This is a genomic window from Lentzea roselyniae (assembly GCF_039537795.1).
Taxonomy (GTDB): domain Bacteria; phylum Actinomycetota; class Actinomycetes; order Mycobacteriales; family Pseudonocardiaceae; genus Lentzea; species Lentzea atacamensis.
On the sequence record NZ_BAABBE010000022.1, the window covers coordinates 56,762 to 106,208 of the forward strand.

Genomic DNA, 49,447 nt, shown 5'->3' on the forward strand with positions numbered 1-49,447 from the left:
ATCCTGGTGGCATCTGGCTCGCTGACGCCGGTGGGCTCTACCGGTCCGTCAACGCCGGCGTGACGCTGAAGCAGGTCTTGCCGGGGCGGGTGAACTCGGTGCTGGTGGATCCGCGCGATCCTCGGCACGTCGTCGCGGTGGGCCAGAACTCGGTGTTCGTGTCGTTCGACGGGGTCGGGTTCGTCGAGGTTTCCGGCGTGTCCTCGGAACAGCTGTCCACGATCGCGATCGGCCCCGACGGTGTGCTGTACCTCGGCTCGATCTCGTTCGAGGGATCGAGCAAGGGCGTGCTGCGGTCGGTCAACGGCGGCCGCTCGTGGACCGTGTTCGGCGGTCCGGACGTGGAGCGTGGTGTCGAGGCTCTGCTGGTCTCCCCGGATGGCCGAACGCTCTACGCCGGCACGGTGAGCGGATCCGTGCACCGGCGTTCACTGGGTTAGCGTGTCGGGCGTGGACGCGAGGCAGCTGTGGTTGAGGTTCGAGCCCTACCACGACGTCACGTACTTCACGCCCGAGTCCCGTGCCGCGACCGACGCGCTGGGCTGCAAGGGCGGCTGGATGGGCTACTTCGGCATGCGCGCCGCCCCGCTGGGCGCCGCGTCACCGGAGCTGGTGACGGCTGTCTTCTACAACTTCGCCCCGCGCATGGTCTCGCGCGCCCTGCCGGACGCGTGGGCGGTCGCCTCGCCTGCCTCGTACTTGGAGGCGCGCTTGTCGGGCGTCGATCTCGCTCTGCGCCGGTTGCTGGGCGAGGTTGACACGCCTGAGATCACCGAGGCCGCAGCTTTGGCCAGGTCCGCTGCTCTGGCGGCTCCGCTGGCCGGCCGTCCGCTGGCCGCCGCGAACCGCGCGTTGCCGTGGCCTTCCGCGCCTCATCTGGCGCTTTGGCACGCGTGCACGATCCTGCGCGAGGCCCGCGGCGACGGCCACGTGGCCGCGTTGGTGGCTCACGGGGTGGGCCCGTGCCAAGCGCTTGCGCTCTACGCGCGCGAACATTCCCTCGATCCGGCATACATGCGGTCCGCGCGTGGTTGGACCGAGTCGGAATGGGAAGCCGTTGCGGATCTGCCCGGCGATCTCGCCGCAGTGGAGCGTGCAACTGATGCTGCTGCTCTCGCGCCGTGGGAAGCGTTGGGCGCTTCTGGAACTTCGCGGTTCATCGAGCTGATGACACCGCTCGCTCTACGTATCGCTTCGGCCAATGAGGCGATGCGCATCAACCCGATGGCCCTGGACCCGGTCCGGGAACTAGCCGTGCCAGGATGGAACACGTGACAAGGCCTGATCCTCGCAAGACCGCCGCACTGTCCGCCGCGCTCTCCGGTGCCGTCGATCTGGGCGCCCTGAAGGCCCGAGCCGATGCCGCCCGCCAAGCCGCCGCCGCTCCTGCCGCCGCTCCTTCGAGCTCGGGCGACAACGGATCCGCGCCGTGGATCGTGGACGTCACCGAAGCCTCGTTCCAGGCTGTGGTCGAGCAGTCCCTGCAGGTGCCGGTGGTGGTGCTCCTGGGAGCCTCCTACAGCCCCGAGTCGCAGCAGCTGGCGACGTCCCTGACCCGTCTGGCCTCCTCTTCCGGGGGCTCCTGGATCCTGGCTCGGGTCGACCTGGAGCAGGCGCCCCGGATCGGGCAGGCGTTCGGCGTTCAGTCCGTGCCCACCGTGGTGGCCGTCGCCGCTGGTCAGCCCATCGACGCGTTCGCCGGGCCGCTGGCGGATGCCGAGCTTTCCGCCTGGGTGCAGCGGTTGCTGGACGCCCTCCGGGATCGGCTGCCGGGGATTCGGGCCGGGGAGGCGCGGGCCACCGCTCCCGCCGAGGAGGACATTGTCGAGGATCCCCGCATCGTCGCGGCCGAGGAGGCCTTTGAGCGCGGAGATTACGCAGCTGCTCAGGGGTACTACTCGCAGGTTCTCGCTACCGAGCCCGGGAATGAGCTGGCCAAGGAAGGGCTGGCGCAGGCTCGCTTCGCCGAGCGGGCCGAGTCGGTTGATCCCGCGGTGATCGCCAAGGCTGATTCCGCGCCCGAGGATGTCGAGGCTCAGTTGGCCGCGGCAGATGCCCAGGTGGCTTTGCAGCAGGTTGACGAGGCGTTTGCGCGGTTGGTGGACACCGTTCGGCGGGTTTACGGGGATGACCGGGATCGGGTTCGGCAGCACTTGGTCGGGCTGTTCGAGCTGTTCCCGTCGGATGATCCTCGGGTTGCTGCGGCTCGGCGGAACCTGGCTTCCGCGTTGTACTGAGATCGGTCGCTTGGGGCACGTGGTGGGCTGAGGGCTCTGCCCTCAGTCTCCTGACACTCCCCAAGAGCCCTTCAACGCCTCCGGCATCGCCGTCAGGGGCGGCGGCGCTCCAGAAGGACGGTGTCGCGCCATTCACCGTGGTGCTGGGCGATTCGTTCCCGCATGCCCACCGTCCGGAACCCCGCCCGGTGGTGCAGGGCGATGCTGGCCCGGTTCTCCGGGAAGATCACGGCCTGCAGGGTCCACAGGCCGTCGGCGTCGGCGGCCGAAACCTGGTGGTGCAGCAGCGTCTTGCCCACGCCGCGGCCCTGGTGCGAGTCGCTGACGTAGATCGACGTCTCGGCCACGCCGGCGTAGCACTCGCGTGCGGAGACCGGGGTGGCGGAGGCCCAGCCCGCTACCTCGCCGTCGACCACTGCGATCCAGCGGTGGTCCGGGAGCCACTTGGACTCGAGCGTGCGGCGGGACGGGACCTCGGTTTCGAAGGTCGCGTTGCCCGTGGCTATGCCCTCGCCGTAGATGCGGCGCACTTCCGGCCAGTCGGAGGCGGTCATGGGACGCACCGTCACGCCGGACACCGGGGCCACCGTGCCCCTGGTCAGGGCGCCCATCACCGCGTCGGCGGCGTGGGGGAGGCCCGTGCAGCAGGCCGGGTTGACGGTGACGAGGGTGGCTGTGCCCTCGCGCTGGACGCGGATGAAGCCCACTTCGGCCAGCTTGCGGACGTGGTGGGAGCAGGTGGACTGGCTGACGCCCAGTGCGGTGGTCAACTCGCCGACGGTGACCGCGCCAGGGGCTGAGGCCACGTGGTGGAGCAGGCGGACGCGGGTGGGGTCGGACAGGGTCGAGAACCACGAGGCGTAGGTCGCGGCTTCATCGGTTAGCACGGGGCAAGTATCGACGAACGTCGATGTAGGAATCAAATCGAATACTTCTTCACGCAGTACGAGGAGCCTCGGAAGAAGCCGTCGCCGAACGCTTCGACGCGAGCGAAGCCGGAGGGGACGGCTTTGCCGTTCACGTCGGAGGCGATGAGGCTGTTGTCGGCCAGGAGTTCGGCCACGGCCTCGTCCAGGTCGCCGGGGGAGAGCTTCAGGCCCGCGGCTGCGTCCGGGCGGTTGGTCAGGCCCGCCCAGGCGCCGGTCAGGCAGGCGGTGCGCTGGCCGGCGGCGTCGTCGTTCAGCGGGAAGCCCGTGGCGTGCTGGATGGAGAGGGAGAAGCGGGAGGCGATCACGGCGAAGGCCGCGAAGTCGCCGATGCCGCCCTTCGTGCCCTTCTTCGGGGGCGTGCCGATCTTCACCAGCGACGGGAGGTCCAGCTGGATCTGGTTGGTGGACGGGCAGAAGGTGGCCGGGGACGTGGTTTGGGCGTCGTTGCAGGGCTTGATGCCGCCCTTGTCGACGGTCGGGAAGGCGGCGCCGCTCGACTTGTAGGCGTCGCGGAGGGACTCGTCGAGGGCTTTGAGGTACTTGTCCTGGTCGATCCGGGCGTTGCCGCGGCCCTGACCCTGGTCCTTGTCGGAGAGGTCGAAGGGGCGTTCGGTGATGCGCTTGTTGATCTCGGCCTCGTTGATCTCGGCGCAGCGGGCGGCGCCTCGCACGAAGCCGAACTGGAAGGCGGAGACGCGGTCGAAGGCGCTGCCGTGGGCGCCCTGCTTCTCGAACGACGTGCCCGCGGAGTCGCGGATGAAGAACATCGTCTGCAGGACCTGGTTGAGGCCCTCGCCGGTGGAGAGCTCGAAGTGCTTGGACTTGTTCTCGGCGATCCAGCGCATGAAGACGCCGGTGTAGCAGTCGGCCTGCTGTTCCTTGACGATCGACGGGGTGTTCGGGCCGATGTTGGAGGCCGCTCCCAGCTTGTACTGGACGGCGTGACCCATCTCGTGGGCCAGGACGGTGACCACGGCCATGGGGCCGAAGGCGTCCTTGAGCATCGGGAGCAGTTCGCCGCGATCCCACGTGATGCTGTCGTCCAGCGCGCAGTAGAAGGCGTTGGCGACGCCGGTGGTGTCGAGCTTGCAGACCTCGACGCCCTTGCCGGCCGAGTCGTAGGAGAGGAAGCGCTTGACCGGCTCGAAGGTCTTGCCGGCGAACGCGCGGGGGATCTCGGCCTTCCAGAACTCCTGGACGTCGGCGAGGGTGTTGATCGCCAGCTGGTCCATCTCGCCGCCGTCGCCGTTCTCGACGTTCAGGTCCGCGTCCGGCACGCCCTGCTTGGGGCCGGACGGGCCGTTGGAGATCTCCAGCCCCGCGACCTTCGTGGGGTCGGGGCGTTCGCCCTTCGGTGAACCCTCGACCACGGAGGCGCAGGCGGTGAGCGCTGCGGCCGCGGCCAGTGCGACGGCGATTCGTCCGATCCCCATGAGGGCGAACCCTACTAAGAGCGGTTCACGTGCATGGCGCAAGGACCAGGGGCCAAACGTGAAATTCTCTCACCCTCTGGGGTGATTTCAAGACTGTACGGACTCGTTTTCGTTGTCCTGCCTATGTTTCGGAGCGCACAGTCCCCACGCAAGCCTTCGGTGTGGAAGGAGTTTGGCGGTATGGGTAGAACGCGCTGGGCACGGTTCGTCGGGGTGCTCGGTATCGGTGCCGTGGGTGCTGGTGCCCTCCTCTTCGGCATGTCCCAGGGAGCGCTGGCCGCCTCGTTCGCGGTGTCCGGCCATGATTTCAAGGTGTCCGCCGATAGCTTGACGGGCCAGGGATTCGTCCAGTTCGGTGGCGTGGACGCGGGTGCCGGGAAGGTTCACGTCGTTGCGGTCAGCGGCTTCAAGACCGCGACTCTGAACAAGTTCTGTCAGTCGGTGTTCGTCGGCAACATGCCGATCGTCGGTGACGTCACGATGCGCATCACCGCGGACGGCGTTGGTGGCATGTCGGCCGACAACCTGGTCGTCAACCTCACCGACCTCTCCGGTGACCTGGAGCTGGGTGCTCCGGACATCGGCATCGACGCGAGCAAGGTGACCAAGGGACCGGAGAACCTCAGGGGTCTGCCGGGCTCGTTCGGTCTGCAGGCCGACTCGGCGAAGATCACCGGTCTCAAGCAGACCGCCTGGTCCACCACGGCTCAGACCATCAGGTTCAAGGGCATGAACCTGACCATTCGCCAGGGGAAGCAAGAGTGCTTCTGACGATCTGGCGCGGCTTCACCGCGTGGCGACGTGGCCGGCCCTTCTGGGCCGGCCTGTTCGTGGCACTGGGCGCGCTGATCATCCTGTTTCCGCCGTACGCCAACCTGAAGCTTGGCGACATGGTCATCTCGATCCAGACGCTCGGTGGCGTGTCCGCGCTGCTGATCGGTTCGCTGCTGGCCCTGTGTGCGGTGGCGTTGTGGGTGGCGCCCAAGTTCCGGCTCGCGGCGGGCATCGTCACGGTGCTGCTGTCGCTGGTCGCGCTCGTCGTGACCAACCTCGGCGGGTTCCTCTTCGGCACCATCTTCAGCCTGCTCGGGGGCGCCCTCGCCGTGGCGTGGACGGACGCTCCCAAGAAGCCGAAGAAGTCCAAGAACAGCGCCGAGAGCGCCCCCGGGAGCAGCACCGAGGAAGAGCTCCCGGACAGCCCAGAGCCCAGCAGTCCAGAGACCACCCAGAGGGTCCAACCCACATGATCCGGACACAGCCGCTGGCCGCGGTCGCGATGGTCGCGGTCCTGGCGCTGCAACCACCGTCGAGCTCCGAGCCGCCGCCTCCCAGCAGCAGCTCACCGGCTCCGACGAGCAGCTCGGAACCACCCCCTGTTTCCAGCAGCAGCGCCACTCCACCGCCGGCGTCGTCGTCCGTGCCGACCGTTCCGTCCAGCACGGAACCGCCTCCGACGTCGGCGCCACCCCCGCCACCGGCCCCTGCCCCGGTGGCGGGCGGAGGCCGGGAGTGGACGCTGAAGGCCTCGCGACTGGAGCTCGGCGGCCTCAACTTCGTCGGAGTCGTCGACGCCCTGCTGAACGGCCAGGTCATCAAGGTTCTCAAGTTCACGACGACCGACATGAAGATCAAGGACCTGGTGCAGTCCGCCGAGGTGTCGCCGGGGGTCAGGCTCGTCACCGCTGCCCGCGCGGGCAGCACCTCAACGGTGAACCTGAAGAAGGCGGACGGCGCACCGCAACCTCCGCCGCTGATCGAGCTGTTCACGGTGCAGCTCAAGGGCAACCTGGACATCCTCGGGATCAAGATCCCGGTCGACTACACGGCTGCCCACCCGCCACCTCTGAACGTGCCGTTCGTGACGTTCACCGACGTGACGGTCCGCAACACCGACCTCAAGGGCGGCACGCTGACGATCCCGGGAGCCCGGATCTCCGTCGTGACCGACCAGGCGCCGACCGAAAGGCGCTGACCAGCGCACAAGAGCTCTGGAGCCCGCACACGCCCTGAGGCTGTGCGGGCTTCAGTTCGTGTCAGGTCAGATGCCGCACTTCTTCGGGCCTTCGAACACGCCCTCCCGGAACCGCGCCACCCGCGCGAAACCCGGATCCACCGCGTCCTCGCCGCGAGCGTCACGGGCCGCGTAGTCGAACCGCAGCAGCACCATCACGGCCTCGTCGAAGTCGCCGGGCGAGAGCCCGAACCCGTCCCGGCGCTGGAACACCGCGCCCGTGTACGCGCCGGCCAGGCACAGGGCCGCGGCCGAGGCGTCCTCGCCCTCCACCGGCTTGCCCAGCACGGCCAGCTCGGCGATGGCGTACCGGGTGGCGATGAGCGTGCCGGTCGCGTAGTCGCCCAGCTCCTTGTGCAGCGCCGGCAGCTCGTCCTTGGTGTCGATCTTGATCGTCTTGTCCGACGGGCAGTAGGCGACCGGACCCTGGTCACCGGAGCAGGTCGGCTCGGTCTGGGAGGCCTCTGCACGAGGAGACGGCCAGGTCCTGCCCGCGGAGGTGGCCAGTGTCTTGAAGTAGCCGTCCAGGTCGGGCGTGACCGATTCGAGCATCTGCGAGAACGGCAGGTTGCCGCCGTTCGCGCGGTCCGTGACGTTGGTGAACGCGCGCTGGGTGAACGTGCGGTTCTGCACCGACATCGCCGCGCAGAACTTCGTGCCCTGCTCGTAGCCGTCCTGGAACGCCGCCACGCGGTCGAACGCGCTGCCGTGCGCCTGCTCGTCCTCCGGGGAGGTGCCGACCGGGTCGCGGAACGTGATCAGCGCGCCCAGGGCCTTGTCCAGGGCGTCCGTGCCGATGTCGAGGCGCTGGGACTTGCCGTCGGTCACGTTGCGCACGAACGCGCCGGCGAAGCAGTCGGCCTGGGCCTCGGTGAGGATCGTCGGGAACCTCTCGGGCTCGCGGCGCTCGGCTTCCGGCGTGATGCCCATGCGGTTCTGCACCGCGTGGCCGATCTCGTGGGCCAGCACGACGACCACCGCGGCCTCGCCGAAGCGGTCCTGCAGCACCGGCAGCAGGGACGCGCGGTCCCAGGCGATCGCGTCGGCGGCGGGGCAGTAGAACGCGTTGCCCTCCACGTCCGCGGCCTTCTGGGTGCACGGTGGCGGCTTCGCGGTGGCGTCGGCCGTGTCCACCGAGTAGTAGCCGCCGGTCAGCGGCTTCCACGGCTTGTTGAACGTCTGCTGGAACGACTCCTGCCAGAAGTCGTTGATGTCCGTGAGGGCGGTGGCGGCGAGCTTGTCGATCGCGCCGTTGTCCGAGCCCCGCACCTGGATGGTCTCGGTGGAGGCCTCCTTCTTCACCACCTTGGCTGCACGCGGGCGCCCGGGAATCTCGGCGGTGCAGCCCACCGCGAGGAGGGCGGTGGCCACGATCAGCGCGATGCTCCGGTGCCGCATGAACCCATTGTGCCTGCCGGCCGGCTTGAGGGACGTCCTACTCGGCGAACTCAGGCGCATACAGAGGCCAACGTGTGGCGGGCTGATCAGGTTCACCGAGCCGGTGCCGTCCGATCGACTTACATTTCCACCTGTGCGCGAATTGCTGTGCGCCGCACTGTTGCTCTCAGGCCCTCCTACCGGGGCCGATCCGGCGATGCCCGGCTGCGGAGGGGGCATCGCACCCGACCCGCGCCACGGCGTCATCATCGGGCCCGGCACCGTCGGCACGACCCTCGACGCGGTCCCCGGAGGCGTCTACGACCTGAGCGTCTGGTCCGGCAGCACCGCGCCAGGACCGGCGACCGCGACCGGGCTGCAGTTCCTCGACGAGGGCGGAGCTCAGACCGGAAGGACCTACGCCCGCTGGCCGACCTGGAAAAGCTGAAGCGGTACAACAACTACGGCATGATCGCGCCACCGAAAGCGGCCACCGTCCGGTTCTTCGCCAGGACGAACACCGAGATCCACGGCGAGAGTGTCCGGCGCGCTCTACTGGAACGGAGCGCTGCCGGACAGATCAGTCGGTCTCGGGAACCAGCCACAGCACACCGGCGGGCGGCAGCTGCAGCAACGCGGAGTACGGCCGCCCGTGCCACGGGCTGGCCTCGGCCTCGACGCCGCCGAGGTTGCCCACGCCGGAGCCGCCGTAGTGCGCCGCGTCGGTGTTGAGGAGCTCCTTCCACCGCCCGGCGGACGGCAGGCCGACCCGGTAGTCGTGGTGCGGCATGCCGGCGAAGTTGGCCACGCAGGCCAGCACCGACCCGTCCTCACCGATCCGCAGGAACGACAGCACGTTGCCACCGGAGTCGTTCGCGTCGATCCACTGGAACCCCTCCGGCGTCACGTCGTGCGAGAACAACGCCGCCGAAGTCCGGTACACCGAGTTCAGGTCGCGCATCAACGCCTGAATGCCCTGGTGCAGGCCCTCCTGCTCCACGAGGTGCCAGTCGAGCGACCTCGACTCCGACCACTCCTGGCGCTGCCCGAACTCGCCGCCCATGAACAGCAGCTGCTTGCCGGGATGCGCCCACATGAAGGCCAGCAGCGACCGCACCCCCGCGGCCTTGTTCCAGTCGTCACCCGGCATCCGGCCCCACAGCGAGCCCTTGCCGTGCACCACCTCGTCGTGCGACAGCGGCAGCACGAAGTTCTCGCTCCACGCGTAGACCAGCGAGAACGTCATCTCGTTGTGGTGGAACGACCGGTGGATCGGCTCACGCGACAGGTAGTGCAGCGTGTCGTGCATCCAGCCCATGTTCCACTTGAACCCGAACCCGAGCCCGCCGAGGTGCGTCGGCCGCGTGACGCCGGGCCACGCCGTGGACTCCTCGGCGATCATCACCACGCCGGGGTGACGGCGGTAGACCGTCGCGTTCAGCTCCTGAAGGAACCGCACCGCGTCGAGGTTCTCGCGGCCGCCGTACTCGTTCGGCAACCACTGGCCCTCCGGCCGCGAGTAGTCGAGGTAGAGCATCGACGCGACGGCGTCCACGCGCAGACCGTCGAGGTGGAACTCCTCGATCCAGTACAGCGCGTTGGCGACCAGGAAGTTGCGGACCTCGTTGCGCCCGAAGTCGAAGACGTACGTGCCCCAGTCGAGCTGTTCTCCGCGGCGGGGGTCGGCGTGCTCGTACAGCGCCGTGCCGTCGAACTTCGCGAGCGCCCAGCTGTCCTTCGGGAAGTGCGCCGGCACCCAGTCGACGATCACGCCGATGCCGCGCTGGTGCAGCGTGTCGACGAAGAACCGGAAGTCGTCCGGCGACCCGAACCGCGAGGTCGGCGCGTAGTAGGAGGTGACCTGGTAGCCCCACGAACCGCCGAACGGGTGCTCGGCGACCGGCAGCAGTTCCAGATGCGTGAAACCCAGGTCCTCGCAGTAGTCCGCGAGCTCGTTCGCCAGCTCCCGGTAGCCGAGACCGGGCTTCCACGAGCCGAGGTGCACCTCGTAGATCGACATCGGCGCGTTCACCCACTGGGTGGCCTCGCGCCGCGCCTCCCACTCCGCGTCCTGCCACTGGTACTCGGACCGCGTCACGACCGAGGCCGTCTGCGGCGGAACCTCCGTGGCGAACGCCATCGGGTCGGCCTTCTCGTGCCACACGCCGTCCGCGCCGAGGATGCGGAACTTGTACCGCGAACCCACCGGGACGTTCGGCAGGAACACTTCCCACACACCGCTGGAACCCATGGAGCGCAACGGGTTGGCGCGCCCGTCCCAGCCGTCGAAGTCGCCCGTGACGCGCACACCGCGCGCGTTCGGCGCCCACACGGCGAACGAGACACCGGTGACGTCACCGGAAGTCGTTTCATAGCAACGGACATGCGCGCCGAGCACGTCCCAGAGCCGTTCGTGCCTGCCCTCGCCGATCAGGTGCAGGTCCAGCTCGCCGACCGTCGGCAGCCACCGGTACGGGTCGTCGACCTCGACCGTGTGGTCGCCGTAGGACACCAGCAACCGGTAGTCGCCCGGCGCTTCCGGCAGCTCGCCCTCGAAGAGTGCGTCGGCGATGCGTGGCAGCTCGACCTGCTTGTCACCCCACGACACCGCGACCGACGTCGCGCCGGGCCGCAACGCGCGAGCGATCACCTGATCGCCGATGGTGTGCACGCCCAGCACCGAGTGCGGGTCGTGATGGGCTCCTGACAGCAGTCGGTCCAGGTCGGCCTTCACGACTCACTCTCCTCCGCTTGTCATGCGGGCGATCGACGACAACGGGACCGTCAACCACTCCGGCCTGTTCGCGTGCTCGTAAGCGACCTCGTAGACCGCCTTGTCCAACTCGAACGCGCGCAGCAGGTGCGTGTTGTCCCGCGGATCGGCCGCCACCTCGGCGTACCCGTCGCAGAACGCCGCACGGTTGCGCTTCGTCCACTCCATCGCGCGGTATTCGAGCTGGTCGTCGTCGGGCTGACCGATGAGCAGCTGCCTGGCCGCGTAGTCGAACGACCTCAGCATCCCCGCCACGTCGCGCAACGGCGACTTCAGCGCGTTGCGCTCCGCCGCGGGTGCCGCCGGCTCGCCCTCGAAGTCGATCAGCAGCCAGCCGTGCACGGTCCGCAGCACCTGGCCCAGGTGCAGGTCGCCGTGGATGTGCTGGATCGGGATCTGCCCGATGTGCTGCCGGGCTTCCTCGAACGTGGCGCGCAACGCCTCTTCGTAACGGCCCAGCTCGGGCACCGCCTCCAGCACGGTGTCCAGGCGCTGCTGCATGCCCGCGATGGCGTGCGTGATCGCGTCCTCGTCGGCGATCCGCGTGCCGAGCGCCTCGGCTAGGTCGGCGTGCACCTTGGCCACCGCGTGGCCGAGGCGGCAGGCCTCGCCGGCGAAGTCGCCGCCGACCTCGTCCGCGTGCAGGTCGGCCTCCGCCATCAGGTCGCGCACCGAGGTCTTGGCCATGTCCCAGCCCTCGACCGCGTCCGGCAGGAACTCCTGCAGCATCGCGAGAGTGACCGGTTCACCGTCCAGCTCGGTCGAGATCGAGCCCAGCGGCAGCGCGATGTGCTCGCAGCCGACCGACCGCAACGCCCTGTGCATCACCAGGTCGCGGTTCTCGCCGCGGGCGAGCTTGCGGAAGATCTTCAGGATGTACTGCTGGCCGTAGATCAGGGACGTGTTGGACTGCTCGACGCCGATCGGCCTGCCGCGCAACGAGGTGCGCAGCTCGACACCCTCCTCGTGCGCGAACGTGATGCCGTCCACGTGTTCACCTGCCGCGATTTTGGTCAGCAGTAAGCCGTTCCGCTCGGGGTCTGCCGTGGCGTCGAAGCCGTCGGAGTGCTCGCTGATGATCAGCTGGTACTTCTCGGTGCGGCCGGGCTGCTCGACCTCGACGATCACGTGCACCAGATCGTCGCTCAGCGGGGTCGTCCGCAGTGGACGGACGGCGGTGACCGGGCGGTCCTTGCCGCCGAACCAGCGCAGCGTCGGCAGAACGTCGGGCAGGGTGGTGACCAGCTTGTCGGTGAGCTCGTCGGGGTCAATCACGCGCGATTCACCTCATTTCGCCGTCGTCGCCCGCCTCTACCAGCTGGAACCAGTAGAAACCGTGACCGGGAAGGGTCAGCAGGTACGGGAGTTCCCCGATCGCCGGGAACTTGACACCTCCTGTGAGCTCCAGCGGCGTGTAGTCGCGGTGTTCGGAGAGGTCCAGCTCGACGGGTTGCGGGAAGCGTGACAGGTTGTTCACGCAGAGCACGATGTCCTCGCGTCCGTCGGGACGCTTCCACAGTCGTTTGTAGGCGAGCACGCTCGGGTTCGAGCCGCCGAGCTCGCTGAAGTCGCCCTCGGCGAACGCGTGGTGCTGCTTGCGCACCTCGATCATCCGGCGGGTCCAGTTGAGCAGCGACGACGTGTTGTTGAGCTGCGCCTCGACGTTCAGGGCCTGGTAGCCGTAGACCGGGTCCATGATCACCGGCAGGTAGATCCGGCCGGGGTCGCACGACGAGAAGCCCGCGTTGCGGTCCGGCGTCCACTGCATCGGCGTGCGCACGGCGTCGCGGTCGGCGAGCCAGATGTTGTCGCCCATGCCGATCTCGTCGCCGTAGTAGAGGACGGGCGAACCGGGCAATGACAGCAGCAGTGCGGTGAACAGCTCGTGCTGGTTGCGGTCGTTCTCCAGCAACGGGGCCAAACGCCTTCTGATGCCGATGTTCGCCTTCATCCGCGGGTCCTTGGCGTACTCCGCGTACATGTAGTCACGTTCTTCGTCCGTGACCATTTCCAGCGTCAGCTCGTCGTGGTTGCGCAGGAAGATGCCCCACTGCGCGTTCTCGGGGATCGCCGGCGTCTGCGCCAGGATCTCCGAGATCGGGAACCGCGACTCGCGCCGCACCGCCATGAAGATCCGCGGCATCAGCGGGAAGTGGAACGCCATGTGGCACTCGTCGCCACCGATCTCCGGGTCGCCGAAGTACTCGACCACGTCCGACGGCCACTGGTTCGCCTCGGCGAGCAGCACCCGGCCGGGGTACTCGTCGTCGACGACCTTGCGGCAGCGCTTGAGGAACTCGTGCGTGCGCGGCAGGTTCTCGCAGTTCGTGCCCTCCTCCTCGAAGAGGTACGGCACGGCGTCGAGGCGGAACCCGTCGATGCCGAGGTCGAGCCAGAAGCGCAGGACGTCGAGCATCGCCTCCTGCACGTCCGGGTTCTCGTAGTTGAGGTCCGGCTGGTGGCTGAAGAAGCGGTGCCAGAAGAACTGGCCGCGGACCGGGTCGTACGTCCAGTTCGACGACTCCGTGTCGACGAAGATGATCCGGGCGCCCGCATAGCGCGAGTCGTCGTCGCTCCACACGTAGTAGTCGCCGTACGGGCCCGTCGGGTCCTGCCGCGACTGCTGGAACCACGGGTGCGCGTCACTCGTGTGGTTCAGCACCAGGTCGGTGATCACCCGGATCCCGCGCCGGTGCGCCTCCTCCAGCAGGTACACGAAGTCCTCGACGGTGCCGAACTCCGGCAGCACCGCGCGGAAGTCGCTGATGTCGTACCCGCCGTCGCGCAGGGGAGAGGCGTAGAACGGCGGCAGCCAGAGGCAGTCGACGCCCAGCCACTCCAGGTAGTCGAGCCTGGACGCGAGCCCTCTGAGATCACCTGTCCCGTCACCGTTGGAGTCGCTGAACGCGCGGACCAGAACCTCGTAGAAGACGGCACCCTTGAACCAGCTCGGGTTCGCCAGCGCCGGCTTGGCCGACTTGAAGTCCTCTGCCTGGGGCTCGATGAGCATGCCGTCGTCGTCGATGGCCTCACCGGTGTGCGGAATGCCTTCCAAGCCCAGTGCCGCGTCGGGACGGGTGTCTTCGTTCATGATCTCCCACCTCGTCGGGGTGTTGAGGTCACGGGTGGCTTCCGTCGTCCGAACGACGGAAGCCACCCGTGACCTAGCTGAAGCGGCGCTGCAGGCTCACGACGTGCGCGACGGCACGCCACGGCTCGAGGCGGACGTAGTTGGCCTGTCCCCAGTCCCAGGTCTCGCCGGTGACCTCGTCGTGCGCGATCACCCGCTCGTGCCAGTCGAAGCCGAGTGCGGGCAGGTCGAGGTACAGCGTGCCGTCCTGGGCGTTGTTCGGGTCGAGGCTCACCACGACCACGACCGTGTCACCCGTTGCCGGATCGCGCTTGGAGAAGGCGAGTAGCGCGTCGTTGTCCACGTGCTGGAACTTCAGCGTGCGCATCTGCTGGAGCGCCGGATGCGCCTTGCGGATGTGGTTCAGCTTGCGCAGCCACGGTTCGAGAGATCGCCCGTCCGCGAGTGCGCGGGCGTAGTCACGCGGCCGCAGCTGGTACTTCTCGGAGTTGAGGTACTCCTCGCTGCCTGGCTTGACGGCTTCGTGCTCGAACAGCTCGTAGCCGCTGTACACGCCCCACGTGGGGGAGAGCGTCGCCGCGAGGGCCGCGCGGAGCGCGAACATGCCGGGACCGCCGTGCTGCAGCGACTCGTGCAGGATGTCCGGCGTGTTCACGAAGAGGTTCGGCCGCGCCTCGTCCCAGTGGTCGCGGAGGTCCTCGCCGAACTCGATCAGCTCCTGCTTGCCCGTCCGCCACGTGAAGTACGTGTACGACTGGGTGAAGCCGAGCTTGGCCAGGCCGTAGAGCCGCGCGGGACGGGTGAAGGCCTCGGACAGGAACAGCGTGTCCGGGTAGACCTCCTTGACCTTCCAGATCAGCCACTGCCAGAAGTCCGGCGGCTTGGTGTGCGGGTTGTCGACCCGGAAGATCCGCACCCCGTGCTCGGCCCAGTACAGGACCACGCGCAGCACCTCGTGGTAGAGGCCCTGCGGGTCGAGGTCGAAGTTGATCGGGTAGATGTCCTGGTACTTCTTGGGCGGGTTCTCCGCGTACGCGATCGTGCCGTCCGGCCGCGTGGTGAACCACTCCGGGTGCTTGAGCACCCACGGGTGGTCCGGCGCGCACTGCAGCGCGAAGTCGAGTGCGACTTCCATGCCGAGCTGATGGGCGCGTTCGACGAGGGCGTCGAAGTCCTCGATCGTGCCGAGCTGCGGGTGGATCGCGTCGTGGCCGCCCTCGTCCGCGCCGATGGCCCACGGCGAACCGGTGTCCTCGGGTCCCGCGACGAGCGTGTTGTTGGGGCCCTTCCGGTTCACTCGCCCGATCGGGTGGATCGGCGGGAAGTAGACGACGTCGAAGCCCATCGCGGCGACCCGGTCGAGCTCCTTGGTCGCCGTGGCGAACGTGCCGTGCACCGCCTGGCCGGTCTCGTCGATCCCGCCTGTGCTGCGCGGGAAGAACTCGTACCACGAGCCGTACGCGGCCTTCTTGCGGTCGCACCAGATCTTGTGCGTCTTGCCCTTGGTGATCAGCTCGCGCACCGGGTGCTCGAACATGATCTTCTGGACGTCGTCGGCGAAGGCCGGCGCGACGCGTTCGCCCAGCGGCCGGTCCTCGTCGCGGAGTGCTTCCGCCGCGGACGTGAGAAGTGCTCGCTCCTGTCTCCGATCCGGGCGTCGTGCCACCCGATCGAGCAGCTGTGCACCGATCTCAAGATCGTTTGCGAGATCGCCGGGACCCTGTCCCGCCGCGATCTTCACCTCAACGGTGTGGTTCCAGGTGCCCCAGGGGTCGCTCCACGCATCGATCCGGAACGTCCACGCTCCCTGGTGATCGGGAACGATCGTGGCACCCCAGCGGTCGAGGCCGATGCCGACCTCGTGCATTCTCGTCTGGCGAGCGACTCGGTCGTTCGGTCCTCGCCACGTGACTGTCGCCGCGAGCTTGTCGTGACCCTCGCGCCACACCGTGGCCTGAACCGGAATGTGTTCTCCCACAACGGCTTTGGCTGGATACCTGCCAGCCGACACCACCGGGGATACGTCGTCGATACCGAGCCGTCCACTCATCGGCAGCGCCTTTCCGCCGTGTCGCTCCGCGTAGCTCGTAATCCTGCCTTGCTCGATCAAGCGGCCTGTCAGCGGGTTGCCCCGTTCCAGGTCCGTACCCAGTCGGTGTCGATCGCACACCTTGAGCGGGCTGTGTGTCCAGCATCTCCGTCCATCATGTGGCCACCTCACGTTCTCGGCATTGGACCGTTCGCCCCATACCCACGACGTTACGAGGGGGCTACGGGTACCGTCCCGCGCGTGAACAAGCTTGGCGACCGCTACGTTCTGCTCGACCAGCTCGGCGCCGGCGCGATGGGCGTCGTGTGGCGCGCACGCGACGAGCTCCTGCACCGGGACGTCGCGGTCAAGCAGCTGCTCCTCAACGACGTTCAGCCGAACGAGTTCCACGAAGCCGTCCAGCGCGCCATGCGGGAAGGGCGCATTGCCGCGCGCCTGCAGCACCCGAACGCGATCGCCGTGTACGACGTCGTCGTCGACAACGGCAAGCCCTGTCTGGTCATGGAGTATTTGCCCTCCCGCAACCTGTCGGCGGTCCTGGACGAGCGCGGACCCATGCCCCCGGTGGAGGCCGCCCGGATCGGGTCGCTGGCCGCGTCCGCGTTGGCCGCCGCGCACGCCGCCGGGATCGTGCACCGCGACATCAAGCCCGGCAACGTCCTCATTGGACGTGACGGCGCGGTCAAGATCACCGACTTCGGCATCTCGCGCGCGCTGGGCGACGTCGCCGTGACCAAGACCGGCATGCTCGCGGGCACGCCCGCGTACCTGGCGCCGGAGCTCGCCCGCGGTGCCGAGCCCGCGCCGCCGTCGGACGTCTTCTCGCTCGGCGCGACGCTCTACGCGATGACCGAGGGCGAGCCCCCGTTCGGCAAGAGCACCAACGACCTCGGCCTGCTCTACAAGGTCGCGCGCGGCGAGACCCGGCCGCCGATGCGCTCCGGCCCGCTCACGCCGTTGCTGGTCCGGCTGCTGGCCAACGAGCCGTCGCAGCGCCCCACCGCGGCCCAGGCGGCGGAGGAGCTGAAGGCGATCGCGTCCGGCAACGTGCCCCCGGTCACCACCGTGCTCCCTCCTCGCCCGATGACGCCGCCGTCCGGCACCGCCGTGATGCCGTCCGGGCCCGGCACGCAGGGGCCGCGCACGGTACCGCCGCTGGGGCCGCCGCCCCAGGGTCCGCGCACGAGGCCGCCGGCGCCGGTGTTCGACCAGCCGGAGCTGCCGCGCAAGAGCAACCGGGGCCTGGCCGTCGCCGCCTCGATCCTCGCGGTGCTGCTCGTCGCGGGCGTGGCGTACGCGATCATCAACGCCGGCGGCGGCGGCAACAGCGCGGCGGGGCCCACCTCGACCCAGAGCACCCCGCAGAGCCAGGCGCAGGCCGGCGCCACGACCCAGACCAAGGCTCCGACCACCACGGCCCAGAAGAAGCCGGCGCCGACGTCGCAGACCTACACCAGCCAGCCGCCGTCGAAGCCCGCGAGCAAGTTCAACGCGGCCCAGGTCACGCTGTTCGTCAAGCAGCACTACGCGAAGCTGCCGAAGGACGTCGCGGGCGCCCGAGAGGACTGGGATCCGGAAAGCGCGCCCAGCGAAGGCTCCGAGAAGGAGTACTGGAGCGGCTACACGAAGGTCGCGGTCAAGGGCAATCCGGTCGTCACGACGTCCGACGACGGCACCTTCACCGTGACGACGGCGCTGGACCTGACCGAGGCCGAGACGAACAAGGTCGTGACGGAGGAGCACATCCTCAAGATTTCCGGCAAAGGCGACAAACTGCTCATCATCGACGAACAGCGCTGAACGGCAGCTTCGTCGTTTCGGCTGCTCACGCGGCCGGGCGTCTTGACCGGTTCTGCAAGTCGTTGCAGGTGTGAGCGGGAACGTTGTCAGGCGTGCGGGGGTGGCAGGTAAGTTGCCTCGGCATGCGAGCACTTCGCCGGTTCACCGTCCGAGCCAGTCTGCCGGAGCCCCTGTCCGCGCTGAGCACGCTCGCCACCAACCTGCGCTGGACGTGGCACCCGCCCACGCAGGAACTCTTCGCCTCGATCGACCCACGCGTCTGGTCAGAGGTCGGTGGCGACCCGTTGCGCCTGCTCTCCGTCGTGGACGCCGGAAAGCTGGAGGCCCTCGCGAGAGACGAGCAGTTCCTGCTCAAGCTCCACGCGCTCGCCTCCGACCTGGAGCGCTACGTCGAGGGGCCACGGTGGTACCAGCGGCGCCAGGACGAGATCGCCCAGCGGCGCGAGCACGGAGCGACCACCGACAACCCGTTGCCGACGAGCGTCGCGTACTTCTCGATGGAGTTCGGCGTGCACGAGGCGCTGCCGAACTACTCGGGCGGCCTCGGCATCCTCGCCGGTGACCACCTCAAGGCGGCCAGCGACCTCGGCGTGCCGCTGATCGCGGTCGGCCTGCTCTACCGGTCCGGTTACTTCCGGCAGTCGCTGTCGCTCGACGGCTGGCAGCAGGAGCACTACCCGTCGCTCGACCCGCGCGGGCTGCCGCTCGAGCTGCTGACCGAGCCGTCCGGGCTGCCGTTGCTGGTCCACGTGGCGATGCCGGGCGACCGGATGCTGCGCGCCAAGATCTGGCGGGCCCAGGTGGGCCGGGTGCCGTTGCTGCTGCTCGACTCGGACGTGGAGCAGAACGACGAGGACCTGCGCGGCGTCACCGACCGGCTCTACGGCGGCGACCAGAACCACCGCATCCGCCAGGAGATCCTCGCGGGCATCGGCGGCGTGCGCGCCGTGCGCACGTTCTGCGAGCTCACCGGCCATGCGCAGCCCGAGGTGTTCCACACCAACGAGGGCCACGCGGGCTTCCTCGGTCTTGAGCGGATCCGCGAGTACATCACCAACGACGGTCTGGACTTCGACCAGGCGCTCACGGCCGCGCGTGCCGGTGCCGTGTTCACCACGCACACGCCCGTGCCCGCCGGCATCGACAGGTTCCCGGTCGACCTGGTCCAGCACTACTTCGGGTCCGAGCAGCTCGTGCCCGGCGTGAACACCCAGCGGATCCTCGCGCTCGGCGCGGAGGACAACCCCGGCATGTTCAACATGGCCCACATGGGTCTGCGCCTGGCCCAGCGCGCGAACGGTGTGTCCAAACTGCACGGTGAGGTCAGCAGGGACATGTTCCGCGGCCTCTGGCCGGGCTTCGACGCCACCGAGGTGCCGATCGGCTCGGTCACCAACGGCGTACACGGTCCGACGTGGGCGGCGACCGAGATGAGCAAGCTGCTCGGTGCGTCCGAAGCGGACACCCAGACCAGCACCGGCCTCGGCATCGGCTCGTTCGAGCCGGTCACCGACGCGGGCCTGTGGGAGCTGCGGTCGACGCTGCGCGGCCGCCTGGTCACCGAGGTGCGGCGCAGGCTGCGCGAGTCGTGGCTGCAGCGCGGCGCGTCGGCGCTGGAGCTGGGCTGGACCGACTCGGTGTTCGACCCCGGCGTGCTGACCGTCGGCTTCGCCCGGCGCGTACCGACCTACAAGCGCCTCACGCTGATGCTGCGCGACCCGGAGCGGCTGCGCGGCCTGCTGCTGCACCCCGAGCGGCCCGTGCAGCTCGTGGTCGCGGGCAAGTCGCACCCGGCCGACGACGGCGGCAAGGCGCTGATCCAGCAGATCGTGCGCTACGCCGACGACGCTGGCGTGCGGCACCGGATCGTGTTCCTGCCGGACTACGACATGTCGATGGCCCGGTACCTGTACTGGGGCTGCGACGTGTGGCTGAACAACCCGATGCGCCCGCTTGAGGCGTGCGGCACGTCCGGCATGAAGGCGGCGTTGAACGGCGGCCTCAACCTGTCCATCCGCGACGGTTGGTGGGACGAGCTCTACGACGGGTCCAACGGCTGGGCCATCCCGACCGCGGACGGCGTCACCGACCCGATCCGCCGGGACGACCTGGAGGCCAACGCCCTGTACGAGCTGCTCGGCTCGCAGGTCGCGCCGCTGTTCTACGACCGGGGCGAGGACGGCGTGCCGACCCGCTGGATGTCGATGGTCCGGCACACGCTGGCCTCGCTCGGGCCGGTCGTGCAGGCCTCGCGCATGGTCCGCGACTACGTGGAGAGCTACTACGCGCCGTCGGCCGCGTCGGCCGCGGGTGTGGTCGGCGAGGGCTTCCGCGGCGCGAAGGAGCTGTCCGCGTACCGGCACCGGCTGCGCGCGTCGTGGACGCGGGTGCGGGTGCTCGACAGCGACCTGGTGCTCGGCGGCTCGTCGGTGCCGGTGCTGGGTGCGCCGGTCATCGTGCGGGCGCGGGTCGAGCTGGCAGGGCTGGAGCCGTCCGAAGTGGACGTTCAGGTCGTGCTCGGCAAGGTGTCCCACGACTCCGACGAGCTCAAGGACGTCGTCACCGCCCCGATGAACTACGCGGGCAACGGCAACTACGAGGCGGAGGTGCCGCTGCCGCACGCGGGCTCGCTCGGCTACACCGTGCGAGTGCTGCCGCGTCACGGTCTGCTGGCGTCTCCCGGGGAACTCGGCAGGGTCGTGCTGGCCAGCTGACCTGGCAGGAGATCAACACAGGGCATCCAGTTCGCCTTCAAGCGGTGGGCTGGATGCCCTGATGTGTTCGTCTTCTTTGTTTCCTGTTCACTGCTCGTGATCCGGGGCAGGCGCGTGTTCGATTCAGCGCCCTCCCTCAATCGAATGAGCCCTTTTTCGAGTGGGTGAATTCGTGATCTCCGCTGGTAGGGGCCGGTGTACAGGCTTACGCTCTGTCACATGGAATGAACCGCACCAGAATTTCCACGACGGTATTTCCGGTCGGCTCCAGCGAATTTGCGCATTGAGGAAGAAGGTAGCCGTGAAGAAGACGATTACCGCACTCTCGCTCGTCGCAGCTCTGTTCACCGCTTCATCCGTACCGGCTGCCAGTGCGACGCCCGCCGCGCAAGAACTCCCAGCCGCCTGCGCGGGTCTCGTGACCGACCTCGCCGGGAAGCTCACGAAAGTCGTCAGCAGCCTGTTGCCCGTGCCGAACGTGGGCGCGGTGACACCGTTGATCGGTGATCTGCTCGGGCTGGTCTCCGCTCTGCAGGGCGCCGGCTGTCTGCCGACACCGCCGGTGAGCGCGCCGGGCGTGCCGTTGCCGGTCAAGGCCGCCGAGTACAGCGGGCCTGTCGACCAGTGTCTGCCGGTCGTGCTGAACCTGGTCTCGTCCATCGCCGGTCTCGGCGGCACGATCCTCGGGGCTGCCGGTGGTGGCCTGCCGGACATCGGCAAGATCACCGGGATTCTGACGACGTTGCTCAAGACGGTCACCGACCTGCTGCAGAAGTGCGGCCTGCCGGCACCTCCTGGCGGCCTGCCGACGCTGCCCGGCCTGCCGCTGCCGGTCGAGAACAGCTGATCTGAAACGCGGGGTGGGAAAGGGTCCGTCACCGGTCTCGGTGACGGGCCCTTTCCCGTGTGCGTTCCGTAGTATTCCGCGCCGGGCTGAATACCTTTCACCACCTGCGCGGTCACCCGGTGGTTGTGGTTCTGGCGCTTTCGGAACTGCACACAATTGTGCGACTGATCCGTTTTCGGTCAGACGATGTGGTTAGCCTGCGCAGGTGATGGCAATGGTGGCGGCGGCAACATCGTCGTGGGCACCTCGAGCTGCGGCTAGCTGATCTCGAGACGGGCGCGGGCCGCCGCCACCCGCGGGCTCCAGCCCGCGAGCTCGTGCGCCTCGGCCACGAGATCGCGGGCCTTCGCGTTGTTGCCGTCTGCCATCCACGCCCGCGCCATGGTGATGAGGTCGTCGGCACGCCCCGGCGCGTTCTCGCTGCTCTTGGCGGCCCACCCGGCCAGCTGCCTGGCCTTCGCGGTGTCGCCCTCGACCAACGCCATGACCGCCAGCGTCCCGTTCGCCCGGTGCTGCGGATAGCCCGCCTCGTAGGCGTTGTTCAGCATGTTGCGGGCTGTCTCCAGCCCGACCTCGGCCGGGAACTGCCCGGCCTCGACCGCCTGCACGGTGATCCCGGCCGTGGTGGCCATGATGAACGCCAGCTCACGCGTGCCGATGTCGTCGCGCCCGTTCAGCGCGAGCACCGCCTGCAGCGCCTCCAGGTACTTCTCGCGGGCGCACCTGGTCACGACCTTGAGCCCGACCACGGTGATCAGGTCGGGGTGGTCCTTCACCAGCTCGTCGTAGATCCGCTCGGCCTCGTCGATGTCGCCGCGGTGGTAGGCGTCCATGCCCGCCAGCACCCGCGGCCGTGCCTCCAGCTCGCCGAGCCGCCGGCCGCTCAGCTTCGGCAGGCCGAACACGAACCAGCCCAGGCTGGTGTGGCCGGCCTTGTCGATCGGCACGAGCTGCAGGCAGAGGCACGCGGTGGTGGCGAGCGCCAGGCCCTTGCCGAACGCCGAACCGATCGCGAGCCAGGCCGCCGCCGTGATCAGCGCGCAGCAGGCGATGGCGAAGGCCCCGGTGATGACCGTCCGCCTGCGCACGCCCGGCTTCTGCCCGGTGATGCCGACCGCGGCCAGCACCGGGATGGAACGCAGCACGATCCGCTGGTTCGTCCTGGTCCACGACTTGAGCTCGCTGCCGAGGCCGATGATCAGGTGCGTGATCCGCAGTCCGAAGAGGACGGCGCCGAGCGCCAGACCCGCCTGCGCCGCCGTGAGCTGCAGCAGGAGACCGATCAACGCCCCGGCCAGGCCGAGGTGGAAGTCCGGGAAGGTCCAGGCGATCGTGCCGGCCACCGCCAGTGCCGTCACGACCCAGCGCACAACTGTCACGATCTCCAGACGCTACCGGCGTGACAGCGGTTCCACCCCCGGTTCACACCACGGCCTGGGAGCCGCCCTCCCGGATCGGCAGACCGGCCGCGCGCCAGCCGCGGTACCCGCCGACGAGGTCGGTGGCGTTGGCGAGCCCGATCCGTTGCAGATCGCGAGCCGCCAGCGACGAGGCCCATCCCTCGTTGCACACCACGACCACCGTGGTGCCGGCGTCGAAGCCGGGCAGCCGCCAGTCCCCGGCCGGATCCAGCCGCCACTCCAGGACGATCCGCTCGACCACGACGGAGTTCTCGATCTCGCCCTCGGCCAGCCGGTTGTGGATCGGCCGGATGTCGACGATCAACGCGTCCTCGAGCCGGTGCAGCTCATGCGGCTCCAGCCGCTTCAGGTGGGACCGCGCCTCTTCGAGGATGATGTCGACGTTGCTCACGGGCCCTCCTGGTCGGCCAGCTGACGCAGTTCGGGCAGGGGGAGACGCTGTGCGGGCAGCGGCGGGATCGAGTCGGGGATGTCGAGCAGCGACGCGTACTCGCGGGTCGGCACGAGCGGCGGGGAGTAGGCGTGCACGGTCGCGGCGGGCGTGGCGAACGGGTTCGTCACCTGGTGTGCCCGCCCGGAGCCGAAGCCCAGCGCCTCACCGGTGTTGCGGACCGCCGTGCGGACCGGTCCCGCCGGGTAGCGGTAGTCCTCACGCAGCGCGCCGGTCAGCACGGTGAACGACCCGGCGGAGCCGCCGTGGTCGTGCGGCTCCGTGCCCTGTCCCGGCAGCCACGACAGCAGCCACAGCTCCACGCCCTCGGTCAGGCCGAGCCGCGCCCACCAGCGGCGGTCGGCCGAGTACTCGAGGATCTCCAGCAGGCCCGTGGTCAGCTCGCTCGCCACGAACGAGGTCAGGTCGCGCAGTTCGCGCGGCGTCCACAAAGGCCGGGACGCGTGGATCACGTCACGCAGCAGCTGGCTGTCCAGCCGCGGATGCAGGTCGAATTCTGCGATGGTCGAAGTCACCGGCTCGCTCCTGATGGCCACGTCGGTACGGGTAGCGATCAAGACGCGACGCAGCGGCTCAGCGCGCGCGTCGCGTCGAGCTACACCCGCACGAGGCCACGAGGACGAGGTCGATCGTGCGGTCGGACCAGAAGAAGTGGACCGGCACGCGAGCGATGGTGCCAGACCCTCTCGGAGAGTGGCTAGAGCGTCCACTCGGTGGTCTGTGGTCTTGACCAGATCTTGCGACCGTCCTGCTCCGGGCCGTAGGCAGATCAGCATGGAGATCAGTCGTCGCACAGCGCTCGCTCTCGGTGCCGCCGCGGCCCTGGTGCCCACCGGCACCGCCAGGGCCGTCGCGCCACCAGCGATCTTCTACTCGCCCCACCAGGACGATGAGTCCCTCGCGATGGCAGGGTCGATCCGCGAGCACGAGGAGGCCGGCCGCCGGGTGATCCTCGTGCTGCTCACCCGCGGCGAGAACGGCGGCCTGCTCGACATCATGAACGGCATCGCCGACTGTCCTCTCGGGCAGGATTGCCCCGGCGGTGGTTCACACCGCTTCGGGTTGACGCAGGAGGACATCGTGCGGGCGCGCACCGCCGAGTTCAGGGCGGCGGCGCGACGTCTCGGCGTCGACGAGGTCGTCGTCCGCGACCGGCCGGACTCCGCGTGGGGCGACTACGCCGGGTTCGTCCGGGAGGTGCGGAACACGATCCTCGAGTTCGAGCGGAAGCACCCCGGTGCCTCGCACAAGCTGGTCAACGGCTACCGCGACGTGATCCACGGCTCCCCGCCCGACCAGCCCAACCTGACGCACAAGGCGTGCCGTGAGGCCGCGGAAGGCCTTGCGGGCCTCGACTTCCGCTTCTACTGGGTCTACGGCTACACGTACCCGCGGGAGCAGCGGACGGCCGACTACGTGCTTCCGTTGTCCGCCAAGCAGTTCGCGCGCAAGCGGCAGGCGCTGGCCGAGTACGGCCGCTGGGACCCGGAGCGCGGCCGGTACGCGCTCGGGTACCACAGCGTCGGCAAGCTCATGATCGACCCGGCGGCGGCGGACCCGCACGAGTACATCGACCTGCCTCGCTCAGCGCGGCAGGCGCAGCAGTAGCAGCGAGCGCGGTTCCAGCGTCAGCTTCGACCTCGGCAGCAGGCCGGACGGATCCGCGGGGGAGCCGTCCGGTGTCGTGGTGTCCAGGAACGGTTCGTACGACGGCCCGTAGCGCTCGTGCGGCAACGTCACCGTGATGGGGTCCGCCCCGGCGTGCATCAGCAACAGCCACGAGTCGTCCGACACGAGCTCACCTTCCCGCGTGCGCGAGAGGCAGTTCGAGCCGTCGATGAACATGCCGAGCGTGCGGCGTCCTTCGTCGAACCAGTCGGTCTCGGCCATCTCCTGCCCGTCCGGCCGGAACCACACCAGGTCCGGGTTGCCGCTCGGCGTCGTGCGTCCCTCGAAGAACTCGGGCTGCCGCAACGCCGGTGAGCTGGCCCGCAGCTCGATGAGCCGCTGGGTGAACCCGAGCAGTGCTTCACCGGCGTCGGTCCGGTCCCAGTCCACCCACGACACCGCGTTGTCGAGGCAGTAGGCGTTGTTGTTGCCGCCCTGAGTCCGCCACATCTCGTCGCCCGCCACCATCATCGGCGTGCCGGTGGACAGCACGAGCGTCGCGAGCAGGTTCCGCGCCTGCTTGGCCCGGAGCTTCAGGATCTCGGGATCCGTCGTCTCGCCCTCTGCCCCGCAGTTCCACGACCGGTTGTCGTTCGTGCCGTCGCGGTTGTCCTCGCCGTTCTCCTCGTTGTGCTTGTCGTTGTAGGACACCAGGTCCCTGAGCGTGAACCCGTCGTGCGCGGTGATGAAGTTGATCGACTGCCACGGCCGGCGCAGATCGTCCGCGTACAGATCACTCGACCCGCTCAGCCGGTACGCGAGATCCCGCACCGACGTGTGCCCGCGCCAGAAGTCCCTCACGGTGTCCCGGTACCGGCCGTTCCACTCGGCCCACTGCACCCCGAAGTCGCCGACCCGGTACCCGTCCCCGGTCGCGTCCCACGGCTCGGCGATCAACTTGGCCCGGCACAGCAGCGGATCCGTGGTGATGGCCGTGAGCAGAGCGCTGTCCCGATCGAAGAACCCGCCGCCGGGCCGCCCCATCGTCGACGCCAGGTCGAACCGGAACCCGTCCACGCCCATCTCGCCGGCCCAGTACCGCAGCGAGTCCGTGACCAGCCGCACGACCTGCGGCGACCCGGCGTCCAGCGTGTTCCCGCAGCCGGTGATGTCCACCGTGCTGCCCCCACCCGCGTGCAGGTAGTACCCCGGCGCGTCGAACCCCCGGAAGCAGATCGTCGGACCGCCCGGCCCGCCTTCGCACGTGTGGTTGTAGACGACGTCGATCAACACCTCGATGTTCGCGGCGTGCAGCGCCGCCACCATCGTCCGGAACTCCTGGACCTCCCGGCCGGGCTCACTCGCGTACCCCGCGTGCGGTGCGCAGTACCCGAGCGGCGAGTACCCCCAGTAGTTGCTCGCGTTCCGCTGGATCAACGACGGTTCGTCCTGGAACGCCTGCACCGGCAGCAGCTCCACGGTGGTGACGCCGAGCCTGGTGAGGTGCTCGATCGCCGCCGGGTGCGCCAGCCCCAGGTACGTGCCGCGCAGCTTCTCCGGGATCTCCGGGTGGTTCTTCGTGAAGCCCTTGACGTGCAGTTCGTAGATGACCGCTTCCTCGAACGGCACCTCGGGCTTCACCCCGGTGTCCGCGCCGCCCGGCGAGCTGACCACCGACAGCGGCACCGACCCGAGCGAGTCGACGGCCGACGGCGGCCCGTGCATCGGGTCGCCGACGTACCCCAGCGCGGCATCGAGGTCCGTGATCTTCCCGGTGATCTGCCGCGCGTACGGGTCCACGAGGATCTTCGCCGGATTGCACCGCAGCCCGCGCCCGGTGTCGTACGGCCCGTGCACCCGGAACCCGTACCGCTGCCCCGGCGTGACCCCCGGCACCAGCCCGTGCCACACCCCGAACGTCCGTTCGGTGAGCTCCACCCGCTTCTCTGCCCCGTCGTCGTCGATCAGGCAGACCTCGACCGCCTCGGCGACGTGTGACGTCACCGCGAACCGGACACCGCCCGCCTCGGCGTGCGCCCCCAGTGGGAACGGACGCCCTGCCAGCACCTCGGACTCGGGTCGCGTAGCCATACCTCCGATCTTGGCATCCGACACCGACAAAAAACTTGCGAGTTCAGCCAGGCGGCGCAGTGCGCCTGCTCATAGCGTGCATCGCTCACATCACCGGCGGCCCCGAGGTGCACGGGCTCCCCACGTGACGTCCGGGTGACCCCGATGGGTGGGGTGCGGGAGGCCGTTGGGAACAATGGGCTCGTGGCGGACGTCGACGTGACAGATCTGGTCGTGCACATGGCGGGCGTATCGGTCCGTCGAGGGAAGAACACGCTGGTCGGCAACATCGACTGGAGCGTGGAACTGGACGAGCGCTGGGTGGTGCTGGGCCCCAACGGAGCGGGCAAGACGACCCTGCTGCGGCTGGCCAGCGCCGAGCTGCACCCCACCAGGGGCAAGGTCCACCTCCTGGGCGAGCGCCTGGGCAAGACCGACGTCCAGGAGCTCAAGCCCCGCATCGGCCTCTGCAGCGCGGCCCTCAACGGACGCGTCCCCGGTGACGAGACGGTCGTCGACCTCGTCGTGTCCGCCGGCTACGCGGTGCTGGGCAGGTGGCGCGAGGAGTACGGCAAGCTCGACACCGACCGGGCCCGGGAGCTGCTCGGCACCCTGGGCATCGCGCACCTCGCCGACCGCCTCTACGGCACCCTGAGCGAGGGTGAGCGCAAGCGCACGCTGATCGCCCGCGCGCTCATGACCGACCCCGAGATGCTCCTGCTGGACGAGCCCGCCGCAGGCCTTGACCTGGGCGGACGCGAGGATCTCGTGGCCAAGCTGTCGGAGCTCGCCATGGACCCCGACGCGCCCGCGACCATCCTCGTCACGCACCACGTCGAGGAGATCCCGCCCGGCTTCACGCACGCGCTGCTGCTCCGCGAGGGTTCGATCGTGGCCCAGGGCCTGCTCGACGACGTCCTCACTGAGGAAAACCTCTCAAAGACGTTCGGTCAGGACCTCGAACTGCAAAAGTCGGGGGAGCGGTTCTTCGCCCGCCGAAAGGTCTGAGAAGCTACCGCCAAGTAACGTGACACCGGGGTCGCGACAACTAGGAGGGCGCTGCGTGGCTGAGTTCGTCAGGCTGGAAGTCGAGGACGGGATCGGCACGATCCGGCTGGATCGGCCGCCGATGAACGCCCTGAACCGGCAGGTGCAGACCGAGCTCCAGGCCGCCGCCAAGGAGGCGAGCGAACGGTCGGACGTCTACGCCGTCATCGTCTACGGCGGCGAGAAGGTCTTCGCGGCGGGCGCCGACGTCAAGGAGTTCGCGCAGATCTCCCACGCCGAGATGACGCTGCGGGCCAAGAGCCTGTCGGACGCTCTCGGCGCGCTCTCGACCATCCCGAAGCCGACCGTCGCGGCCATCACCGGCTACGCGCTCGGTGGCGGCTTCGAGGTCGCGCTCGGCTGCGACCGCCGCATCGCCGGCGACAACGCCAAGGTCGGCCAGCCCGAGATCCTGCTCGGCCTGATCCCCGGCGGTGGCGGCACGCAGCGCCTCGCCCGGCTGATCGGCCCGTCGAAGACCAAGGACCTGCTCTACACCGGCCGGTTCGTCGGCGCCCAGGAGGCGCTGGAGATCGGCATGGTCGACGAGGTCGTCGCTCCGGACGACGTGTACGGGGCCGCGAAGCGCTGGGCCAAGCAGTTCGTCAACGGGCCGGTGCTCGCGCTCGCCGCGACCAAGGCCGCCGTCGACGGTGGCCTCGACACCGATCTGGAGTCGGGCCTCAAGCTGGAGAGCCACCTCTTCGCGGCGTTGTTCGCGACGGAGGACAAGAAGGCGGGCGTGGAGTCGTTCATCGAGAACGGCCCGGGAAAGGCGAAGTTCAGTGGCAACTGATCCGGCACCCAACCCGCACGCGACCGCGGAAGAGGTCCAGGCGGCGTACTCCGACCCCAAGCTCGCCAACGTGCTCTACCACGACTGGGAAGCGGGCACGTACGACGAGAAGTGGTCGATCTCCTACGACGACCGCTGCATCACCTACGCCGTCGACCGCTTCAAGGCCGTCGCGGGTGACACGGGTCCGTACGAGCACGCGCTGGAGCTCGGCTGCGGCACGGGCTTCTTCCTGCTGAACCTCATGCAGGGCGACGTGATCAAGAAGGGCTCGGTCACCGACCTCTCGCCCGGCATGGTCGAGGTCGCGCTGCGCAACGCCCGGCACCTCGGTCTCGACGTCGACGGCAGGGTCGCCGACGCCGAGCGCATCCCGTACGACGACAACACGTTCGACCTCGTCGTCGGCCACGCGGTGCTGCACCACATCCCTGATGTGGAGGCGGCGATGCGCGAGGTGCTGCGCGTGCTCAAGCCGGGCGGCAAGTTCGTGTTCGCGGGCGATCCGACGAACATCGGCAACTTCTACGCCCGCAAGCTCGGCCAGGCGACGTGGTGGTTGACCACGAACATCACCAAGGCCGTACCGGTGCTGAACGACTGGCGCCGCCCGCAGGAGGAGCTCGACGAGTCCTCCCGCGCCGCCGCGCTGGAAGCCGTAGTCGATCTCCACACGTTCGACCCGGACGACCTGGAGAAGACCGCGCGGCGCGCGGGCGCGGTGGAGGTCAAGGCCGTCACCGACGAGCTGTCCGCGGCGCTGTTCGGCTGGCCGGTGCGCACGTTCGAGGCCGCCGTGCCGCGCGAGAAGCTCGGCTTCGGCTGGGCGATGTTCGCCTACCGCACCTGGCAGAACCTCTCGTGGGTCGACCAGAACATCTTCGCGAAGGTCCTGCCGCGCGAGGTGTTCTACAACGTGTCGGTCACCGGCAAGAAGTCCTCCTGAGTTGGGGTACGCGTTCACCTCGGACGACGTGGCGTTCCTGCGGTCCGCCGCCGGAGTCGCCGCCGTCGCCGAGGTGAACGCGTTGCCCTTCACGGACTCTTCTCGCCTGCACGACGTGGGCGTCGCCCGCAAGCTCCTCGGCGAGCGGTTCGCTCCCGTCGTGGAAACCGTGCTGCTGCGCCGTCGCGCGACGTCCAAACTGGACAACGCCGCCGAGTGGCTCTTCACCGACGACGCCCTCCAGCAGGCCACCGCGTCACCGGTCGCCCGCCATCGGGCTTCGCGGTTCGCCGGGCGCGATGTGCACGACGTCACGTGCTCGATCGGCGCGGACCTGTTCGCGTTGAACGCTGTCGCTTCCCGGTGCGTCGGCTCGGACCTCGACCCGGTCCGGCTCGCCATGGCGCGCAACAACGTTCCCGGCCAGCTGGTCGTCCAGGCGGACGCGCTGAAGCCGGTCTCCCGGGCCACGGCCGTCACCGCGGACCCGGCCCGCCGTGACTCGTCCGGCCGCCGCAAGTGGCACCCGCAGGACTTCGTGCCACCGCTGGACGAGCTGTCCGAGGTGTACGCGCACGTCGACCTCGCGGTGAAGTGCGCGCCCGGCATCGACTTCGCGGTCGCGCCGTGGGCCGACGAGATCGAGCTCGTGTCGCTCGACGGCGCCGTGCGCGAAGCCTGCCTGTGGACGCGAGGCCTTGCCACGGAAGGAGTTTCACGCCGCGCGACGGTCATCCACGGTGACGACTCGTGGACCGTCACCGACGCCGAACCCGACGACTGCCCGGTCACCCCGCCCGGTGAGTGGATCATCGACCCGGACGGCGCGGTCGTGCGCGCGGGCCTGGTGCGGCACTACGCGGCCCGCCACGGTCTGTGGCAGCTCGACGAACGCATCGCGTACCTGAGCGGAGACACACCTCCCGCGGGCATCCGCGCGTTCCGCGTGCTCGACCACGGGCACTACACGGAGAAGGCGCTCAAGTCGTTGCTGAAGACGCGCGGGATCGGCCGGCTGGAGATCCTGGTGCGCGGCCTGGACGTCGACCCGAACACCCTGCGGAAGCGGTTGAAGCTGGCCGGCCGTGACGAGGCCACGGTGGTGTTGACCAGGATCGGTACGAAACCCGTCATGGTGCTGTGTCGGGCAGAGCGGACCTGATCCCGCGCTAGCGGCCTTGGCTCAGCACGAGATCCAGTCGGTCGAGGTGGTGGCTGGGCCGCAGCCGCTTGCCGTGGGTGAGCGTGGCGATGCCGTGCAGCGTGCTCCAGAAGACCTCGGTGAGCGTCTCCAGATCACGGTCGCCCGCAACGGGTTCGACCGCGGCGACGAGCTCGGCGAACGCCGCGCGCAGCTCGGCGGGCGCGTCGGCGGTGCCGAACGGGATGTCGACCTCCCGCACGAACATGGCGTCGTAGAGCGCGGGCCTCTCCCTGGCGAACTCCAGGTATGCCTCCGCGACGGCGTGCTGGCGCGATTTTCCTTGCACGGCATTGGCTTCGTGCAACTTCTCGGCCAGCTCGCCACAACCCTGGATCGCGACCTCGCGGATGATCGCGTCCTTGTTCTTGAAGTGGCTGTAGAGCACGGGCTGGCTGTACTCGACCTTCTCGGCGAGCCTGCGCGTGGTGACCGCGTCCCAGCCTTCCGCCTCGGCCAGCTCGCGGGCCGCGTCGATGATCAGCTGGTGGCGTTCGGCGCGTTCGCGTTCGCGTCGGCTCTGGATGCTCACGGCTCTGAATCTAGCACTGCTAGACATTCGAGCGCTGGTGCTGTTAGCGTTGCTCTAGTCACTAGCAGTGCTAGAAGTCATGGGGAGAGATCATGCGGTTGACCACGATCATGGCCTGGCTCGTCGTGCTGGCCGGTTTCGTCTTCGGGCTGGGCTACCTGTTCAACGGGCACGGCGCGGCCGCGGGGTTCGGCATCGTCGACCCGTCCGGCTACTACGTCGTGAAGGGTGTGCGCGACCTCGCGTACGGCCTGACAGCGTTGATCCTGCTGCTGCTGAAGCAGCGTCGCGCGCTGGGCTGGGTGGTGCTGGCCGACTCGATCATCCCGATCGGCGACTGCCTGGCGGTGATCACGAGTGGCGGTTCGGTGGGCTACGCGCTGGCGGTGCACGGCTCCGCGGCCGTGCTGGTGCTGCTCACCGCTGGACTGCTGCTCCGGGAGACAGCGCCCGCACGGCCTCAGCCAGTGCCGAGTCGCTGATCTCGGTGAGCAGCAGTCCGGTCAGCACGTGGAACGCCCTGCGCAGCTCGTCGGGGCGTGTGGAGAGCACGAGCGTCCCGGCGAACTCGCCGGCGTCGTGCAGATCGTCGAGGCCGCGCCCCTGCACGGCGTTGACGCCTTCGTTGAGGCAGCGCAACGACATCACGTGGTCACGCATGTTGTTGATCATGTAGAGCGCCTGCCAGCAGCGGCCGCGTTCGATCGACGACCGCGCGTGCAGCCCGTGGAGCCAGGCGAGTCCGATGAGCTCGGCGCGGTCCGGCTGCGCCGGCTGCGGAATCTCGTTGGCGTCACCGAAGAGCAGCCGGAACGTGGGCCCCGTCGCCCCGAACTCGGTCGACGGCCAGAAGGCGATGTCCACCTGCAACGTCGACCGCATCAGGAAGACCCGGAAGAGAACAGCCCCGCGCCGCACGTCGAGGTGGCTGACCGCGCCGCACGCGTACATCAGCGCGGTCCAGTCGGCCACCACGGCGTCGATCTCGCGGTCGACCGACAGCGCGAAGTCGATGTCGGACCAGCGATCCTCCCTGCCCACGGCCGCCGACCCCGTCAACGCCGCCCCGACCACGCGCGGGTCGGTGTCGGCGGCGTTCACGAGGTCACGACGCAACCGGTCGCGTTCCGAAACGGTGAACACCACCCCACACTATTGGCCCCGGCTCACGGGATCGACCCCGGCGAGCCTGAGCAGGTCGACCATTCCGAACTGACCGGAGGAGCGCGCCGGCAGCGTCGGCTTCCAGCCCGGCTGCTGCCGCAGGTACGACTCTGGATCCAGCTGCAGCAGCCCGACGAACACCTCACCGATCAGCCTGGCGCTCGCTCCCGCGAGCGTGATGCCGTCGCCGAGCGTCTCGGCCTCCCGCAACGTGTAGTACCAGAGCGGTGTCGAGCGGTCGAAGCCGAACTCCCTGAGCTCAGGCACGTTGTCCAGCACCGGAATGCCCATGGCCTGCGCCACGGCCTGCCCGGACGGCAACGACCACGTGAGGTGCCTCAGCAGGTTGCGCTGGGGGAGCGCGGTGGGCGGGCTGCCGTCCGCGATGGCGCCGAGCGGCAACCGGAACAGCGGTGTGCTGATGTGCGTGTCGATCCTCTTGTTGGGCCGCACCTGCCCGTCCCCGAAGTCGAAGAACGTCTGCCACCCGATGAACCTCCTGCGCGCCCGCCGCCCGCCGCGGAGATCCACCGGGTCGCTCTGTCCTTCGGCCGCCGGATCGAAGATGAACCCGAAGAACGGCTGGTTGTTGCTGTCCCCCTTCAAATTCGCCCGGTAGGACGGCCGCACCTGGCTGTGCCCGAACCGGTAGCAGGCCCCCTGGAACTCGACCGGCATGAAGTGCTGGTTCTGCGCGGGCCGGTAGAAGCGCCGCCCGTGGGTGAGGATGTCCTGCGTGAGCCCGAAGCCGATGACCTGCGGCAGGAACTCGTGCACCACGATCCACTGGTAGTGCCACACAACGGTTCGTTGCGCCTCCGCGAAGACCCGGTCGGCTGGCGTGTTCTGCGCTCTGAGCCGATCCACAACCCGGTTGTGGAACAACAGGAACGCCGCGTGCAACCCGGAGATGATGAGGTTCTCGTCGTTGCGAGGGTCCCCGATGATCGCCACACCGTCACTGCGGCGCGGCAGGTCCTCGAACAGCCCGCCGCTCTCGACCCGGAACTTCGCTCTGTCGTTGCTGTCGTACAGCTGCGGACTCTGAACCGGCCCGCCCCCGTACACGGAATCCAGCGACAGCGTGGGGTTGCGGGTGTTCGGACTCTGCTCGGGCACCGCCGGCACCGCGAGCCGGGAGTGGAGGTCGAAGGTGAGGTCGTGGTCGATGAACTGCCCGAGGAACGTCGTCCCTGCCGTGTTGAACGGGTTGTCGAGGTTGCCGGGACTCAGCTCGGGGTTGGTGATGAGCCTGATCGGCCCTTCGCGCAACGGATCCTTGGCGTCCAGCAGCCCGCCCGGCGCCCCCATCGCCCGCAACGCGTCCTGCACGCGCGGGGTGTTCTCGGCGAACGGCGGGAGGTTCGGGAAGATCCGTCCGAAGAACCGGGGTGAGGTGGCCGCGTCGACTGTCTGCGCGACTGTCTGCGCGACGGCAGGGGAGGGTGCCAGCGTCACCGCACCGGCGCCCGCGACCCCTCCCAGAAATCCACGTCTGGTGAGATTGCCCATGTCAGCGCAGTTTTCTGCAAGATCACTCGTCGCCGCACGGACGAAGAACCATGCAGGGGACGCCAATCCCTTACGCCGGTTTCCACGTCAGCCGGGCTTGCGCACCAGGTTGGTGTACCCGGCCAGTGCCAGCGTCGCGAGGCCCCAGACCGCTAGCTGCACCAGCCAGATGGCGGCCGTGAATGCCTGGCCTGCGTGTGACACGGTGTCGAGATCGCACCGTGCCCGCATGCCGGTCATCGCCAACGGCAAACCGCGGTCCAGTCCCAGTCCGACGAGTTCCACTGTGGAACAGGGCACTCCGGCCGCGGCGGTGGCGCTGCTGACACGCTCGGCGGCGAGATGGCCTGGGCCGGTGGGGATCTGGCCGGCGCACCAGCCGAGTGCACCGGCGATCACGAGCACCACGAGAAGAGCGGCGGCGGTGCGGCGAGCCCGGAAGCCGTATCCGCTGAGCACGCCCCACAGCCAGTGGAAGCGCCGAATCACGAAGCCGCCCAGGTCGTCGGGGTTGTCACGGCGCAGATCTGTCTGCTGGGCGATGAGGACCCGGCGCACGACGCCGTCGTGGCCGGCGGCCCGCTCGACCGCTGCCAGGCGCTGGTAGGCCGAGGCGTGATAAGCGAAGGTGTGGCGGCGGATCACATGCAGCCATTGCCCCCAGGTCCAACCAGGGCCGAGAGCAGCGAAGGAGAGGTCGTTGAGCATGACCCGCCCGTCAAAGAGGCACTGCTCACCCAGCCCGGACACCGGGCATGCCACCGTGGGGTCGATCGCCACCGCGTTCCCGATCACCATTTCGCTCAGGTTGAGCGCGAGACCGGATCCTGCGTCCACCCTCAGCCCGGATCGAGGTCCGCTACCGAACGACCCGCCGACGAGGACGCCTCTCAGGTCGACCGCACCGTCGAGGTCGTTCCCCGACAGCCTGGACTCCTCCAGCGCCACTTGACCTTGGACCTGCATGCGCCGGGCCGCCAGTGCGGGGCCGTCGGTATTGGTCACTTCCACGTTCCGCAGCTGGAAGTTCGCGGAGACATGGACACCGACGAGGTTGAGCGCGCCGACCCTGCCGTGCCCGGTGATACGCGTTCCGCTCAGCAGGACCAGGTTGCCGCTGACACGGGCGCGGTGGGCACGCACACCAGGACCGTTGGTGTTGGTGGCCTGGACGCCCTCCAGCCTGAGGTCGCCGGTGATGTTGGCGCCGAGCATGCTGATCGCACCGTACTGACCATGCCCGGTGGCTCGGATCGCGCCTCGCATGATCAGGTCGTCGCCGACGCGGATGTTGTCGGCCATCAGGGCGGGACCGGCGTTGTTGAAGAGCTCGGCGTCACGCAGCTCGAACGCCGAGGCGATGCGAGCGTGGATCAGGTTGAGCACGCCGAACTCGCTGTGTCCGGTCGCGCGGACCTGTCCGAGCATGATCAGGCAGCCGTCGATGCGGACGCGGTCTGCGTTCAGCGCGGGCCCGACAGTGTTGGTGAACTCGACGTCTCTCAGGACGAGATCTCCCGCGATCGAGCGCTGACGAGGTCGATCCCCGCGACCTGGGCTTTGCTGAGCGAGAGGTGGGACAGGTTCGCGCTGGCGGCCGTGATCGACTCATGGATCACGCATTCACTCAGGTGCAGGCCGGCCACCGCCGTTACGTGGTCGAGGTCGAGCGTCCCCTCGACCAGTGCTCAAGACAGTCGCACACCACGCGGGTCCACGTCGCCGTGACGACCGAGCAGCAACTCCCGGATCAGCTCGGCGCGGACCACCGCGCTCTGGTCGGTGCACACCAACCAGTCGCCGCGACGTGCCGCGTCAACGAGCCGTGTCTCCCAGTCGGTCACGCTCAGGTCATCACCTGGCAGGGTCGCTACGTTAGCAACCCCAGCCGTTGCGCCTCCGCCAGCGCCTGAGCCCGGTTGTGCACCCGCAACTTGAAGAACAACTGCCGCTGCTCCGACTCCACGGTCTTCACCGCGATCCCCAACGCGTGAGCCGTCTGCCGGACCGACTCCCCACGAGCGATCGACGACAGGATGTCCTGCTCCCGATGCGTGAGCGTGGGAACGTTCTCACGCGCAACGACCCCTGAGCACGGAGCCCGGACCAGTCCGAGCCGCGCCACCACAGCAGCAGCCTGCACCCGGCTCTGCACCCCGAGCTTCGCAAAGATCCGCCGCTTGTAGTTGACCACGGTGTGCGGCGACAACCGCAGGGCAGACGCGACCAACGCGGCCGACTGTCCGGAGCAGACGTAGGCGAGGACTTCCATCTCGCGATCGGTCAGCGCACCCGGTGCGACACGGCGCAGCGGAACCAGCGGCACGTGCTCCAACGAAGCCCGCAAGGCAGCGAGGCCCCAGGCCGGGCAGAGCGGGACGAGTGGAAAGTCCGGTACGAGGTCCGGTTCCAACTGCCCCACGACGACGTCCGGCGGTCTCAGCCGACACAACAACGCCAGGTCTTCAACCGAGCAGGCGGTGCCCACGACGAGCCAGCCGGGCAGGGCGTCCAGCCAGGTCGCGACGGCATCCGCGGTGAGCCGTTCCCAGGAATGCACGGCGATCCTCGTTGATCGCACGCCTTTGGGCATGGCGCCTCACGCTCAGAGCGAGGCGGCGGCACTTGGGCTTCTCACACCATAGGTCGTGGGTGGTTTCTGACGCCACTGCGCCAGAAACCACCCGACGTTCGACGAACTAGCCCAGTGCCACGGCGAAAATGTGCAGGTTCACATCTTCTGGCAGCACGATGCTCGCCAGCGTCTTGCCTTCCGGAGCCACGTACGTCTTCGTCGCGAAGATGTGCGTGGCGACCTTCTCGTTGCCGCCGCCGAGCTGGTTGCGGTACGGCGTGGTCGCGACGACCACGTTGCCGTAGCTCGGCGTCTGGCCGCCGCCACCCAGGGTCCAGTCGCTGAAGCCGATCTCCACGGACGCCGTGGTGCCGTCCGTGAACGTCACCACGGCGGGACGAGTCCGGGCTCCGTTCGTGGCCGAACCCAGGAAAGCGAGGCGGGTGCCGGACAGTGCAAGCGTTTGCTTCGCCGCGGTCGCGTTGTCCGGACGGCCAGGAGGCGACGACGGCCAGGTGAAGGACAGGCCATCGACGGTGCCCGTGCCGCCCGGCGTGAGGCCCGCAACAGCGAGGGCCTGGCGCGAGTAGCTGTAGCCGCCGCCGTCGAAGTCGCCCTCGCCGTCGGCGTCGTCAGACGCGCCCACGTTGTTCACGGCGGCGAGCATGCTGCCCGCCGGCGCGACCTTCACCGTCTGCGGCAGCACGACGGGCTTCGCGGCGCCCTCGACGTTCACCGTCACGGTGAAGTCGTAGAAGCCCTGCGCGGTTCCGGCCGCTGCCGCGATCGTGAAGTCACCCGGCACCGCGCCGGTCGTCGGCGTGAAGGTCAGCGCCTCCGGGCCGGTGATCGTGTAGGTGGCCTTCGGGTCGCCGTCGTACAGCTTCACCGCGTTGACCTTCGCCGTGATCGACTTGCCCGGCTCGACCACCAGCTGGCGCGGCTCGACGGTGAGGTAGTACGGCTGGTCGTGCCTGATCGGCTGCTCGCCCTCGCGGAACGACGGCGGCGCGTCGGAAGCGCCCGTGCCCCACGAGGAAGGCGACTTGCCGAGCACGAAGTCCAGCTTGCCGCCGCGCTCCACGAACGACTCGGGCAGCCAGTTCTTCGTCGAAGTGCGGCCGTTGACCTTCAGCGACTGCACGTACTTCGTGGCGGTGTTGGCCTGGGGTGCGGTGATGGTGATGTCCTTGCCGCCACCGCGGTTGATCTTCACCGACGTGAACAGCGGGCTGCTCAGCACCAGCTCGGCGCGCGACGGCACCTGCGGGTACATGCCCATCGCGGTGAACACGAACCACGACGACATCGCGCCGAGGTCGTCGTTGCCGGGGATGCCGCCGGGGGCGTTCTTCCACAGCGTGTTGATGGTCTCCCGCAGCGTTTCCTGCGTCTTGGCGGGCTGGCCGGTGTAGTTGTAGAGCCACGGGACGTTCACCGACGGCTCGTTGTCCAGTTCAGACTTCGCACCGCCCTGACCCGTCAGGGCCCAGCTGCCGTCGGCGTTGTGGAAGAAGTCGTCGAGACGCTTGTTCGCGCGTTCGCGGCCGCCCAGCGACTCCACGAGCCCGGCGACGTTGTGCGTGACCATCCAGGTGTACTGGGCGCTGCTGCCCTCGACGAAACCGTTGCCGGTGTCCGGTGTGAAGTCCTTGACCCACGTGCCGTCGGCGTTGCGGTTGCGGATGTAGCCGCCGGTGCTGTGCGCGACCGGGTCGAAGTTGTTCTGCCACCACTGCGCGCGCTCGGCGAACGTCCTGGCGGTCTTCCTGTCACCTGTGCGCTCCGCGAGCTGGCTGATCGCGAAGTCCGCCGCGGAGATCTCCAGGGTCTCCGCCGCGCCGCCCCACGCGTTCGACACGGACGGCATGTACTTGTGCTTCAGGTACTTGTCGAGCGACGGCCGTTGCCCGACCGACATCACGGCCCAGCCGTCCTTGCTCAGGTCGAGCGCGGTCGGCACGGTCGCGGCCTTGACCAAGCTCCGAAGCGACGACCTGATGTCGTACCTGTCACCGCCGAACGCGGAGATCGCGGCCAGTGCGATGGGCGACGGGTCACCGTTCATGACGTGCGTGCCGCCGTTGTTGTGCGACCAGCGGTCCCAGACGCCGTTGTTGTGCTCGGCCTGGTTCAGCAGCGACTGCGCGATGTCCGAGCCGATCTGCGGTTCCAGCAGCGTCACCAGCTGCAGCTGCGAGCGGTAGACGTCCCAGCCGGAGAACGTGCCGTACTGGGCCTTCTGCTTCGAACGGTTGATCTTGTGCGTCTTGCCGTCGAACCCGGCGTACTCGCCGTTGACGTCGCTGAACAGGTTGGGGTGCAACAAAGAGTGGTACAACGCGGTGTAGAACTTGGTCCGCTCGTCATCGGAGCCGCCGCCGACCTCGATGCGCTTGAGCTGCTTCTGCCACGCGATGTACGCGTTGTCCCTCATGTCCTCGATGGACTGGCCCTTGTTCTCGGCGACCAGGTTCTGCTTCGCGTTGTCCAGGCTGACGTAGGAGATGCCGACCTTGACGTTGACCTGCGAGCCGGGCGCGAACCCGAGGTAGGCGCCGGACCCCTTGCCCAGCACCGGCCAGCCGTTCGTCCCGTACGTCGTGCCGCCCTTCGAGGACGTCGAACTGGGCGTGACAACGTTGTCTTGATACGTGCCGACCTCGGTGAAGTCCTGGTCGAACTCCGCCACGAAGTGCAGCGTGTAGTAGCTGCGGCGGCCGACCTGGTTGATGTAGCCGCAGAAGTTGCCCGCGGTGACCGAACCGGTGATCGTGCGCTTGTCCTTGTCGATCACGGTCTGGGCGTCGGACGAGCCCACCTGCGACTTGGACGTGTTGATCAGCACCGTCGCCGGCTTGCCGGCCGGGAAGCTGAAGCGGGCCGCACCGGTGCGTTCGGTCGCGGACAGCTCGGCCTTGGCGCCGGACTTGAGCGTCACGTCGTAACGTCCGGGCTTGGCCACCTCGTCCGCGTGCGCGAACTCGCTCGCGTAGACCGCGTCCGTCGCGTCCGTGGTCGGCGACGTGGTGACCGTCCCGACGTGCGGGAAGATCGGGATGTCGCCACTGCCGCCCGCGCACCCCGTGCCGGACATGTGGGTGAGGCTGAAGCCGCGGATCTTCGTGGCGTCGTAGCGGTAACCGCCGGGCGCCGCGGCGCGCAGGGTGTTGCCGCGGCTGGCCTCCGGACTGAACGAGAACATGCCGAACGGCACGACCGCGCCGGGGAACGTGTTCCCGAGGTTGGTCGTGCCGATGAACGGGTTCACGTGAGCCGCGGGATCCGGCACCACCTGAATCTGGGGCTGAGCGGAGGCAGGGACCACTCCGAACGTCATGGCCACCGCCACCGCAGCTGTCGTGAGGACTCTTCGCTGCATGGTCGCGGACCCTACTTACCGTGCCCGCGCAACCCCAGAGAGCGACACGAAGTTGTCGTCAAACGGACAAGCGCTGCTCCATGAAGGCCCGCAGCGCGGGCCAATCGGTGTCCTCCGCGACCTCCACCTGGTGATTTCCCTCGACGAGGGCGCCGTCGTCGTCGATGTCGAGCAGGTGCGTCTTGGTCTTGAGCGTGCCGGGGACGATCGCCTCGGCCACCGCCACGGCGTCGTGGATGTAGATCCCCTGGTTCTCCGACCGGTTGGCCAGGTACGTCCGGTAGGTGCCCGTGAGGTTGCTCAGCGTCTGGTCGACGTTGGCCAGGAACTCGGTGTCGGCGATGCACCGGTGCGTGAGGTTGAGCGGCACCACGACCGGGTTGCCCTTGCGGATCACCGTGCGCGCCGCGGCGGGGTCGGCCCAGAAGTTGAACTCGGCGCGCTCGGTCGTGTTGCCGAGCCCGAGGCCGCCACCCATGACGATCAGCCGGGGGAACTCGATCCCGGCGTCGAGAGCCTTGGCGATGTTGGTCTGCGGCCCGATCGCGACCACCACCGTCTCCGGCGTCAGCCGTTCGCGGAAGAAGCCGACGACATCGTCACCGAAGATCTCCCGGTCGCTCTCGGGCAACGTGTGCGCCTGCCCGCCGAGCCCGTCCTCGCCGTGCACGTCCGCCGCCCCGCTGGGCCCTTCCGCGCCCCTGACCACGGGCACGTCCGTCCGCTCGAGGTAGGCGAGCAGCCGCAGGGCGTTGCGGGTGGTGAGGTCGAGCGCGACGTTGCCGAACACCGTGGTGAGACCGACGAGGTCCACCTCGGCGCTGCGGGCGGCGAGCGCGATCGCGAACGCGTCGTCCACGCCGGGGTCGGTGTCGATGATCAGAGGGATCGCCATGCCTCTAGGGTGCCTGAGACTCGGCTCCCACCTCGGCCACGTCCCACACGACATTCCTCAGGCCCGGCCGTTCGAGGTAGCCCTTCTCCAGCATGTCCGCGTGGTAGCGACGCGCATCGGCCTCGTTGTCGTACACCTGGATCGCGTGGCCGTCCTGCGTCCACGTCCCGTGCACGAACCCCGGTAGCCCGACCTTGCTCGACGCCATCAACGGCACCTGCGCCCGCCATTCGTCGTGCATTTCCGGGTTGAGCTCCCAGACGCCGATGACCGCCCACATGCCGCACCTCTGTTCGCCGTGGTCACGACACCTTGGAACCGTTTCCCGGTCACCGGCCGCCCGAAGTTAGAGTCTCCGTCCATGACGAGCATGTGGGGCGCACCGGTGTGGACCAGATGGCGCAGGTCGCGCCGGGACCCGCAGCAGGCACGCTTCCTCACTCTCGCGTCCCTGCGCTGGGTCCTGCGCCACCGCGCCTACACCCCCTGGTACCTCGTGCGGTACTGGCGGCTGCTGAAGTTCCGCCTGCTCAACCCGCACGTGGTGCTGCGCGGCATGGTCTTCTTCGGCAAGCGCGTCGACGTCATGGCCCGCCCCGGCTACGGCCGCCTGGAGATCGGGCGCTGGGTGCACATCGGCGACGGCAACGCCATCCGGTGCCACGAGGGCTCGCTGCGCATCGGTGACAAGGTCGTGTTCGGCAAGGACAACACGGTCAACTGCTACCTCGACATCGAGATCGGCGCGTCGTCGCTGGTCGCGGACTGGGTCTACATCTGCGACTTCGACCACAAGACCGAGGACATCACCCTGCCGATCAAGGACCAGGGCATCGTGAAGTCGCCGGTGCGGATCGGGCCGGACTGCTGGCTCGGGGCCAAGGTGACCGTGCTGCGCGGGACCCGTGTCGGTCGCGGGTGTGTGCTGGGGGCGCACGCGGTGGTGCGCGGGGACGTGGCGGACTACAAGATCGCGGTCGGGGCGCCGGCACGGGTGGTGCGGGATCGGCGCGCCGACTACGAGGCTGATGCTCAGCGCAGGGCGGACATCGCGGACATGGCCCGCAAGGCCAAGGAGGCGCTGGCTAAGCGAGCGGAAGAAGCCGCGGACGCTTAGCGCGGAAGCCGTCGCCCGGCTCGCGGCCGATCAGCTTGTTGCGTGAGCGCGAGTAGGCGACGGGCAGCACCTGGTCGCGCAGCCACCGCAGGTGGTCGAACAGGGACGCCGGTGCGGCCACGCCGTCCAGCGGTGCCATCCACGACGAGTCGAACGGGATCTCCAGCGCCGACAGCAGGTGACCGGCCAAACGCCTGTGCCCCAACGACGACAGGTGCAGACGGTCCGGGCCGAAGTAGCGTGAGTCCCGCACGCACTCGTCGTCCGCAACGTCGACCAGGATCGCGCCGTAACGCACCGCGGCCACACGCACGGCGTCGTTCAACGCCTCGATCCGCGGCCGCATGCGCCAACCGAAGGGCATGCGCTGCGAGATATCGCTCAACGTGAAGACGGCGACGGTCGGCGCGAAGGACGTCACGGCGCGCACCATCGCGTCCACCCGGCGCGCGATCTGGCCGCACGACGCTCCGGACATCACGTCGTTGCCGCCACCGAACAAGGCAACGAGGTCGGGCTCCAACACCTCAGCGGACGGGACCTGCTCCACCAGCATCTGGTCGAGGCGACGGCCGCGCACGGCCAGGTTGGCGTAGCGGAAGCCCGGCGCGTCCAGCACGGACGCGACGCGGTCCGCCCAGCCCCGGTACCGGCCGTCGGGAAGCAGATCGTCCAGGCCCTCGGTGCAGCTGTCCCCGAGCGCCACGAAGCGTTGGTATTTCATTCAGTCCTCGGTCACCTCTTGTTAACGGGACCGGCGACTGTACCAAGATCAAGTGAACAGGTTGCCCGTGGCGATCTTGGGGCGCCCCAGGACACGCGGTTCGCGCACCGCGGCAGACGCATAGACCGCGGCTGTGTCCGCGGCGATCGTGGCCCAGTTGAAGTCCGTGGCCAGACGCTCTTTCGCAGCACGGGCACGCGCGGCAGCGGCAGCGGGATCGGACAGCACTGCGCGCACGGAACGGGCGAGTCCGTCCACGTCACCAGGGGCGAACGACAGGCCCGTCACGCCGTCCAGAACCACCTCGCCGAGGCCGCCCGCGGTGGAAGCCACCAGTGGCGTTCCTGCCGCCGCGGCTTCCAGCGCCACGATCCCGAACGGCTCGTAGCGGGAGGGCAGCACGACCGCGTTTGCCGCTGTGAGCAACGCCGCCAAAGACCTGTCGGAGAGATGTCCGACGAACTCCACCGCACGCAGCACGCGGTGCTTGCGCGCCTGCTCCTGCAACCACTCGGTCTGCGATCCACCGCCGGCGACCACGACACGGGTGCCGCGGAACGCCCGGCGGATCCGGGGGAGCGCCGCGATCAGGTCCTGGATGCCCTTCTCCCACTCGATGCGGCCGAAGAACAGCAGCAACGGGTCACCGTGCGGGGAGTAGGCACGCCGAGCGGCGCCGACGTCCTTCGCCCGCACCTTCCAGCCGCCCGGCTCGATGCCGTTGTGCAGCACGGAAACCGTGTCAGCGTCCACATCGAACAGATGCGCGACCTCGCGCCGCATGGCCGAGGAGCAGGTGATCAGCGAGTCCGCGCGGTTCGCCAGCCACCACTCCACCGAGTGCACCTGCTGGTTCAACGGGTGCGACAGCCAGCCGGAGTGGCGGCCCGCCTCGGTCGCGTGGATCGTCGCCACCAGCGGCACGCCGAAGGCCTCCGCCAGTGCCACCGCCGGGTGCGTGACCAGCCAGTCGTGCGCGTGCACCACGTCCGGGCGCCACGGGCCCAGTGACAGTCCCGCGCGCGTCATCGCGTGCCCCATGGCCAGCGTCCACGCCACGAGGTCCTTCTCGAACACGAGATGCGCGGGGTCCTCGGCGACGCGGATCAGCCGCACGCCCTCGCTCACCACGTCGACGGTCGGGTGCGTCACGGCGTCGGTGCCGGAAGGTTGCCGGCACAGCACCACGACGTCGTGCCCCTGCGCGGCCAGCTGTGTCGCGAGCGCGTGGACGTGCCTGCCCAGCCCGCCGACGACCACCGGCGGGTACTCCCACGACAACATCAGCACGCGCATCCCGTTACCCCATTCCTCGCGCGTCCAGATGCCCGAACGGGCCGTCCGCCGCGCGGAGCTCCGCCGCCCTCGCACGTCCACGACCGCTTCGCGCCAACGTCGCGAGCTCGCTGAAGCGGTCGCTGTGAATCTTCGCGCGGTAGCGGGCGTAGTCGGCGGCCGAGTCCTTCGTGACCATGAAGGCCCAGTCGCTCGACAACGCCAGCAACGCCTCGCGCACCGCCTGGTCCAGCACCGGATCCCGCACGTCGGACGAGAAGTCCAGGCCCAGCAGCTCCTGTTGCACCGACGAGTTCAACGACACGATGTCCGACACCTGGGCGCCGTCCCACACCCGCCAGTCCTTGCCGCTGCCCCACGACGAGGCGGGCAGTTCCACCGGCGCACCAACATGCCCGGCCTCAACGGCTCCGCGCAAGGTCGTCACGCGCACGCCGGCTTCCGGCAGTGCGCGCAGCACGGCCTCCAGCCACAACGGACCTTCGTGCCACCAGTGTCCGTAGAGCTCGGTGTCGTAGGCCGCCACGACGAGCCCGCCGTCGATCGCCCGCAGCCGTCGCACGACGGTGTCCACGAAGTCCTCGACGTGGCGGCCGATCGCTTCCCGTGCCAGCAAAGGGTCGTACGGCCGCTTGTCCTCCGGCGCCACGTTCTTGCCCGTCACCCGCGACGGCTTCAGGCCCGTCGGGTGGTCGAAGGTGTGAAAGTCCCGGTACGCGGCATCGCCCGGATAGCCGACCTTCGGCGACCAGACGCGGTACGAGACTTCGAGATCACGCCCGAACGCCAGCACGTCCGACGATCCGACGGGGTGCGCCGACGAGGTGTCGCCGTGCAGCGCCGGTCCGTCCACCATGAACCGCCGCACGCCCGCCGCCGCGTACCCCGCCTCCATGCCGGGTGAGTAGCCGCATTCGGGTGCCCAGATCCCTTCCGGGGCCTTGCCGATCCGCAGCGCGGTGTCGTCCAAACCGGTCCGCAGCGCGAAAGCCCGCACCCGAGGGTCCAGCAACGGCTGAAAGGGATGCGTCGCCGGCCCGCCGAGCAGTTCGATCGTCGAAGAGTCCACAAGGGACCGCAGCAGGGGCGAAAACCCGTGCCGCCAATGCGATTCGAACTGGTCCAGTGCCCAAGAGGATGCCCGGTGCTCGTACGCGGACAGCTCGCGCAGCCTTTCACCGGCGTAGTGCGAACGCAGGTGCCAGTTGCCGAGCCAGTCGTGCGCTCCCCGCAAGCAGTACGGGTCGTCGAGCTGCGCGGCCAGGATCGGCGTGACACCGAGCGTCAGGACGTCGGACCGGCCCTCGTCGGCGAACCGCCGCAGCATGTCCACGACGGGCAGGTACGAGTGCGCCCACGCCTGGTAGAGCCACTCCTCGCCGACCGGCCACGTGCCGTGATGCGCGAGCCAGGGCAGATGGCTGTGCAGGACCAGGCAGAACGTTCCTTCAGAGCCTTCCCGGGTCACGCGCGCACCGCCACGGCCACGAGGTCGAGGCACGTGTCCATGTCCTCGGAGGTGATGTCGAAGTCGTCCACCGTCACGGACTCGACAGCCTCCTTCAGCTCGGCCGGCCACGGCGCACCGGACAGGGCGACCTCGACCTGTGCGTCGATGATCCGTCCATCCAGGAGGGAGTCAAGCCTCTTCCCGTGACGCAGCCCTGTCAGTTCGTCAACGCGGAAACCAGCCTCGCGCAGCATCTCGTCCAGTTCGGACGGTGCGAGCTCCCTGGTGTGGAACGGGTTGAGCGGCGTGTCCTGGCCGGGCGAGAACGTGAGCCTGTTCGGCGTCGTCACGATGAGCGTCCCGCCGGGACGCAGCACCCGCCGGCACTCCGCGAGGAAACCCTCCTGGTCCCACAGGTGTTCGATGACCTGCAGGTTCGCCACGACGTCGACGCCGCCGTCGCGCAACGGCAGCGTCGCGAGGTTCCCGCGCAGCACGTTCAGCTGCGGGTACGCGCGGGCGACGTGGCGCGACGTCAGCTCGTCGTAGTCGAGCGCGATCACCCGCCGCGCGACCGTGCGGATCAGCTGGGCGCCGTAGCCCTCGCCGCAGCCGGCCTCCAGCACGACCGCGTCCGCGCAGTGTCCGATGAGGTGCAGGTACGCGGCCTCGTGCCGTCGGAACCAGTAGTTCTCCTCGGCGATGCCGGGCACCGTGCGTTCGCCGGTCAGGGGGAGGGTCACGCCCGTCAGGTTACTTGCCAGTAGTGATGATCAGAACGGCGAGACGGTAACGGCCAGGGCTCCGGGACCCACATTTGCGCCGATCGCAGCACTGACCTGCGTCAGGACGACGTCGCGTGCGTGCGGAATCCGCTTTTGCAGCATCTGCAGCAGCTCGTGTCCCTCCTTTTCGGCCGCGAAGTGCTCGACCGCGAGGTCCACGTTCCGTCCATACGCGAGCGCCACCGCCTTGTCGACGAGCTTGCCGAGCGCGCGTTCCCTGCCGACGACCTTGTCGAACGGCTCCACCTCGCCGTTGACGACGGTGAGCAGCGGCTTGACCGAGAGCGCGTCGCCGAAGAGCTTCGCGGCGGCGCTGACCCGGCCGGCCTGCCGCAGGTAGTGCAGCGTGTTGACGTAGATCAGCACGCTGGCGTCGCGGCCGCGCTGCTCGGCGACGCTGCGCGCGTGCTGGACGTTGCCTCCGGTCTGGACGATCCGCGCGGCCGCGAGGGCGGCGAACCCGAGCGTCATGCCCGACGAGTGCGAGTCCACGATGAACACCGGCACGCGCGACTTGGCCGCCGCTGCCTTCGCGGCGTCCGTCGCCGGCGAGAGCTTCGGCGTGACGTGCACCGACACGATCGTCTCCGCGCCCCTGGCCCACGCGTCCTGGTACGCCCAGAAGAACGCGTCCGGCGCGGGCGGCTGGGTCGTGATCGGGATCTGGGCGTCCATCGCCTGCAACAGCCTGTCGGTCGGCACGTATGCCTCGTCGATCAGCTCCGACCCGATCTTCAGCTGCATCGGGACCGTGATGATGTTGAACCGTTCCGCCAGACGGGCGGGAAGTGACGCGGTCGAGTCGGTGACGACGGCTACTCGTGAGGACACGAACGAGGAGGTTAACGAAGCGTGATCGCAGTAGCCACTGACGAACGATGGCAATTCGTGTGATCTACCCCTGGTGGTTACTTTTCGTGCACGGCGAACGCGAGGAGTGAACCCCTCGGAAAGGCGTCCGACTTGACACAATCGGGTGACTGCGCGTTGTTTGGAGTTGATCTACGCGCGTCTCGTTTGCGCTGGAAGCCAAGGATATTCCACGCGTTACATGTGCGCTCTCTGTCCACTGTCGACGCTGGTTGGCGGTACCCGAGCTGGGTAAGCTCGCACAATCTTCGGCCTGGTTGAGTGAGTAGGTGACCATGGGTGCAAAAGAGCAGGAACTAGTTCCGCTGCACACCGCTTTCGACGTTGTGTACCGAGGTTTTCATCGACGTCAGGTCATCGAGCACATCGAGAATCTCGAGGAGCAGCTGCGCTTCACGAGCCTCGACCGGGCGGAGGCGCTGGCACAGGCCGCCGATTTGCGCAAGCTGCTGGAAATGACGCGCCGGGACCTGGAGGAGGCGCGCGCCCGCATCGAGCGCCTGGAATCCACCTCCGGCACGCACGCGGGCGCCACCGAACGGATGCACCGCATGCTCCGCCTCGCCGAGGACGAGGCCGCGGAGATGCACCTGCAGGCCGAACGCGAGTGCGCCGATCTCCGTGCGCGGACCGACGTCGAGGTCGCCGCGTTGCGAGCCGACGCCGAACGCGAGGCGGCGGCAATGCGCTCGGAGGCCGAGTCCGAGCTCTACGCGACCCGCCAGGACTGCGCCAACCGCGCCGCGGCGATGGAGCGGCGCGAGCTGGAGATGGAACGCCGCTGCTCCGACCTCGAGGCGCAGCACCGTCAGCGCGCGGACGAGGTGGAGCGCGAGTGCGCCGCCGCGATTGCCCTCGCCCAGTCCGACGCCGACCGGTTGCTGCGTGAGACCGCTCTCCAGTGCAACGCCCTGGAGGCCGACTCCGAGCGCAAGCGGGAGAAGGCCCAGCAGTTCTTCGAGCTCACCATGACCCGGCGCCGCAACGAGGCCGCGCAGCACCTGCAGGAGCAGGAGGCGCTCGCCAAGGCGCGGGCGGAGTTCGTGGTGAAGGTGGCCTGCCGCGAGGCCAGCCGCCGCCTGGCCGAGGTCGCGCAACGGACCGACGAGCTGCACGAGCTGAGGCGCACCGTCCACACGCAACTCGCCGCGGCACGTGCGGCCCTGTCCGTGGCCGCCGACCGCGTTGCACCGGTGCACATCCCGGAACAGGTGGCCGCGTCGTGAAGCGCTGGGTGCCGCTGGCCGTCGGAGCGCTGATGGTGCCCGCGTCGGTGACGGCGTTCGGCTTCTCCGTGTACGGAGACGAACTGGAGACGGCGCTGTCGTCGTCGCCCGCCGCACCCGCCGTTCTCGCCGGCCCGGTGCCGGTCGAGGACTTCATCGCGCCGTTGCGGATGCAGCCGCCCGCTCCGCTGGTGGTGCCCGCGGCCGTCGCGCAGCAGCACGTGCGCGAGCTGTTCTCGTCGCACGCCGTCAAGGGCATCACGTTCGCGCCGGGCACCGCGTCGCTGGTGGGCCGCGGCGAGGACGTGCGCAGGAGCCTGGCCAGCGTGCTGCGCAACGTCACCGGCTCCGTGACGCTGGTGGCGCACGCGTGGAACGGCGAGACGGCGTCGCACCGCTGCGACGTGCTCGCCATGGAGCGGGCCGGCCTGGTGCGGCAGTACCTGGCCGAGCAGGGAGTCGACAGCGTCATCACCACTCGGGTGATCGTGGATCCCGTCTGGGGGCCGCCCTCTGACGGCGGACCTCAGGTCGACGTCCTCGTCGCATAGGACGTCCTCGTCGTCTAGGTAGGAGCCGTTCGCATGGCAGGGGCCGTCGGGATCGTCTTCGGGTTGTGCGTGCTGTCCTTCACGTTAGGGGCGGCCCTCATGTACGTGGTGCTGAGACGCCGCGAGGACGCCGGTGCTTCCCCGGCCTCCGCTGCTGCCGACGAGCCGGCTGATCGGGTGCGGGTGGAGAAGCCCGCCGTCGAGCCGGTCGACGACGACTACGACTCGCGGCCGATCCACCGCAATCCGGTGGTGGGGTTGCCGCAGCTGGAGCCTGCGCTGGCGGTGCTGGCCGTGCCGGTGGCGGAGGCTGAGCCTGCTGCGGAGGCAGAGCCTGTTGCGGAGCCTGCGCTGGTTGCGGAGCCTGCGCTGGTTGCGGAACCCGTATCGGCTGCGGAACCCGTCGCGGCTGATGAGCCGGAGCCGGTCGCGGAACTGGAGCCGGTCGCGGAACTGGAGCCGGTCGCGGAACTGGAGCCGGTCGCGGAACTGGAGCCGGTCGCGGAACTGGAGCCGGTCGCGGAACTGGAGCCGGTCGCGGAACTGGAGCCGGTCGCGGAACTGGA

44 protein-coding genes and 1 pseudogene (1 of these 45 only partly in view) are annotated in these 49,447 nt (G+C 68.9%); 20 read left to right on the forward strand and 25 right to left on the reverse strand.

What is annotated here, in order from left to right; all coding sequences use genetic code 11:
• The 3 genes in view from ABFX45_RS32120 to ABFX45_RS32130 are tightly spaced (at most 10 nt apart) and all read left to right on the forward strand, a layout consistent with a single transcriptional unit that may run on beyond the window.
• Positions 1-440, forward strand: the final stretch of a protein-coding gene (locus tag ABFX45_RS32120) for a WD40/YVTN/BNR-like repeat-containing protein (protein WP_346134019.1). Its footprint begins 1,363 nt before the window's first position; the window shows 440 of its 1,803 coding nt (coding positions 1,364-1,803); the start codon falls outside the window, past its left edge; its stop codon occupies positions 438-440.
• A 10-nt stretch (positions 441-450) separates the two neighbouring features.
• Positions 451-1,275 carry an SCO6745 family protein gene (locus tag ABFX45_RS32125; protein ID WP_112230945.1) on the forward strand — a complete coding sequence of 275 codons (825 nt, stop codon included), beginning with the start codon at positions 451-453 and terminating at the stop codon, positions 1,273-1,275.
• A complete protein-coding gene (locus tag ABFX45_RS32130) occupies positions 1,272-2,237 on the forward strand; it encodes a tetratricopeptide repeat protein (protein WP_428834246.1) in 966 nt (321 codons plus the stop codon). Before ABFX45_RS32125 ends, ABFX45_RS32130 begins: the two co-directional genes overlap by 4 nt.
• A 92-nt stretch (positions 2,238-2,329) precedes the next feature.
• Here the strand turns inward: ABFX45_RS32130 and ABFX45_RS32135 are convergent, their stop codons facing one another.
• Entirely contained in the window at positions 2,330-3,124 is a 795-nt protein-coding gene (locus tag ABFX45_RS32135; RefSeq protein ID WP_233439373.1) for a helix-turn-helix domain-containing GNAT family N-acetyltransferase, read from the reverse strand.
• Positions 3,125-3,156: 32 nt separating this feature from the next.
• Complete coding sequence (locus tag ABFX45_RS32140) at positions 3,157-4,599, reverse strand: neutral zinc metallopeptidase (protein ID WP_346134023.1); 1,443 nt, start codon at positions 4,597-4,599, stop codon at positions 3,157-3,159.
• Positions 4,600-4,779: 180 nt separating this feature from the next.
• Here ABFX45_RS32140 and ABFX45_RS32145 point away from each other — a divergent pair, with 180 nt between their 5' ends.
• Genes ABFX45_RS32145 through ABFX45_RS32155 form a run of 3 tightly spaced genes read left to right on the forward strand, consistent with a single transcriptional unit; the run spans position 4,780 to position 6,571 of the window.
• The gene (locus tag ABFX45_RS32145) at positions 4,780-5,370 is read left to right on the forward strand and encodes a DUF6230 family protein (RefSeq protein WP_109634480.1); all 591 of its coding nucleotides are present in this window, start codon (positions 4,780-4,782) and stop codon (positions 5,368-5,370) included.
• Positions 5,361-5,846, forward strand: coding sequence for a DUF6114 domain-containing protein (locus ABFX45_RS32150; protein WP_346134025.1), 486 nt, complete (start codon positions 5,361-5,363; stop codon positions 5,844-5,846). The genes ABFX45_RS32145 and ABFX45_RS32150 overlap by 10 nt, the downstream gene beginning before the upstream one ends.
• Positions 5,843-6,571 (forward strand): hypothetical protein, encoded by a 729-nt coding sequence (locus tag ABFX45_RS32155; protein WP_146231462.1) that lies wholly within the window; start codon positions 5,843-5,845, stop codon positions 6,569-6,571. Before ABFX45_RS32150 ends, ABFX45_RS32155 begins: the two co-directional genes overlap by 4 nt.
• 66 nt (positions 6,572-6,637) lie before the next feature.
• Here ABFX45_RS32155 and ABFX45_RS32160 read toward each other — a convergent pair whose 3' ends face one another.
• Positions 6,638-8,008, reverse strand: a complete 1,371-nt coding sequence (locus tag ABFX45_RS32160; protein ID WP_346134028.1) for a neutral zinc metallopeptidase — start codon at positions 8,006-8,008, stop codon at positions 6,638-6,640.
• Positions 8,009-8,141: 133 nt separating this feature from the next.
• On the opposite strand from ABFX45_RS32160, the gene ABFX45_RS32165 reads away from it, so the two are divergent.
• On the forward strand, positions 8,142-8,435 hold the full coding sequence (locus ABFX45_RS32165) for a hypothetical protein (RefSeq protein WP_346134029.1): 294 nt from the start codon (positions 8,142-8,144) through the stop codon (positions 8,433-8,435).
• A gap of 132 nt (positions 8,436-8,567) precedes the next feature.
• Here the strand turns inward: ABFX45_RS32165 and glgB are convergent, their stop codons facing one another.
• From glgB to ABFX45_RS32185, 4 genes are all read right to left on the reverse strand, one after another.
• On the reverse strand, positions 8,568-10,721 hold the full coding sequence (glgB, locus tag ABFX45_RS32170; protein ID WP_109634470.1) for a 1,4-alpha-glucan branching protein GlgB: 2,154 nt from the start codon (positions 10,719-10,721) through the stop codon (positions 8,568-8,570).
• A gap of 3 nt (positions 10,722-10,724) precedes the next feature.
• Positions 10,725-12,035: a maltokinase N-terminal cap-like domain-containing protein gene (locus ABFX45_RS32175; RefSeq protein WP_346134031.1), complete on the reverse strand. Its 1,311-nt coding sequence runs from the start codon at positions 12,033-12,035 to the stop codon at positions 10,725-10,727.
• 7 nt (positions 12,036-12,042) lie between these two features.
• Positions 12,043-13,851: a maltose alpha-D-glucosyltransferase gene (gene treS, locus ABFX45_RS32180; protein WP_109635261.1), complete on the reverse strand. Its 1,809-nt coding sequence runs from the start codon at positions 13,849-13,851 to the stop codon at positions 12,043-12,045.
• Positions 13,852-13,924: 73 nt separating this feature from the next.
• Positions 13,925-15,901 carry an alpha-1,4-glucan--maltose-1-phosphate maltosyltransferase gene (locus ABFX45_RS32185; protein ID WP_346134034.1) on the reverse strand — a complete coding sequence of 659 codons (1,977 nt, stop codon included), beginning with the start codon at positions 15,899-15,901 and terminating at the stop codon, positions 13,925-13,927.
• A 240-nt stretch (positions 15,902-16,141) separates the two neighbouring features.
• On the opposite strand from ABFX45_RS32185, the gene ABFX45_RS32190 reads away from it, so the two are divergent.
• The 3 genes from ABFX45_RS32190 to ABFX45_RS32200 all read left to right on the forward strand — a co-directional run bounded on the left by ABFX45_RS32190 (position 16,142) and on the right by ABFX45_RS32200 (position 21,262).
• Positions 16,142-17,701, forward strand: coding sequence for a serine/threonine-protein kinase (locus ABFX45_RS32190; RefSeq protein WP_346134035.1), 1,560 nt, complete (start codon positions 16,142-16,144; stop codon positions 17,699-17,701).
• Positions 17,702-17,823: 122 nt separating this feature from the next.
• Positions 17,824-20,415, forward strand: a complete 2,592-nt coding sequence (gene glgP / locus ABFX45_RS32195; protein ID WP_346134037.1) for an alpha-glucan family phosphorylase — start codon at positions 17,824-17,826, stop codon at positions 20,413-20,415.
• Positions 20,416-20,716: 301 nt separating this feature from the next.
• Positions 20,717-21,262, forward strand: a complete 546-nt coding sequence (locus tag ABFX45_RS32200; protein ID WP_346134038.1) for a hypothetical protein — start codon at positions 20,717-20,719, stop codon at positions 21,260-21,262.
• Between the two features lie 257 nt (positions 21,263-21,519).
• Here ABFX45_RS32200 and ABFX45_RS32205 read toward each other — a convergent pair whose 3' ends face one another.
• Genes ABFX45_RS32205 through ABFX45_RS32215 form a run of 3 tightly spaced genes read right to left on the reverse strand, consistent with a single transcriptional unit; the run spans position 21,520 to position 23,649 of the window.
• The gene (locus tag ABFX45_RS32205) at positions 21,520-22,641 is read right to left on the reverse strand and encodes a tetratricopeptide repeat protein (protein ID WP_346134040.1); all 1,122 of its coding nucleotides are present in this window, start codon (positions 22,639-22,641) and stop codon (positions 21,520-21,522) included.
• Between the two features lie 43 nt (positions 22,642-22,684).
• Positions 22,685-23,074 (reverse strand): rhodanese-like domain-containing protein, encoded by a 390-nt coding sequence (locus ABFX45_RS32210; protein ID WP_109634454.1) that lies wholly within the window; start codon positions 23,072-23,074, stop codon positions 22,685-22,687.
• Positions 23,071-23,649: a cysteine dioxygenase gene (locus ABFX45_RS32215; protein ID WP_346134043.1), complete on the reverse strand. Its 579-nt coding sequence runs from the start codon at positions 23,647-23,649 to the stop codon at positions 23,071-23,073. Before ABFX45_RS32215 ends, ABFX45_RS32210 begins: the two co-directional genes overlap by 4 nt.
• A gap of 259 nt (positions 23,650-23,908) precedes the next feature.
• On the opposite strand from ABFX45_RS32215, the gene ABFX45_RS32220 reads away from it, so the two are divergent.
• Positions 23,909-24,742 carry a PIG-L deacetylase family protein gene (locus ABFX45_RS32220; protein WP_346134045.1) on the forward strand — a complete coding sequence of 278 codons (834 nt, stop codon included), beginning with the start codon at positions 23,909-23,911 and terminating at the stop codon, positions 24,740-24,742.
• Here ABFX45_RS32220 and glgX read toward each other — a convergent pair.
• On the reverse strand, positions 24,719-26,833 hold the full coding sequence (glgX, locus tag ABFX45_RS32225; protein WP_346134047.1) for a glycogen debranching protein GlgX: 2,115 nt from the start codon (positions 26,831-26,833) through the stop codon (positions 24,719-24,721). The genes ABFX45_RS32220 and glgX overlap by 24 nt on opposite strands.
• Positions 26,834-26,977: 144 nt before the next feature.
• On the opposite strand from glgX, the gene ABFX45_RS32230 reads away from it, so the two are divergent.
• The 4 genes from ABFX45_RS32230 to ABFX45_RS32245 are packed head-to-tail and all read left to right on the forward strand — an operon-like array spanning position 26,978 to position 30,763.
• Positions 26,978-27,820 (forward strand): ABC transporter ATP-binding protein, encoded by an 843-nt coding sequence (locus ABFX45_RS32230; protein WP_109634447.1) that lies wholly within the window; start codon positions 26,978-26,980, stop codon positions 27,818-27,820.
• A 55-nt stretch (positions 27,821-27,875) separates the two neighbouring features.
• Positions 27,876-28,655, forward strand: a complete 780-nt coding sequence (locus ABFX45_RS32235; protein WP_346134049.1) for an enoyl-CoA hydratase/isomerase family protein — start codon at positions 27,876-27,878, stop codon at positions 28,653-28,655.
• Entirely contained in the window at positions 28,645-29,601 is a 957-nt protein-coding gene (locus ABFX45_RS32240; RefSeq protein ID WP_109634442.1) for a class I SAM-dependent methyltransferase, read from the forward strand. Before ABFX45_RS32235 ends, ABFX45_RS32240 begins: the two co-directional genes overlap by 11 nt.
• A gap of 1 nt (position 29,602) precedes the next feature.
• A complete protein-coding gene (locus ABFX45_RS32245; protein WP_346134052.1) occupies positions 29,603-30,763 on the forward strand; it encodes a THUMP-like domain-containing protein in 1,161 nt (386 codons plus the stop codon).
• Positions 30,764-30,770: 7 nt separating this feature from the next.
• On the opposite strand, the gene ABFX45_RS32250 is transcribed toward ABFX45_RS32245, so the two are convergent.
• Positions 30,771-31,334 (reverse strand): TetR/AcrR family transcriptional regulator, encoded by a 564-nt coding sequence (locus ABFX45_RS32250; RefSeq protein ID WP_346134054.1) that lies wholly within the window; start codon positions 31,332-31,334, stop codon positions 30,771-30,773.
• A 92-nt stretch (positions 31,335-31,426) separates the two neighbouring features.
• Between ABFX45_RS32250 and ABFX45_RS32255 the strand changes: the two genes are divergently transcribed.
• On the forward strand, positions 31,427-31,816 hold the full coding sequence (locus ABFX45_RS32255) for a DUF4267 domain-containing protein (RefSeq protein WP_109634435.1): 390 nt from the start codon (positions 31,427-31,429) through the stop codon (positions 31,814-31,816).
• Here the strand turns inward: ABFX45_RS32255 and ABFX45_RS32260 are convergent.
• The 8 genes from ABFX45_RS32260 to ABFX45_RS32295 all read right to left on the reverse strand — a co-directional run bounded on the left by ABFX45_RS32260 (position 31,752) and on the right by ABFX45_RS32295 (position 41,142).
• Complete coding sequence (locus tag ABFX45_RS32260) at positions 31,752-32,477, reverse strand: nucleotidyltransferase domain-containing protein (RefSeq protein ID WP_346134056.1); 726 nt, start codon at positions 32,475-32,477, stop codon at positions 31,752-31,754. The two genes, ABFX45_RS32255 and ABFX45_RS32260, sit on opposite strands and share 65 nt — an antisense overlap.
• Before the next feature lie 9 nt (positions 32,478-32,486).
• Positions 32,487-34,010, reverse strand: a complete 1,524-nt coding sequence (locus ABFX45_RS32265) for a peroxidase family protein (protein ID WP_346134058.1) — start codon at positions 34,008-34,010, stop codon at positions 32,487-32,489.
• A gap of 87 nt (positions 34,011-34,097) precedes the next feature.
• Positions 34,098-35,438 (reverse strand): hypothetical protein, encoded by a 1,341-nt coding sequence (locus tag ABFX45_RS32270; protein WP_346134060.1) that lies wholly within the window; start codon positions 35,436-35,438, stop codon positions 34,098-34,100.
• Positions 35,439-35,698: 260 nt separating this feature from the next.
• Positions 35,699-35,854: a hypothetical protein gene (locus ABFX45_RS32275; RefSeq protein ID WP_346134062.1), complete on the reverse strand. Its 156-nt coding sequence runs from the start codon at positions 35,852-35,854 to the stop codon at positions 35,699-35,701.
• 26 nt (positions 35,855-35,880) lie between these two features.
• A complete protein-coding gene (locus ABFX45_RS32280; protein WP_346134064.1) occupies positions 35,881-36,570 on the reverse strand; it encodes a LuxR C-terminal-related transcriptional regulator in 690 nt (229 codons plus the stop codon).
• Positions 36,571-36,709: 139 nt separating this feature from the next.
• Positions 36,710-39,967, reverse strand: a complete 3,258-nt coding sequence (locus ABFX45_RS32285) for a GH92 family glycosyl hydrolase (protein WP_346134066.1) — start codon at positions 39,965-39,967, stop codon at positions 36,710-36,712.
• Between the two features lie 58 nt (positions 39,968-40,025).
• Entirely contained in the window at positions 40,026-40,862 is an 837-nt protein-coding gene (locus ABFX45_RS32290) for a nucleoside hydrolase (protein WP_109634422.1), read from the reverse strand.
• 4 nt (positions 40,863-40,866) lie between these two features.
• Positions 40,867-41,142, reverse strand: coding sequence for a hypothetical protein (locus ABFX45_RS32295; RefSeq protein ID WP_346134068.1), 276 nt, complete (start codon positions 41,140-41,142; stop codon positions 40,867-40,869).
• Between the two features lie 81 nt (positions 41,143-41,223).
• Between ABFX45_RS32295 and ABFX45_RS32300 the strand changes: the two genes are divergently transcribed.
• Complete coding sequence (locus tag ABFX45_RS32300; RefSeq protein ID WP_109634419.1) at positions 41,224-41,979, forward strand: acyltransferase; 756 nt, start codon at positions 41,224-41,226, stop codon at positions 41,977-41,979.
• On the opposite strand, the gene ABFX45_RS32305 is transcribed toward ABFX45_RS32300, so the two are convergent.
• Genes ABFX45_RS32305 through ABFX45_RS32325 form a run of 5 tightly spaced genes read right to left on the reverse strand, consistent with a single transcriptional unit; the run spans position 41,948 to position 47,065 of the window.
• Complete coding sequence (locus tag ABFX45_RS32305) at positions 41,948-42,703, reverse strand: SGNH/GDSL hydrolase family protein (protein ID WP_346134071.1); 756 nt, start codon at positions 42,701-42,703, stop codon at positions 41,948-41,950. The genes ABFX45_RS32300 and ABFX45_RS32305 overlap by 32 nt on opposite strands.
• A gap of 48 nt (positions 42,704-42,751) precedes the next feature.
• On the reverse strand, positions 42,752-43,999 hold the full coding sequence (locus ABFX45_RS32310; protein WP_109634414.1) for a glycosyltransferase family 4 protein: 1,248 nt from the start codon (positions 43,997-43,999) through the stop codon (positions 42,752-42,754).
• A 4-nt stretch (positions 44,000-44,003) separates the two neighbouring features.
• On the reverse strand, positions 44,004-45,467 hold the full coding sequence (locus ABFX45_RS32315) for a 1,4-alpha-glucan branching protein domain-containing protein (RefSeq protein ID WP_109634412.1): 1,464 nt from the start codon (positions 45,465-45,467) through the stop codon (positions 44,004-44,006).
• Positions 45,464-46,201, reverse strand: a complete 738-nt coding sequence (locus ABFX45_RS32320; RefSeq protein WP_346134109.1) for a class I SAM-dependent methyltransferase — start codon at positions 46,199-46,201, stop codon at positions 45,464-45,466. Before ABFX45_RS32320 ends, ABFX45_RS32315 begins: the two co-directional genes overlap by 4 nt.
• 21 nt (positions 46,202-46,222) lie before the next feature.
• Positions 46,223-47,065: a DegV family protein gene (locus tag ABFX45_RS32325; RefSeq protein WP_109634410.1), complete on the reverse strand. Its 843-nt coding sequence runs from the start codon at positions 47,063-47,065 to the stop codon at positions 46,223-46,225.
• A gap of 314 nt (positions 47,066-47,379) precedes the next feature.
• On the opposite strand from ABFX45_RS32325, the gene ABFX45_RS32330 reads away from it, so the two are divergent.
• From ABFX45_RS32330 to ABFX45_RS32340, 3 genes and pseudogenes are all read left to right on the forward strand, one after another.
• A complete protein-coding gene (locus ABFX45_RS32330) occupies positions 47,380-48,330 on the forward strand; it encodes a coiled-coil domain-containing protein (protein WP_146231460.1) in 951 nt (316 codons plus the stop codon).
• Positions 48,327-48,881: an OmpA family protein gene (locus tag ABFX45_RS32335; RefSeq protein ID WP_109634405.1), complete on the forward strand. Its 555-nt coding sequence runs from the start codon at positions 48,327-48,329 to the stop codon at positions 48,879-48,881. The genes ABFX45_RS32330 and ABFX45_RS32335 overlap by 4 nt, the downstream gene beginning before the upstream one ends.
• 33 nt (positions 48,882-48,914) lie before the next feature.
• Positions 48,915-49,447 (forward strand): annotated as a pseudogene (locus ABFX45_RS32340) (hypothetical protein); the annotation flags it as partial.

Bases quoted from the DNA above. Each gene is read 5' to 3' on its own strand.
- ABFX45_RS32290 (WP_109634422.1), bottom strand. From the start codon at position 40,862: ATGGCGATCCCTCTGATCATCGACACCGACCCCGGCGTGGACGACGCG.
- ABFX45_RS32265 (WP_346134058.1), bottom strand. From the start codon at position 34,010: ATGGGCAATCTCACCAGACGTGGATTTCTGGGAGGGGTCGCGGGCGCC.
- ABFX45_RS32185 (WP_346134034.1), bottom strand. From the start codon at position 15,901: ATGAGTGGACGGCTCGGTATCGACGACGTATCCCCGGTGGTGTCGGCT.
- ABFX45_RS32295 (WP_346134068.1), bottom strand. From the start codon at position 41,142: ATGTGGGCGGTCATCGGCGTCTGGGAGCTCAACCCGGAAATGCACGAC.
- ABFX45_RS32270 (WP_346134060.1), bottom strand. From the start codon at position 35,438: ATGCTCGGACAGGTCCGCGCGACCGGACACAGCGAGTTCGGCGTGCTC.
- ABFX45_RS32220 (WP_346134045.1), top strand. From the start codon at position 23,909: ATGGAGATCAGTCGTCGCACAGCGCTCGCTCTCGGTGCCGCCGCGGCC.
- ABFX45_RS32330 (WP_146231460.1), top strand. From the start codon at position 47,380: ATGGGTGCAAAAGAGCAGGAACTAGTTCCGCTGCACACCGCTTTCGAC.
- ABFX45_RS32140 (WP_346134023.1), bottom strand. From the start codon at position 4,599: ATGGGGATCGGACGAATCGCCGTCGCACTGGCCGCGGCCGCAGCGCTC.
- ABFX45_RS32145 (WP_109634480.1), top strand. From the start codon at position 4,780: ATGGGTAGAACGCGCTGGGCACGGTTCGTCGGGGTGCTCGGTATCGGT.
- ABFX45_RS32285 (WP_346134066.1), bottom strand. From the start codon at position 39,967: ATGCAGCGAAGAGTCCTCACGACAGCTGCGGTGGCGGTGGCCATGACG.
- ABFX45_RS32155 (WP_146231462.1), top strand. From the start codon at position 5,843: ATGATCCGGACACAGCCGCTGGCCGCGGTCGCGATGGTCGCGGTCCTG.
- treS (WP_109635261.1), bottom strand. From the start codon at position 13,851: ATGAACGAAGACACCCGTCCCGACGCGGCACTGGGCTTGGAAGGCATT.
- ABFX45_RS32310 (WP_109634414.1), bottom strand. From the start codon at position 43,999: ATGCGCGTGCTGATGTTGTCGTGGGAGTACCCGCCGGTGGTCGTCGGC.
- glgX (WP_346134047.1), bottom strand. From the start codon at position 26,833: ATGGCTACGCGACCCGAGTCCGAGGTGCTGGCAGGGCGTCCGTTCCCA.
- ABFX45_RS32300 (WP_109634419.1), top strand. From the start codon at position 41,224: ATGACGAGCATGTGGGGCGCACCGGTGTGGACCAGATGGCGCAGGTCG.
- glgP (WP_346134037.1), top strand. From the start codon at position 17,824: ATGCGAGCACTTCGCCGGTTCACCGTCCGAGCCAGTCTGCCGGAGCCC.
- ABFX45_RS32230 (WP_109634447.1), top strand. From the start codon at position 26,978: ATGGGTGGGGTGCGGGAGGCCGTTGGGAACAATGGGCTCGTGGCGGAC.
- ABFX45_RS32255 (WP_109634435.1), top strand. From the start codon at position 31,427: ATGCGGTTGACCACGATCATGGCCTGGCTCGTCGTGCTGGCCGGTTTC.
- ABFX45_RS32305 (WP_346134071.1), bottom strand. From the start codon at position 42,703: ATGAAATACCAACGCTTCGTGGCGCTCGGGGACAGCTGCACCGAGGGC.
- ABFX45_RS32160 (WP_346134028.1), bottom strand. From the start codon at position 8,008: ATGCGGCACCGGAGCATCGCGCTGATCGTGGCCACCGCCCTCCTCGCG.